The organism is Mesorhizobium sp. B2-6-4, from assembly GCF_006441495.1.
Classification (GTDB): Bacteria; Pseudomonadota; Alphaproteobacteria; order Rhizobiales; family Rhizobiaceae; genus Mesorhizobium.
The window spans coordinates 340,290-395,775 of sequence record NZ_VFUE01000003.1 but is presented as its reverse complement, the minus strand read 5'-3'; the positions used below and the strand labels follow the sequence as shown (position 1 = coordinate 395,775).

The following is a 55,486-nucleotide window of genomic DNA, read 5'->3' as shown; positions in this document are numbered from 1 at the left end:
CCAGCCACTTCTACGAGCCCCTGCATCGCAAGATCTTCGAGATCGCGGCAGAGCTCATTCGCATGGGCAAGGTGGCAACGCCGATCACGCTGAAGACCTTCCTGCCGGCCGACGAGAAGGTCGGCGACATGACGGTAGCACAATATGTCGTGCGCCTGGCGGTCGAAGCCGTCACGGTCGTCAACGCCGCAGATTACGGTCGCGCCATCTATGACCTTGCGACGCGTCGCGCCCTGATCACCGTCGGCGAGGACATGGTCAACATCGCCTATGACGCGCCGGTCGACATGTCGCCGTCCGAGCAGATCGAGGATGCCGAACGGCGCCTGTTCGAGCTGGCCGAAACCGGACGCTATGACGGCGGCTTCGAGAGCTTCACCGACGCGGTCAAGACCGCGGTCGACATGGCCAACGCCGCCTACATGCGCGACGGCCACCTGTCGGGGCTGGCCACCGGCATGCGCGACCTCGACCGCCGCATGGGCGGCCTGCAATCGTCCGATCTGATCGTCCTTGCCGGCCGTCCGGGCATGGGCAAGACGTCGCTCGCCACCAACATCGCTTTCAACGTCGCCGAGGCCTATGTGCCGGCGCAGCAGGCCGACGGGTCGTTCAAGGCGGCGAATGGCGGTGTCGTCGGCTTCTTCTCGCTCGAAATGTCGTCGGAACAGCTCGCGACCCGTATCATCTCCGAACAGACGGAAATCTCCTCCTCGAAGATCCGCCGCGGCGAGATTACCGAAATGGACTTCGAAAAGCTGGTCGCCTGTTCGCAGACCATGCAGAAGATTCCGCTGTTCATCGACCAGACCGGCGGCATCTCGATCGCCCAGCTCTCGGCCCGCGCCCGGCGCCTGAAGCGCCAGCGCGGCCTCGACCTCATCGTCATCGACTATATCCAGCTGATGCAGGGCTCCAGCGCCAGGGCCTCGCAGAACCGCGTGCAGGAAATCACCGAGATCACCACCGGCCTCAAGGCACTGGCCAAGGAGCTCGCGGTGCCGATCATCGCGCTGTCGCAGCTCTCGCGACAGGTTGAAAGCCGCGACGACAAGCGCCCGCAGCTCTCGGACTTGCGCGAATCCGGCTCGATCGAGCAGGACGCCGACGTCGTGATCTTCGTCTACCGCGAGGAATACTACCTCAAGAACCGCGAGCCGAAGCTCGGCACCGACGAGTACATCAAGTGGGAAAACGAGATGAACGAGATGCGCGGCAAGGCCGAGGTGATCGTGGCCAAGCAGCGTCACGGACCGACGGGCACGGTCACGCTAGCCTTCCACGGCGAATTTACCCGCTTCTCGGATCTGGCGGAGGAACATCATATCGCGGAAAGGTTTGAGTAGCTTTTTTGACTCACCGTCACGCTCCGTCAAACCCCCTCTGTCCCGCCCACCTATCCAGCATCGGCGATCCCGAAGCAGGCCTCGCTAATGGCTAAATCCCGCGTCCAGTTCATCTGCCAGAACTGCGGATCGGTGCATCAGCGCTGGGCCGGAAAATGCGACGCCTGCGGCGAATGGAACACGCTGGTCGAGGAAGGTACGTCCGGCGGCATCGGTTCCGGGCCGGCCAATACGCGCAACGCACGCAAGGGCCGCGCGGTGGTGCTGACCACGCTTTCCGGCGATATCGAGGACGCGCCGCGCATCGTGTCGGGCATCGGTGAGCTCGACCGCGCCACGGGCGGCGGCTTCGTGCGCGGCTCGGCGCTGCTGGTCGGCGGCGATCCCGGTATCGGCAAGTCGACGCTGCTCACCCAGGCTGCTGCTGCCCTTGCCTCGAGGGGCCACCGCATCGTCTATGTCTCGGGTGAGGAGGCGGTCGCCCAGATCAGGCTGCGCGCGCAGCGCCTCGGCGTCGCTTCCACACCGGTCGAGCTTGCGGCCGAGACCAATGTCGAGGATATCCTTGCCACGATCGCCGACGGCAAGCGGCCGGACCTGGTGATCCTCGATTCGATCCAGACGCTGTGGACCGACCTCGCCGATTCGGCGCCCGGCACCGTCACCCAGGTGCGTGCGGCCGCCCAGGCGATGATCCGCTATGCGAAATCCACGGGTGCTGCGATCGTGCTCGTCGGCCATGTCACCAAGGAAGGCCAGATCGCCGGCCCGCGCGTCGTCGAGCACATGGTCGACGCCGTGCTCTATTTCGAGGGCGAAGGCGGCCATCACTACCGTATCCTGCGCACCGTCAAGAACCGTTTCGGCCCGACCGACGAGATCGGCGTCTTCGAAATGTCGGACAAGGGCCTGCGCGAGGTTGCCAATCCTTCCGAGCTGTTCCTCGGCGAGCGCCATGCGAAATCGCCGGGAGCGGCGGTTTTCGCCGGCATGGAAGGCACAAGGCCGGTGCTGGTCGAAATCCAGGCGCTGGTCGCGCCCTCCTCGCTCGGCACGCCGCGCCGCGCCGTCGTTGGCTGGGACGGCGCCCGGCTGTCGATGATCCTGGCGGTGCTCGAGGCGCATTGCGGCGTGCGCTTCGGCCAACAGGACGTCTATCTGAACGTAGCCGGCGGCTACCGCATTTCCGAGCCCGCGGCCGACGTGGCGGTGGCGGCCGCACTGGTTTCCTCGCTCACCGGTCTTGCCCTTCCCGCCGATTGCGTCTATTTCGGCGAAATCAGCCTTTCTGGCGCCGTGAGGCCGGTTGCGCATGCGCAGCAGCGTCTCAAGGAGGCCGAAAAGCTGGGTTTCGCAAGCGCGGTTCTGCCCTTGGGCAGCGAGGAACTTGCCGGAGGAATCGGGGCCGGCGCTTTCCAGCCCACCGAGCTCGCCGACCTCGTGGCGCGCATAGCCGGCTCACGGCGCAGCCGCGCCAACGACGAAGAATGACGGGCTCACCTGGTGGTGAGCGACAGGGAGTGGGGCGACAAAGATGCCGATAACGCTGCTTGACGGAATTCTCGTCGGCTTCACCCTGGTCTCGGCGATGCTCGCCATGGTTCGCGGCTTTTCACGCGAGGTCCTGTCCATCGTGTCCTGGGCGGCGGCAGCCGCGGCGGCGTTCTTTTTCTACAAGCCCGTGCTGCCCTACCTGAAACCCTACATCGACAATGAAAAGATCGCCATGGCGGCCTCCGCCGGCGTCGTCTTCATCATCGCTTTGATCGTCGTCAGCGTCATCACCATGAAGCTCGCCGACTGGATCATCGATTCCCGCATCGGCGCGCTCGACCGCACGCTCGGCTTCCTCTATGGCGCCGCCCGCGGCATTCTGGTGGTTGCCGTGGCCCTGCTGTTCTTCAATTGGCTGGCCGGCGCCAAGGCACCGGCCTGGGTCACGGAGGCCAAGTCGCGGCCGCTGCTGGAACAGATCGGCGCCAAGCTTGAAAGCCTGCTGCCCGAGGATCCGGAAAACGCCATCCTCAAGAAGCTCAATCCGAATCAGCCGGCCGCCGAAACGCCCGCCGCACCGGACGCACCGGCCACGGATGCCCCGGCGGGAGGGGACGATGCCAATGCGCCGGCTCCTGACGACAGCGATGCCGGAACGCCTCCCGCGGACAACGCACCGGCCAATCCGGCCCCGGCGGCGCCGGCGAATTGATGAGTGATCGGGCGCCGCAGAACAGGCGCCCGAGACTGGCGGTGATCGTGAACCATCGCCGGGCGCGTTGCTTTTACGACGCTGTCGCCTTATATGGCGATTTTAGCGGAGCTTGAGCCCCATGGCAGACGCAGACCACGTGCTTTCCGCGGAAGCTGACGATCACTTCCACGACGAATGCGGCGTGTTCGGCATTTTCGGCCGGCAGGACGCGGCGGCCATCGTCACGCTCGGCCTGCACGCGCTGCAGCATCGCGGCCAGGAAGCGGCCGGCATCGTCTCCTACGACGGCACCCAGTTTCATGTCGAACGCCATGTCGGCCTGATCGGCGACACCTTCACCAAGCAACGCGTCATCGACAGCCTGCAAGGCAATCGCGCCATCGGCCACACGCGCTACGCCACGACCGGCGGCGCCGGCATGCGCAACATCCAGCCCTTCTTCGCCGAACTGGCCGATGGCGGTTTTGCCGTGGCCCATAACGGCAATCTGACCAACGCCATGACCGTGCAGCGCGCGCTGCAGAAGCAAGGCGCGATCTTCTCCTCGACCTCCGACACCGAGACGCTTCTGCACCTCGTCGCCACCAGCAAGGAGCGCGATCTCAACTCGCGCTTCATCGATGCGGTGCGCCAGGTCGAGGGCGCCTTTTCGCTGGTGGCGATGACGGCCAAGAAGATGATCGGTTGCCGTGACCCGCTCGGCATCCGCCCGCTGGTACTGGGTGACCTCGACGGTGCCTGGATCCTGGCCTCCGAAACCTGCGCGCTGGACATCATCGGCGCGCGTTTCGTGCGCGACCTGAAGCCAGGCGAGATGGTCGTCGTTACCTCCAAGGGCATCGAGAGCCTGTTCCCGTTCGAGCCGCAGAAGACCCGCTTCTGCATTTTCGAATATGTCTATTTCGCACGCCCGGACTCTTCGGTCGAAGGCCGCAACGTCTACGAGGTGCGCAAGCGCATCGGCGCGGAACTCGCGCAGGAAAATCCCGTCGAGGCCGACATCGTCGTGCCGGTGCCGGATTCCGGCACGCCGGCGGCAATCGGCTTTTCGCAAGCCGCGGGCATCCCCTTCGAGCTCGGCATCATCCGCAACCACTATGTCGGCCGCACCTTCATCCAGCCCGGCGATTCGATCCGCCACATGGGCGTCAAGCTGAAGCACAACGCCAACCGCCGCATGATCGAGGGCAAGCGCGTCGTGCTGGTCGACGATTCCATCGTGCGCGGCACCACCAGCCAGAAGATCGTGCAGATGGTGCGAGACGCCGGCGCCAAGGAAGTGCATATGCGCATCGCCTCGCCGCCGACCAGCGCCTCCTGCTTCTACGGCGTCGATACGCCGGAAAAATCGAAGCTTTTGGCATCACGCATGTCGATCGAGGAGATGGCCGAATTCATCCGCGTCGATTCGCTCGGCTTCCTGTCGATCGACGGACTCTATCGCGCCGTCGGCGAGGCCAACCGCGACAACGAGCAGCCGCAATTCTGCGACGCCTGCTTCACCGGCCAGTATCCGACCCGCCTGCTCGACTTCGAAGGCCACGACAATGTGCGCACGCTGTCGCTGCTGGCGACGAGCGGCGCATAGGATTGCCGCACTGCCAGTTGCCATAGCCATATTTCCGGAATCTATCGCATGACCTTCGACCTTTCCGGCCGCGTTGCGGTCGTCACCGGCGCCTCGCGCGGCATCGGTTACTTCATCGCCAGGGAACTGGCTGCCGCCGGCGCCCACGTCATTGCCGTGGCGCGCACCGTGGGCGGGCTGGAAGAACTCGACGACCAGATCAAGGCCGAGCGCGCCAAAACCGGCAAGGGCGAAGCGACGCTGGTGCCGCTCGACCTTGCCGACATGGCCGGCATCGACCGCCTGGGCGGCGCCATCCATGAGCGGTGGGGCAAGCTCGACATTCTCGTCGCCAATGCGGGCGTGCTCGGCGTGATCTCGCCGATCGGCCATGTCGAGGCGAAAACCTTCGAGAAGGTGATGACCATCAACGTCACCTCGACCTGGCGGCTGATCCGCTCGGTCGACCCGCTGCTGCGGCTCTCCGACGCCGGCCGGGCCATCATCCTGTCGTCCAACGCTGCTCACTCGGCCCGCGCCTTCTGGGCGCCCTACGCGGCTTCCAAGGCGGCGGTCGAGACGATGATGCGCTCCTGGGCACATGAGACGCAGAGCCTGCCCTTGCGCGTCAATGCCGCCGATCCGGGGGCCACCCGCACCGCGATGCGCGCGCAGGCCGTGCCCGGCGAGGACCCGGAAACGCTGCCGCATCCCTCCGAGATCGCCAAACGCATCGTGCCGCTGGCAAGCCCCGACCTGAAAGAGACAGGATTGATCTTCCAGGCCAAACACAACCGTTTCGTCGCCTACCGACAGCCGGAATAGCCGCATCTTTTTTATCGGAAGAATTCGGCTCCGGGCGGCGTTCCTCGAATGTAGATTCGAAGCTCAAACCCGGAGGACCGACATGCGCAGACTTATTCTCATCGCCGCCACCGCCATTGCCTCAGCCTTGGCCGCCGGCACAGCCTTGTCACAAGATGCCAAGATGAGCTTCTTCGTCACCAGCGTCGGCTCGGGCAAAGGGGCAGACCTCGGCGGCCTGAAGGGCGCCGACGCGCATTGCGCCTCGCTGGCGGAAGCAGCCGGCGTCACCGGCAAGACCTGGGCCGCATATCTGTCGACCAGCACCGAGGATGCGCGCGACCGCATCGGCAAGGGACCGTGGGTGAATGCCAAGGGCGTCAAGATAGCCGACGACGTCGCCTCGCTGCACGGCGATGCCAACGGCATCACCAAGCAGACGGCGCTCACCGAGAAAGGCGAGATGGTCAACGGCCGCGGCGACACGCCGAACCGCCACGACATGCTGACCGGCTCGAAACCCGACGGCACCAGGATCGCCGACCAGACCTGCGGTGACTGGACGATGAGCGGCACGGAAGGGGCAGCCATGATGGGCCATCACGACCGCACCGGGCTCGACGATTCAGCTGCCGCCAAATCCTGGAACTCTTCGCATGCTTCGCGCGGCGGCTGCGGCCAGGAGGCGCTGAAAGGCACCGGCGGCGACGGCCTGTTCTATTGTTTCGCAACGAATTGACCAGACCTCGCCCGCCCCGCCACATCACGCGGCTGTGATGTGGCGGCGGAAAGCTGAGTCGCGGTCATGCTTTCGTCATTTCCGCAGAGTTGATAGGATCGCATAGATTCCCACAACAAGCCCGGCTGGGCAGAGCAAGGAAATTCCCATGGCTTCGAGCGTAGCGTTGGTCTGGTACCTGGTAATCGCCGGCCCGCAAGGCGGCATGGTCGTGTTGCCCAGCACGTTCGACAAGCGCGAACAATGCACCGCCGCCATCACCGAATACCAGAAGCAGCCGGCCCCGACCGGCTGGTCGCTGCAATGCGTGCCGAGCGCGTCACCCTTCACCGACGAGGGCGACGCGGAGGAACCGGCAGCGCAGTAAGGCGCGATGCGGCGTCAGCGCCGTGCGCTGACCGTCAGTTCCGGCTTCTGGTTGATGGTCTGGAACACCACGCAGTAGCGTTCGGTCAGCTTCAGCAAGGAATCGATGCGCTCCTGCGGCTCATCGGTGTCGAGACTGAAATTCAGCCTGATGGCGCGAAAACCGACCGGCGCATCCTTGGCAACGCCAAGCGTGCCGCGAAAATCAAGGTCGCCTTCGGCCTCGACCGTGGCGGCGCCGAGCTTGAATTCGAGCGCCGTCGCCACCGCCTTGAGCGTCACGCCGGCGCAGGCCACAAGTGCCTCCAGCAGCATGTCGCCCGAGCAAAGCTCGAGCCCCGAGCCGCCGGTTGCGGGATGCAGACCGGCAATCGCGAGAGCCCTGCCCGTCTCGACCTTGCAGGCGATCGACTGGTCATCGAGACTGCCTCTGGCCCTGAGCGTGATGAGCGCGCGCGAAGCATCATCGCGATAGGTCTCTTTCAGCGGCGCCTGCATGGCCTTCAGTGCGGTGGCGTCCATTTCGCTGCCCCTTTCGACGATCGTTTCTGGCGCTGGCATGCGTCAACCCACCGAGATTTGCCCCGATCACACCGGAAAGCAAACATAATCATCGCGTTGGGACACAGGCGCGCAATCACTATCCCAAATGGACATTGACGGACGAGGTCTCAAAGACCGTCTGAGCCGTGCGAGTGCCGTCGTCCCATTTTCTGGTGACCGACTCGGGTCAACAAGGCTGGCGATGGGCAGTCGGGTGTGCCAACGGTTTCTCCTGATAGGAATTTTTTCTTGACAGGGTGAAGGCAGCTATGGTACATTTCTGGTTATGGTGCTGAGTTGCGCCACGGACCCGCCGTACAGGCGGTTTTTTTCATTCAATGCTCTCTCAATAGCGCGTCGAGAAGGCTTGCACGGAACCCGCTGACCCGGATTCGTTGCTTGATGGCGGGCGATCCGTCTTCAGCCGGACAAGCCTTTCCTTTGACTTCGATCGCATCGGCTATAGCTATGCGACAAGCGTTCTCGCGGAGGCGTCATGCCGTTCAAGTTGAAACTGATCTCTCTCATCCTGCTGATGCTTGCTGCCTTCGCACAGCCTGTGCTGGCTGAAACGCCGGAGAGGCCGGCGCCGACCGGCGGTGTGCTGTCGCTGCTGCCGCCGCCGCAGGTCACCAGCCATTCGATCACGGTTGCCGGACGCAAGCTGGACTATCAGGCCAAGACCGGCACGCTGTCGCTGCTTTCAGGCAAGGCCGACGTCACGGCGGAGATCTTTTATGTCGCCTATACGCTGCGGCCACCGGCCGACGCGGCAAAAACGGCACCACGCCCCATTACCTTCGTCTTCAATGGCGGCCCCGGGGCGGCTTCCGCCTATCTGCATCTCGGTGCGCTCGGTCCGCGCATCATCACGACCGGAGCCGATGGCGAATTCCTGCCGCCGCCGCAAAAGATCATCGACAATCCGGACAGCTGGCTCGACATGACCGACCTCGTCTTTGTCGATCCGGTCGGCACCGGCTACAGCCGCGAGGCTCCCGGGCAGAACACCCACGACTTCTGGGGCGTCAACCAGGACGCCAGCTCGATCGGCGCCTTCATCCGGCTCTATCTGGCCCAGAACGGCCGCAGCGGCTCGCCGCTTTTCCTGGCCGGGGAAAGCTATGGCGGGTTTCGCGCGGCGCTGCTCGCCAGGACTTTGCAGGAAGATGTCGGCCTTAGCCCGAGCGGCATCGTGCTGATCTCGCCGGCGCTGGAATTCATGCTGGTGCAACCCGACGAATTCGAGCCGCTGCACTGGGCTCTCGAACTCCCCTCGCTGGCGTCGGTGCGGCTCAGTGCCGACGGCGTTACCGGCGAGGCGCTGCGGGCGCAGTTGGCCGCGGTCGAGCGCTATGCGCTTGGCGACTACCTCACGGCGCTGGCCAGCGGGCTGGAGCAAGGCGGGCGGCTGGCGAGCCAGCGGGTGGCCGAGATCACCGGCCTGCCCCTCGACCTCGTGCAGCGGAATTTCGCGCGTATACCGACCAGCCTTTTCGCGAGGGAGTTTGCCCGCTCGAAAAGCAAGGTGCTCAGCCCCTATGACGCCATGATCGGCACGGCCGACATCGCTCCTGAAAGCGCTCGCACCGCCGGACCCGATCCTGTGCTCGACCGCAGCGTTCCAGCATTGACCTCGGCTTTTGTCGGCTATGCCCGCGACGAATTGAACTACCACACCGATGTCAGCTACCGGCTGCTCAATGGCGAGATCAGCCGCAATTGGGACTACGGCACATCGCGGCAGGGCTATGCCGGCGTGATGAACGATCTGCAGCGGGCGCGCTCGCTCAATCCCGCGCTCGGCGTCGTCATCGTCAACGGCTACACCGACCTCGTCACGCCCTATCTGGCATCTCGCTATCTGGTGAACCAGGTACCGACGCTCGCCGGTGCAAAGCCCATCCGCGTCGATGTGCTGGACGGAGGACACATGATGTATTTCAGGCCGGACGGAAGGCGGGCGCTCAAGGCAGCGGCGGCGGAGCTTTACCAAGCGACGCAGTAAGCGTCGCTTGGAAACACCGGAGTGACGGGCAGTCCGCGATACGCTGGCGGGACAGTTCGCTCCTCTGTCCTCCAGGCAAAGGAGCCGCGAAGGACATCGCAGTTCATCTTGGCCGCCGGCTGCCTTCAACCGGCCTGCGGCGCCGAAGCGATCTCACACCCGTGGCTGTGACTTCACATGGGCAATGTAGCCGCGCACGTCGCTGGCCGGGTCTGCATAGGCCTTGCCGAGCTTCTTCTCCATCGCGGCCATGTAGTCGCTGGCCCATTCGGGCAGGGCATAGTCGATGACGGCGAGAAATTCGAGTGTCGCCGCCAGGCGGATGTCGGCGATAGACGGGTTCTTGCCTCCAATGAAGGGCTTGCCGTCCCTGAAGAAGGAGTGGAACACCTCCAGCGGTTCGGAAATGGCGGCGATCGCCGCCTTCTGCGCCTCGGCCTTCCTGTCGGGATGAGCGTCGCTGTGGCCGACCTCTCCGGCGTATTGCGGGAAACCGAGCGCCGGATAGGTGGCGCGCGCCACATAGGGATAGAGCGTGCCGATCAGATAGAACATGGCGCTGTCGATCATCGCCCGCTTGGCAGGCGCCTTGGGGTAGAATTTCTCCAGCCCGTGCTTGTTGGCGAGATACTGCATGATGGCGCAGCTTTCCCAAAGCACCCCTCGCGGCAGGCCCTTGTCCTCGATCATCGGAGTCAGATGGGCCGGGTTGCGCGCCATGAATTCGGGCGAACGCGTGCTGCCCCAGGCGTCGGCCTCGGCATGGTCCAGCCCGGCGGCGCGGGCAAACACCCGAACCGTCATGTTGTTGACGCTGGGCTTCAGCATGCTGATCATCAGGGCGGGGTTCTTCGCCGATTTCCCCTTGGTCCTGGACGCGGTTTTGCCGGCGGTTGCTGCTTTTGACGCCGCCTTGGCCGAAGGCTTTGCCGATATTTTTGGCACCGGCTTGGTTGAAGCTTTTGCTGCTGGTTTTGCCATAGCCTTTGGTGTCGCCTTAGCTGCCGGCCTCCTCGCACCCTTCGTCGCTGTCTTTGCCATCTGTTCCTCCCTTTGTTTATTCAAAATCAATATGGATTGCGCGGCGCCCTGTCGGCCGACAATGTCGCGCGCGAGCGCTCGACCAGCGCCTGGATGGCGTCGGCCAGATGCGCCTCGGCAATGTTGTAGTCGCCACGCGCGACGCGGAGCTTGTGCGCTTCCATCAGCACGTCGGCATGGCCAAAGCCGGCCGGCGGCTCGAAACGGTAGGAAGCAAGTTCGATCAGCAGCCCAAGCGGATCCTCGAAATAGATCGAATCCATGAAACCGCGGTCCTTGACGCCACTGTGCTTGATGGCGCGCTCGTCAAGCCGGGCGACCGCCTGCAGGAAGGTGACGCGCGATACGGCAAAGGCGATGTGGTGGACGCAACCCGTGTCGGTCGGCGTGCGGCGCTTTGCCGGCGTGCGGGTCTCGTCGGTAAAGATGGTGATCAGCCGCCCGTCGCCCGGATCGAAATAGAGATGGCTTTCGGCTGCCTTGTCGAGGTTGGGTTGCTCGAAAATGAATGGCATGCCCAGCACGCCTTCCCAGAAATCGATCGACGTCTGGCGACCGGCGCCGACCAGCGTGATGTGATGGACGCCTTGCGATTGCAGTTTCTGCATTGCGTTCTCCCCCTGATGTCGGCGTTTCGATATCCGTAAGTGCCGGCTGTCAGCCCGCCGCCATGATGCGAATGGCGTCTCTTATGCGAGCGCTGGCTTCCTGATCCGCGCCGTTCCCTTGGCTCGCCGAACCTTACGCGCCGGCTTTGTGAGACGATGCTAAACCAATCAGTCGCGCCGCGCCAGAAGCCGCATCCGGGATCGGCCCTGCCCCAACGCAAGCACGGCGCTGGAGCAGCGCCATGCAAGGTTTCGCCCCTATAGCTGGCGGGAGCGGAGCCGACAGGGGCCGGAGCCGTTTTCACACAAGGCCGCTTGTCGCATGGCCGATGTCGCCATTCTCGAAACACGCGAAAGGGTTCTCGCCGGTATCCTCCTGACCGGCGCCGCCTATTTGCTTTTTTCGACGCAGGACGCTTCCATCAAGCTGCTGGTAGCCGGCATGAGCGTCTGGCAGATCCTGTTCTTCCGCAGCATCACCATACTGACCGCCTGCGCGGCGATCGGCGGACGGCATCTCTATGCGGAGACGGCGCGGTCGCCGATCGTGTGGCCGATGCTGTTGCGCAGCGTCTTCACCCTGGCGGCGTGGCTTTGTTATTACAATGCCGCGCGCAGCCTGCAGCTCGCCGAACTGACCATCGTCTATTACGCGGCCCCGATCATCGTCACCGTGCTTTCGGTGGTGATGCTTGGCGAAAAAGTGCCAATGCTGCGCTGGCTGGCGGTGGCAATCGGCTCGCCGGCGTCTTTGTCGCCTGTGACCCTGCCCATCTCGGGCTGTCCGTGCCGGTGCTGCTGGTGCTGGCCGCCGCTTTCCTGTGGGGCATCGCCATCGTGCTGTTGCGCAAGACAGCACTTGCCGAGCGCTCGATGATCCAGCTCATGCTCAACAATTTCTATTTCCTGATATTCTCGGCGGTGCCCGCGCTGCTCTGGTGGAAGATACCCGGCTGGAGCGAACTGCTTCTGCTTGCCAGCGTCGGCGCGCTCGGCGGCTTGGCGCAGTATCTTCTCTTCGAAGGCATGAAACGGACGCCGGCCTCGATCATCGCGCCGCTGGAATACACTTCGCTGTTGTGGGCCTTCGCGCTCGGCTTCGCCATCTGGGGCGACGTGCCGCGTCGCGAAGTGTTTTTCGGCGCTGCTCTCATCATCACCGCAGGGCTGCTGATCGTCGGCGGCGAGCATTTCCGCAAACGGCTGTGACGGGCCAGACTTCTGACACTACGATGTCAGGACAGAACCACGTAAATTGGCTTTCATGACCGATGTAGCAGCCGCCACCGACACCGCAGAACGGACACTTGGCATCATCCTGGTGTCGTCGTCGGCGGCGGTGTTCGGATTGACCGGCGTGCTGACCAAATCGATCCATGCCGATCCGCTGACCATCACCTGCTGGCGCGGTTTCGTCGGCTCGATCCTGATCAGCCTCTATGTGCTGTGGCGCCGCCACCGCTCCGGCAACCGCCAAACGCTGCGGCTCGGCTGGCGCGGCTGGCTGCTGGCGGTGGAAGGCGCGCTGGCCAGCATCGCCTTCATCTGCGCCTTCAAATTCACCTTCGTCGCCAATGTCACGGTCATCTACGCGACGTCGCCTTTCATTGCCGCGCTGCTCGCCTTCCTGCTGGTGCGCGAGCCCTTCCGCCTGCAGACGATGTTAGCCGCCGCCGTCTCGCTTTGCGGCGTCGCGGTCATGGTCTGGTCGAGCTTCGGCACAGGCAATCTGTTCGGAGACGGGCTGGCGCTGCTGATGACGGTCGGCAGCGCGCTCTACATGATCATGGTGCGCGCCTTCCGCGACACGCCGGCGGTCTGGGCAGGCGCGGTCTCGGCCCTGCTGTTGTTCATACTCAGCTGGTTCGTCACCGACCCGCTTGCCGTCTCGGCAAGGGATGCCGTGCTGCTCGTCGCCTTCGGCTCGAGCTTCGCACTCTCCTCGATCCTGTGGACGGAAGGCGCGAGGCTCATCCCGGCGGCTGAATCCGGCCTGCTCGGCTCTGCCGAAGTGCCGTTCGCGATCCTGTTTGCCTTCCTTTTCCTGGCCGAGATACCGCCCATGGCCAGCATGATCGGCGGCGCAATCGTGCTTTGCGCGGTCTTTGCCCATGCCGGCCGCGACTGGCTGTCGGCAAAGCAGCAACAAGCGCCAGGGCCGTTGTGAAAGCCGAGCCCAAAAAAATTTGCGCAGTCACGGAACCATCATCCGGTTCAGGCATTGTTGAGCCGACGGACCACCCCCCGAGTCCCCCCAAACCCCTCGGTCCGTCCTACTCCAAGCCGACCGCAAGGTCGGCTTTTTCTTTGGCCCCACGCCTGAAGACAGGCAGCTGTCAGCCAAAAAGTCCTGGCACAGCCAGGCCGGCGCCGAGCAGTGCGGCCAAATCCCGCGCCGGGTTCTCGGTATCGGCGCGCAGCCGGATGGCGAATTCGGCAACGGGCACGGGCGGCAGGTCGAACGTGCGCGGTGCTTCGACGATGCCGGAATGGGCAAAGCGCGCGGTGCGCAGCGTCAGCGCAATGCCGGCCTTGACCGCCGTGCGCAGGCCGGCCAGGCTCGCGCTGCCGGCCGCAACGCGATAGCGCCGGCCGGCCGAATCGAGCGCCGAGATCGCCGCTTCGCGGAAGCCGCAATGCGGATCGAGCAGCGCAAGCGGCAATTCGTCCTGTCGCGCAGCCAGCCCTTTTTGCGAACACAGCCACATCATCGGCTCGCGCAGCAGGCCGATTTCGTCCGGCGTCGCCGCCTGCCGCATAACGATCGCCAGATCCAGGCTACCGCCCTGAAGGGCTTGCGCCAGCTCGGCGGAGCGGCCGACGCGCAGCTCGATCCTGACGCGCGGATGGCTTTCGGCGAAGGCACGCAGCAAATCGGGCAAGCCGCTGTCGGCGAAATCCTGCGTCGTACCGATCGCGATGCGTCCGTCGGCCCTTGCGCCCTTCAGGCCGAGCCAGGCTTCACGATGCGCTGCAAGGATACGCCGGGCATGGCCGACAAGCTCCTCACCGGTCGGCGTCAGGCTGCGGCCCCTGCCCTGCGGCGCCAGGAGCGGTTCGCCGACAGCCTCTTCCAGCCGCTGCATCTGCGCCGTCACAGCCGACGGTGAACGGCCGACGATAGAGGCCGCCTGCGCCAGCGAGCCGCCGTCGGCGAAGGCGAGGAATGTCCTCAAGAGGTCGGGATCGAGCGTTTTCATAATTCGATATTATCGAAGTATTCTCTGAAAACAATTCGATTTTCATGTTTCCTGGTTGGTGACAGGGTTGCATCATCGGCTGACAGAGGCCGCCAGAACCAAGGAGAAGGACAATGCCCATCATCAACGTCAGCGTCACCGGGAAGCCCGACGCCACGCTGTCCGCCAGGATCGCCAAGGAGGCGACCGAACTCACCGCCACGCACCTTCGCAAGGATCCGACCATAACGGCGGTTGCCGTCTCCTATCTCGATCCGCAGCACTGGTTCGCCGGCGGCACGTCGCTGGCCGAGCATGGGACCAATACGTTCTGGCTCGACATCAAGGTGGTCGACGGCACCAACACCAAGCTCGAGCTGGAAGCCTATCTCAAGGCGATCTTCGCCGCCTTCGGGCGCCTGCTCGGGTCCGTGCACGAAGAAAGCTACGCCTTCGTCCACGAAGTGCCGGCCGCCGCCTACGGTTATGGCGGCAAAACGCAGGAATTCCGCTTCATCAGCGGGAGACTGAAGGCGGCGTAAAGGATGCCGCTTTTGCCCTTCCCTTCGTGAGAGGCGGCAAGAGGCCCTTGCGCATTGACCTTGCCCGCACATCGTCTAGGTTCTTGCCGAAGCGGCCGCAGAGCCGAGGTGCAAGGAACGTTGGGAGAGACGCGGCATGATCCTGACACTGGCGCTGCTTGCGGGTCTGGTCGTGGCCTGGCTGCTGATCGGGGTAGTGGAAAAGTTCCGCCTCGGCCTGCGCTTTGCCCAGGCGCTGCTCTACGTGCCGTTCAAGCTCGCGTACCGGATCAGCGACAGCCGCATGGCAATCGCGCGCGATGCGGCGGCGCCAGTCATCTATGTCATCTCACATCAGTCGCACTTCGAACCGGCGCTGATGCTGTCGCTGCTGCCTGACGACACGCTGCACATCCTCGACGGAGCCTCGGCCAGGGCACCATGGCTAGAGCCGTGGCGCGAGCTTGGCCGCACCATCGCCTTCAACGCCGAACACGTCTTCGTCAGCCGCAGGCTGGTGCGCGTGCTGAAGGGCAAGGGCCGGCTTGCCGTCTACCTGCCGGACGCGGTCGAGCCCGACGTCAAGTCGTTCCGGCTGTTTCGCGCTGTCACGCGCATCGCCATGCAGGCCGATGCCCGCATCGTGCCGATCTTCGTCGGCGGCGCCCGCGACCTTCCGGTCTCGTTGACGCCGGCCAGCATCGTGCCCCGGCGCTGGTTCCCGCGCCTGTCGATCAGCGCATTGGAACCAATGACCATTGCCGAGCTGGTGGCGCGCATTCCCGAGCAGGCCTCGAACACCAACGCGCTGTTCGACCGCTTCGCCGAGGCGCGCTTCGCAGCCGCCGATCTCGATCGCGGCCTGTTCCTGGCCATGCGTGACGCCGCAACCAGGGTCGGCGCATCGCATCCGATCATCGAGGACGTCGTCTCGGGCGCGCTCAGCTATCGAAAACTGTTTATCGGCGCGCGCGTGCTGGGCAGGCGTTTCGAGACGGTGACGGCGCCCGGCGAAGCGGTCGGCCTGCTCCTGCCCAACGCCAATGGCGTGGTGCTGTCCCTGGTCGGGCTGCTCTCGGCCGGGCGGGTGGCCGCGATGATCAACTACACCGCGGGTCCGGCCAGCGTCACCGCCGCCATCCGCACGGCGGTGATCCGCACGGTCGTCTCCTCCCACGCCTTCATCGAGAAGGCCGACCTCGGCGATATCGTGACGGCGGTCGAAAAGGGCGGCGCGAAATTTCTCTGGCTGGAGGATACACGCGCAAGCGTGACAGCGCTGGAAAAGCTTACCGCCGCCTTGCTGTGGCGCTGGCCGCTGCAGCGCCAGGACGCAGCCAAACCCGCGGTCATCCTGTTCACCTCCGGTTCGGAAGGCACGCCGAAGGCGGTGGTGCTGTCGCACAAGAACCTTTACGCCAACGCCATGCAGGCGGAAGCCCGTATCACCATCTCGCCGGCCGATATCCTGCTCAACGTATTGCCTGTGTTCCACTCCTTCGGGCTGACGGGCGGCACCATCCTGCCGCTGGTTACAGGCGTAAAGCTGTTCCTTTACCCTTCGCCTCTCCACTACAAGATCATCCCCGAGATCGCCCGTAAGGTGAAGCCGACGGTCATGTTCGGCACCGACACTTTCCTCGCCAATTACGCGCGTGCCGCCAAGGACGGCGATTTTTCCAGCCTGCGCTTCGTCGTCGCCGGCGCCGAAGCGGTAAAGCCGGAAACCCGCCGCACCTATCGCGAGCGTTTCCAGGCCGAGATCATCGAAGGCTTTGGGCTGACCGAGGCCGCGCCCGTGGTTGCCGTCAACACCGCCATCCATAGCCGCGACGGCACCGTCGGGCGGCTGCTGCCGGCCATCCGCATGAAGCTCGAACCCGTCGAAGGCATCGATGGCGCCGGCCGTCTGTGGCTCCACGGTCCGAATATGATGATGGGCTACATGACCGCCGACCGACCGGGCGAATTGCAGCGGCTCGAAGGCTGGCACGACACCGGCGACATCGTCTCGGTCGACCGCGAGGGCTTCATCACCATTCGCGGCCGGGCCAAGCGTTTCGCCAAGATCGCCGGCGAGATGGTGTCGCTGGGTGCGGTCGAGATGCTGGTGCAGTCGCTGTGGCCGGAAGAGCGCCATGCCGCCGTGGCGGTGCCCGACAAACGGCGCGGCGAGCGCATCGTGCTGGTGACCACCGCCGACGATGCGAGTGCCGAGGAACTGCGCCAATTCGGCAAGAAGGCCGGGGCGGCCGAACTGATGGTGCCCAACGACATCGTCAAGGTGGAAGAGATCCCGGCGCTGGGCTCGGGCAAGACCGACTACGTGTCGGCCCGCAGACTGGCCATCGATCGTCTGGGGCTGAGTGCGGCGGCGTAGGCGAACGGCCTGAAGGGTCGTCTCGCCTAAATCGCAGGGCCCGGGCGCAAAGCGCTGGCCTTCAATGCACCCTCTGTCGCCTTCAAAGAGGGATAACAGCGTTATCCTATATCCGAAGGCGGCACCTGCTCGCCTTCCAGCCTGGCGCGCTTCGAATAGGCACGCACGCTGAACGGCAGGAAGAGGAGATAACCGGCGACGGAGGCCGTCAGCGTGTACCAGGGATAGGTCATCAAGAGCAGGATATAGAGCACGACCCCCAGGATGACGGGCAATACCTTGTCACCCGGCACCTTGATGCTCTTACCCGAATAGACCGGCAAACGGCTGACCAGCAGGAAGGCGACCAGTACGGTGAAGCCGGTGGCGATGAAGGCGGCCGGGCGGCCGGGCTCCAGCCCAAGCCGCAGGAAATACAGATAAAGCGGCAGCATCACCAGCACGGCGCCCGCCGGCGCCGGTACCCCAACGAAATATTCGGTCTGCCATGCCGGCCGCTCGGCCTTTTCCTCGTCAAGAACATTGAAGCGGGCGAGCCGCATGCCGCAGGCGATGGTGAACAAAAGGGCGGCAATCCAGCCCGGCGATCCCGCGCGGTCGAGCAGGAAAGCGTAAAGCACCAGCGCGGGCGCGACGCCGAAATTGACGATGTCGGCCAGCGAATCCATCTGCGCGCCGAATTTCGACGTCGCCTTCAGCATTCGCGCCAACCGGCCGTCTATGCCGTCGAGGAACGCGGCGAGCAGCACCATGACCACCGCGGGCTCGAAGCGGTTCTCGAAAGCGAAGCGGATGCCGGACAAGCCGGCACAGATGGCGAGCACCGTAACCAGATTGGGCAGCACCATGCGCATCGGGATTTCGCGGATGCGCGGGCCGCCGCTGGCATGCGCCTCGAATTTCTTGAACGGCGCGCCCACCGGTCAGGAGATCCGCACGAGAGGCGTGGCGGCGATACCGCCGAATTCCGCCAGCACCGTTTCGCCGGCGACCGCCGTCTGGCCGACGGCCACGCGTGGTGTCGCCGCCTCCGGCAGGAAGACGTCGACGCGCGAGCCGAAGCGGATCAGGCCGAAACGCTCGCCGATGGCGATCGAGCCGCCGGTCTCGGCCCAGCAGACGATGCGCCGCGCCACGAGGCCAGCGATCTGCACTGCCGCGACGGTGCCGTTGGGGCTGTCGATGACCAGCCCGTTGCGCTCGTTCTCGGTGCTTGCCTTGTCGAGTTCGGCATTGAGGAATTTTCCGGGCCGATGCTCGATACGGGAAATCTTGCCGCGCACCGGGGCGCGGTTCACGTGGCAGGAAAAGACGTTCATGAACACCGATATGCGGGTCATTTCGGCATTGCCGAGGCCAAGCTCGCGCGGCGGCACGGCCGGGCCGACCGCCGAGATGACGCCATCGGCGGGGCTCACCACCAGACTGTCATCGACCGGCGTCACCCGCTCGGGATCGCGGAAGAAATAGGCGCACCAGGCGGTGAGGATGAGCCCGATCCAAAACAGGATCGAGGAGAAATAGCCGAGGAAAAGCGTGCCCGCGCCGAAGGCGGCGATGAACGGATAGCCCTCGCGATGGATCGGTACGAACGCGTTCTTGACCGTATCGACAAGGCTCATGGGATGGGGCAGTCCCTGTTTCAGGTTCGGCCTCAATAACCGAAACACCCTCTGCCCGCAACGCGACAATGGGGAAGGAGGGTGGACGAGCTAGCCCGCAGCAGCGGAACGATCAAAGTGCTCGGCGAGTTCCGGGATTGTAGCGTCGGCAAGCTTTTCGTTATCTTTGCCACGCAAGAGCACACTACCATTCCACGAAGACAGCAAGAGGAAGGCCCGGTCAGACGCCAACACCACCCAGTTCACGACCACGCCTTCCGCCGTTTGCACGATTGAGTTCGCTGAAACGATGGCGTCCGTCGGGTCGAATCCGGCTTTGCGCAGTAGAAGGTCGACAGCAGCCGGGGCATGATACTGCTCAGCCAATTCGACAACCATTTTGATTTCCGAGCCTTCAGCGTGGCCAAGTCGGTTGCCTACTCGCGGAGCGATGGCTCCCAAAGAATTCTCACCCGGGCGTATGACCGGTGGGTCTTCCGCCGCGATGTATTCGTAGATATCGGCGTGCGTCTCAGTTGCAACGCATAGCCGAGGCTCCTTCGCACTGGTACGCAGTTGGAAAACCATCTGCATCTCACCCCCGACATCCAGCATTCTTGCCATGCCAAAGCCCAATCTGACCTCAGGCGGAGACACCTTGGCGCAGGCGAGACCGGCCCCAACGTCGCGCCAGCCGATCATCTGGCGCACCAGCTTGCTAATCGAACGATGAAGAAGCCTGGCTTCGCGTTGCGGGTTGGCCATCACCAGACCGTGTATAACATCGCTGTAGTCGTCATCTTCGACAATCTGTAGATCAGGCCACGAGACGATCCAGCGCGCCAAGAAACCCTGCATCGGTGCAGCCTCATCTGCGTGGTAGAACTCACCGTCAAGCGCATCCAGAAAATCGTCGCAACCACCCTCGAAGCCCGTTTGTTCGGCCGCCTCATCGGGATGCTCGGCAATCCAGGAGGACATCTTTTCCAAAGTCGCCAATTGGCCGCTCGCACCGCTAGCAGCGAGTCCAACTCGGGCGTTCGTAATCATGGCGTTGGTTTCCTCTGCGCCATTGTAGATGAATTGACTGTGCCCGCCATTCTTCACCTCAGCCGAGTACGAGTTTGCGTGGGAAACCTGCATCGCCCTCGGGCTGATCTCCGGATATCGGTAGAGCCCTTCATAAGTCATGGTATGGATGAAAATCTCAACGGCGAAGACGAGTTCCGAGGGGCTATCGATTGCCTTTTCTACTGTTGAACGGCGCACAAAAACCGGCAGCGGCAGCCTGACCTGTGGCCACCTGGCAGCATTCGGCGCGAGTTTTTCAGACGTTTTTTTAGACTTGCGAAAGAAAAATCCGAACATCGAAAATGCTTTCATAGACCGCAAAGCAACCGCGGCTGGTTGTTCCCGAGGTGACAATATCACCTGCTTTTAGATTTGAAAGAGACCCAGGTATGTGCAGATTTGGCGGGATCACCATCGCGTATTAGCCTTTCAGAATTGTCGGCCGCCATGTCGGCAAGCCATACGCTCGCCCGTCCTTGGCAGGACAGTGCCCCGCGACGCCTTCGGAACGGTGACGTGGGTCACGCAGCCAAGGAGCCAGCAATGTCATCCGTTGCCGAGAACGCCAAGATTATCGCCAAGGGCCTCGCTTTCGGGGAATCGCCGCGTTGGCATGAGGGACGCCTGTGGCTCTGCAACTGGGGTACCGGAGAGATCGTCGCCGTGAGCGAAGACGGCAAGAGCAGGGTGATGCTCACCGTGCCAGCGGTCCTGCCCTACTCCATCGACTGGCTGCCGGATGGCAGGTTGCTCGTGATTTCAGGCCGCGAAGGCCTGCTGCTAAGGCAGGAGGTGGATGGCAGGCTCGTCACCCATGCCGATCTGCGCGACCTTTCGAAAAGCCCCTGGAACGAGATCGTCGTCGATGGGCGCGGCAATATCTATGTCAATGGCGGCGGCCCGGCGCCGGCACCCGGCCAGCATTTCGGCCCGGGCACGATCGTGCTGATCACGCCGGACGGGACGGCCAGGCAAGTGGCTGGGAATATCGCGTTTGCCAATGGCATGGCTGTGACCCCGGACAACAGGACGCTGATCATTGCCGAATCCCACTCCAACCGGCTGACCGCCTTCGACATAGCCGCCGACGGCACTCTGGCTAATCGGCGGGTGTGGGCCGATGTCGACGGCTATCCCGATGGCATCTGCCTAGATGCCGAAGGGACGGTCTGGTACGCGGATGTTCCCAACAAGCGCTGTGCGCAGGTACGCGAAGGCGGTGAGCTGCTGCAGACCGTGACCGCCGATCGCGGCTGCTTCGCCTGCATGCTGGGCGGTGTCGACGGCAGGACGCTGTTCATCACCGCAGCCGAGTGGCGCGGCTTCGACCACATGTCGAGCGACGCCCGCACTGGTCAGGTGCTGGGCGTCGCTGTTTCCTCGCCTGGCGCGGGATGGCCGTCTTACATTTCGGGCACACGCTGATTGGCGAAAGCGACGGAGATAGCCAACGCCGCTACGACAGCTCCGACGTGCGCCTGCGCACCACCACACCCAGTTCGTCGCTTTCGCGGGCGATGCGCAGACGCTCCTCGGCTTCGGTCGCCTCGCGCTGGCGGTCCCACATCGAGGCGTAAAGCCCGTGCTTGCGCATCAGATCGGCATGTGTACCGCGTTCGGCGATCTGGCCGTCCTTGAGCACGATGATTTCGTCGGCCGTGATCACCGTCGACAGCCGGTGGGCGATGACGATGGTGGTGCGGCCCCGGCTGACCAGGTCGAGCGCGGCCTGGATTTCCTGTTCGGTATGGCTGTCCAGCGCCGAAGTCGCCTCATCGAGCATCAGGATTGGCGGCGCCTTGAGGATGGTGCGGGCAATCGCCACGCGCTGCTTCTCGCCGCCGGAAAGCTTCAGCCCGCGCTCGCCGACCATCGAGCGGTAACCCTCGGGCAGCCGCTCGATGAAGGGGCCGATCTGGGCGAGTTCGGCCGCCTTGCGCACCTCCTCCTCGCTGGCGCCGATGCGGCCGTAGCGGATGTTGTAGGCGATGGTGTCGTTGAACAGCACGGTGTCCTGAGGCACCATGCCGATCGCCGCGCGCAGGCTCTCCTGCGTCACCTCCCTGACATCCTGGCCGTCGATCAGCACCTGGCCCGACTGGATGTCGTAGAAGCGGAACAGCAGCCGCGAGATGGTCGACTTGCCCGCGCCCGAAGGACCGACGATGGCGACAGTCTTGCCGGCCGGCACCTCGAAGCTGATGCCTTTCAGGATCTTGCGATTCGGATCGTAGGAGAAATGCACGTCGCGGAATTCGACCTTGCCGGCCTCGATCGCAAGCGGCCTGGCACCGGGCTTGTCGACGATCTCCTGCGGTACGTCGAGCAGGTCGAACATTTGCTCGATATCGGTGAGGCCCTGGCGAATCTCGCGGTAGATGAAGCCGATGAAATTGAGCGGCACCGATAGCTGCATCAGCATGGCGTTGATGAAGACGAAATCACCGACGGTCTGCGTGCCACGCTGCACTTCGAGCGCGGACATGCACATGACGATGACCGTGCCCAGCCCGTAGATGACGCCCTGGCCGAAATTCAGCCAGCCGAGCGAGGTCCAGATTCTCGTCGCCGACATCTCGTAACGCGCCATGGAGCGGTCGAAGCGCTCGGCCTCCATGGCCTCGTTGTTGAAATATTTGACCGTCTCGAAATTGAGCAGAGAGTCGATCGCCTTGGTGTTGGCGTCGGTGTCGCTGTCGTTCATGTCGCGGCGGATCGAAATGCGCCAGTCGCTGGCGCGAACCGTGAACCAGACATAGAGCCAGACGGTGACCGCCACCACGGCTACGTATTTCCAGCCATAGGTGTAGGCGAAGATGCCCGTGGTCAGCGCGAATTCGAGGATGGTCGGCGCCGTGTTGAGCATGATGAAGCGCACGATCGTCTCGATGCCCTTGGTGCCGCGCTCGATGATGCGCGACAGGCCGCCGGTGCGCCGTTCGAGATGGAAGCGCAGGGACAACTGGTGCATGTGGACGAAGGTGCGGAAGGCAAGCTGGCGCACCGCGTACTGGCCGACGCGGGCAAACAGCGCGTCGCGCAACTGGTTGAAGCCGAGTTGCACGAGCCGCACCACATTGTAGGCGACAACCAACATGACTGGGGCGAGCAGGAAGGCGGGCAGCGGCGGCGTCGATCTGCCGTCACCGGCCAAGGCGTCGGTCGCCCATTTGAAGAAATAGGGTCCCGCGACCAATGTCAGCTTGGCAACCACCAGCAGAATTGTCGCCCAGGTGACGCGCGCCCGCAGATCGGCACGATCCGCCGGCCACATATAGGGCCAGAGGTTAAGCAGCGTCTTGAAGGTCGGGGAATCGGCGGAGACGGTTTTTTCGGCCACTTTTCTTGCCTTTTGGGTGAGAGGGTCAGCGGCTGGTCGAGCAGGAAACGACGAGCGCGCTCAGCGAAGCCGACACGCCGGCAAGCGCGGCTTGGTCCACCTCGTAGCGCGAGCGCTGGCGGTCAGGCGCGAAGCGCACCAGCCCCGCCTCGACCAGGATCTTCAGATGCTGCGAGACGGTCGACTGGGCGAGATCGAGATGGTCGACAACGTCCCGACAGCAGCAGAAACCGCTGGCGGACAGGCGTTTCAGGATCTCGATGCGCGCAGGGTGCGAGAGCGCGGCGAAGCGGGCCGCGATGGAGTGGCTGTCGGTGGTGCAAGAGGTTGGCGCGCTCGTCGCGCGGTCCGGTTCAGGCAGGGATTCGGTCATCGTTCATCGGCGATAGACGATGAACGATGACGAGGCAAGCTGGCCGGATGGGGAGATTGCAGGCGGAGGGCTGCGAAGGATCGGCTTCGGAACGGCTTGCAGCCGCCCCGCTGACGCTTGCCTACTCCGTCTTCGCCGAATGCGTCGTCATCTGGTCACCCATCGCCTTGAGGTCGGCGGCCTCGCCTTCCTTAGACCGTGGCGGGACCTTGAACACCTGTCCCGGCCAGATGCGGTCGGGATTGCGGATCTGGTCCTGGTTGGCGAGATAGATTGTCGAGTAGCGCATGCCATAACCGTAAACGCGCCGCGAAATCCGCCACAGCGTATCGTGGCGGCGGATGATCACGGCGCCGTTGGCATGTTCGAGCTTAGGTGAAACAGTCTCGGCCACATCGGAAGGCGGCGTGGCCACTGCATCGGCCGGAGCCGGTTCCGCCGGGTTGGCGGGCGCTTCAGCGGCAGCCGACGGTTCGGCAGACTTTGCATCGGCCGCCTTGGATCCAGCAGGCGCCACGGCGGCGACCGCCTCGCCCGGTTCGCGCTCGAACGGTACGGCGGCGCGGGCCACCACCTTCACCCCGTCGGCATCGAGGCCATCGACACGGATGGTGTAACTGCCGACCGGTACGTCGCGCCTCGCCTCAACCAGGAAATGGCCATTCGGCGATGTCTGCGCTTCGCCAAGCAGGATGTCGTTGGCATAGGCGCGCACCTTGCGGCCCGGGTCTGCGAGGCCGGCGACAAAAATCTTGCTGCCGTCAATCTCGACCGCTTCGACGACGATCTTGGGTTCGGCCACGGATGGCGCGGGCGGCGTTGTCGGCGCCGCAGGAGCAGGCGTTGCTTCGATGGCGGCGGACGCGCCTGGCGCCGGAGCCGCGGCTGCAGGCGCTTCCGGTGTTGTCTGCGGCTGGGGCACGGTCAGCAGTTCGGCCGGCTTGCCCGGTTCCTCGACCATGGCCAGCACCTGACCGCTCGCATTGGCGGGAATGGAGACGACGGCCGTCTGGGCCGAAGCGGTCACCACATCGCCGGCGGTGGAGCGCAAGGCAATCGTATAGTCACCGGGCTTCAGCGGATCATCGAGCACGATGACGAAGGCGCCATCGGGACCAGCGACCGTCGAGCCGATCACGGTCGAACCGTTGAGGATCTCGACCTTTGAATTGGGCGCCGCATTGCCGGCGACGACGATCGAACCATCGCCTTCAACGCGCACCACGTCGAAGGTCGGGGCGATCGGACCCGCGACGGCAGGCGCGGTTGCCTCAGAGGTGGGAGCGGACGGTGCCGCAGCCTGCGGCAGCCGCGCTTCCGTGCCCGGATTGGCCGGCTTCGGCGCCACAGGCGGAGCCTGCGCCGCGACGTCCGCCGGCGGCGTGCGATTGAAATATGGGTCGAGCGCGCCCGACACATAGGCGGTTCCCGCGACCGCAACGGTCCCACCCGCCGCGAACAGAAACGCCTTCAACGGATTGATCGCCATCTACTTCCCTGCCCCTTAGCCACCTAACGCCGGTCTAGCCTGTTTTACCATCACCGACAAGAAAAAGCCCGGACTTCTCGGCCCTTAGGGCTTGACCGCGCTTTCAGACCCAATCACCAATCATCGGCATGAATACGATTCGATCCGTCTGCGTGTATTGCGGCTCGTCTCCGGGCCGTGATGAAACCTATGTCAAGGCTGGTCACCTGCTCGGGCGATCGCTTGCGCGCTCCGGCCTCAGGCTGATCTATGGCGGCGGCACCAAAGGCATCATGGGCGCCGTCGCTGAAGGCGCGCTCAAGGCCGGCGGCAAGGTCACCGGCATCATTCCCCGCTTCCTGATCAACAGGGAAGCAACCGAAACCGCGCTAGACCGGCTCGACGAGCTCGTGATCACCGAAAACATGCACGAGCGCAAACATAAGATGTTCGAGAAATCCGACGCCTTTGTGGCGCTGCCGGGCGGCATCGGCACAGTCGAGGAGATCGTCGAGGTCATGACCTGGGCGCAACTTGGCCATCACCGCAAGCCGATCGTCTTCGGCAATGTCGGCGGATTCTGGGATCCGATGCTGGCGCTTATCGACCATATGGCAACCGAAGGCTTCATTCACACCGCACAGCGGGTCAAGCCGCTGGTCGTCAATGACCCCGAGGCAATCGTCGCCGCCATCATGGTGGCAGGCTCCTCGGTCGATGCGCCGACGGAGGGCGTGCAGTCGGTGATAGACAAGATGTAAGGCTGTAGCTGAAGACAGAACCTACTGCCCTACTGCCCTACTGCCCTACTGCCGGCCAGCCGCAGATCATCGATTACCGCCCGCCGATCCTGGCGCCGCCAGGCGAGATGGATCGAGACCTTGCGCTCAAACCATGGCAGGTCCCGAAACAGGATCCCGGGCGGCGCGGCGATGCGCAGGCTCGACTGGACGGTGGCAAGGCCGAGGCCGGCGCTGACAAGGCCGAGCGAGGTCAACGGGTCCGCCGTCTCATAGGCGATATCGGGCAGGAAACCCGCCTTGGCGCAGGCGGCCAGGAACTGGCCGCGATTGGTGTCGTCGGGCTGGCGCACGACGGTGATCCAGACGCGGCCGTCGAGATGGTGCGGCTGGATATCGGCCACTTCGGCGAGCGGATCGCCTTCGGGCATCGCCAGCGCCAGCGGCTCGTGGCGCAGCGGCATGCTGGCGACATCGGGATCGTCCGCGGCGGGCGGCGAATAGACCAGGCCCAGATCCAGCGACCGCTGCCGCAGCTCCTCGATCTGCGCCGCCGAGCGCAGGCTTCTCAACTGGAGATGAAAATCCGGCCGGTCGCGGCGGAATTGGCGCAGCATCGCGGCGACAAGCCCGGCGTGCACGGCGCCTTCGACATAGCCGATGGCAAGACGCCCGACAGACCCGCTGGCAAGGTTTCGACCAAGTTCCTCCAGCCGGCGCGCGTTCGACAGCAGCGCGCGGGCCTCGGCGAGAAAGGCGCGGCCCTCGGCATTGAGATGGACGCGCTGTTTTACCCGTTCGAACAGGGTTACGCCAAGCTGCTGTTCAAGCTGCATGATCTGCCGGCTCAGCGGCGACTGCGAAATATGCAGCAGCTCGGCGGCGCGACCGACATTGCCGGTTTCCGCGACGGCGACGAAATATCGGATCTGGCGCAAGTCGAACATTTTTTGCTCCGCGCGGCATCAAGTCTTCAAAAGTCTCAACTTTAGCCTAATCAGTCTTGGACAGTCTGACCATCCAGCGCGATACCTGCCGTCACCTACCGCTGACAAACAGGAGACCGACATGCAGTTCTTTGCCCTCCTCACCCGCAACACCGAAAAATTCACCGATGCCGATTTCGCGCCGCTGCTGCCCGGCGAGGCCGAGCAGCGGCGCACGCTCTACGCCCAGGGCGCGGTTCGCCAGGTCTGGAACCGTGGCGACATTCCCGGGAGCGGCATGATGTTCGAGGCGGCCAGCGATGCCGACGTGCGCAGTCATCTCGGCAGCTTGCCGCTGGTCAAGGCCGGCATGATGGACATTGCCGCAATCGTGCCGCTGAACCCTTATCCCGGTTTCGGTCCGAAGCGCTAAGTGTGGCAGTCGCAATGCGGTGGCGGCGAAAGGCGCCGCCGCACTGACGCGGCCGCTCGAGAGAGTGTGATCGGCTGTCAAGGAACCGTCACACGAAACCCCGCCGCCCATGCTAGATGTTGCAATCACGCGCCGCCAAGCGGTGCGATGCTCGAAATATGCATCCGGCACTACACCATGGATACTGCTCTCGCCCCGGAAGGCACCGACCTGTCGCCCTACCTGCCAGACGAGCATGGGCTGTTCTTCATCTATCATTTCACCGCCGACGGCCTGCGCACCAAGGATGCCGCCGGCGCGCAATGGACGTGGCGCAGCTACCAGCTTTCCGACATGCGCGCACGCCACGAGATCGCCGCCGAACAGGCCCTGCCGGCGCCAGTGCGCGAGGCCTTCCTGTCCGCCAGCCATGGCTGCCACATCGACCTCGAGGATGACTGGCTCTACGGCGACCTGCCGGACCTGCGTCACGACTATTCGGCGGAAGCCGGCGGGCTTGGCCATTTCCGTTTCGCCCTCAACGACACCATGCTGGTCGGCGCCCGCAAGCAGCCCTTGCAGTCGGTCGACAATATCCGCAAGGCGATCGAGAACGGCTCGCGCAAGTTTCGCTCGCCGGCCGAGCTGATCGAGGCGGTCGTGGGCCAGTCGTTCGACGGCATGGCGGTGGAACTCGCTGCACTTGGCGACAGTCTCGACGGCATCGAGGACCGCATCGTCTGCGACGCATGGCACAATGAGCGGCAGGCGCTCGTCGATGCGCGCCGGCACCTGGTGGTGATTCACCGGCAGATGGCGACCCTGACCAATCTGTTTCGCCATCTCGACCATTCGCACCGCAACGACCTGCCCGATTCGATCAACGACATGGCAGCACGGCTTTCGCACCGCGCGCAGACGCTGCACTATGATGGCGAGCAGTTGCAGGCGCGCGCCAGGCTGTTGCAGGACGAGCTGATGGCCAAGCTGACGACGCAGTCGAACCGGCTGCTCTACGTGCTGTCGGTGATGACCGCGGTGCTGTTGCCAATGACGATCATCTCGGGCCTGTTCGGCATGAATGTCGGCGGCTTGCCGCTGGTCAACACGCCGATAGGCTTCTGGGTGGTGACTGCGGTTTCGATGCTGATCGCCGGAGCGACCTATCTCTTCGTCAGGCGGCTCGGGCAGATGTAGCCCGGCGCGCCGTCGCCAGCATCGACCAGGAATACATGGCCAGCGCCGCCCAGATCAGGGCAAAGGCGACAGCCTGGGTGGTGTCGAACGGCTCTTTGAAGATCAGCACGGCGATCAGGAACACAATGGTCGGCGCAATATATTGCATGATACCTATGGTGGAGAGACGCAAAAGCCTGGCGCCGAATGCGAACAGCAGCAGCGGCACCGCGGTCACCGGCCCGCAACCGGCCAGCAACGCCGCATCGACGCCGTTGCCGGAAACGAAATGGTCCTGTCCGGTGGCGATCAGCCAGGCGATATAACCCAAGGCCGGCACCGACAACAGAAGCACTTCGAGCAGAAAACCCTGGCTGGGGCCGATCGGCAGCGTCTTGCGGAAAAAACCGTAGGCGGCGAAGGAAAAGGCCAGCGCCAGCGATACCCATGGCAACTTGCCAGCCTCGATCGTCAGCACGGCGACCGCGATCGCCGCAAGCACCACGGCCGCGATCTGCAGCCGATCGAGCCGCTCGCCGAGCAGCAGGGCGCCGACCACGACGCTGACCAGGGGATTGATGTAATAGCCAAGGGCGGTTTCTACGGTGCGGTCGACGGCGATCGCCCAGACGTAGACGCCCCAATTGACCGAGATCAGCGCCGCCGTCAGCGCCGCCATGGCGATCGTGCGGGGCGAACGGATTGCCGCCTTGAAATCCGCCGTGCGGCCGGCCCAGACCAGAACCGCGGCGGCGATCGGCACCGACCAGACGATGCGGTGGGCAATCACCTCGGCAAGCGGCAGGTGCGCAACCGCTTTCATGTAGAAAGGCAGCAAACCCCACAAGAAATAGGCACCCAGCGCCAGCAGGAAGCCGCGGCGGGCTTTTGAAACTGCGTCCTGGGTAATTGCTTCAGCGGCCATGGCCCAACGCTATGGCCCAGTAACCTTGGCAAGACCATCGCAAAGTTCTGATGGATCAATGGACTTTCGCTGATGGTTCAAACTTACTCCGCCGCCACCAGACCCGCCATGTCCCGGTTCTTCATCAGCTTGTAGATGATGGAATCCATCAGCGCCTGGAACGAGGCGTCGATGATGTTTTCGGAAACGCCGACCGTCCACCAGCGGGCACCTGTCGCATCATGCGATTCGATCAGAACGCGAGTGATCGCCTCGGTGCCGCCATTGAGGATACGCACCTTGAAGTCGGCGAGTTCCAGATCGGCGATTTCGCCCTGGTATTTGCCGAGATCCTTGCGCAGTGCGATGTCGAGCGCATTGACGGGGCCGTGCCCCTCGGCCACCGACATCTTCTCCTCGCCCTCGACCAGCACCTTGACCACCGCTTCCGACACCGTCTTCAACTGGCCATTGGCATCGAAGCGGCGTTCGATCATGCAACGGAACGAGGTGACGTGGAAGAACTCGGGCAAGCCGTGCAGCATCTTGCGCGCCAGGAGCTCGAAGGAGGCGTCGGCGCCCTCATAGGCATAGCCGGAGGCCTCACGCTCCTTGACCACCGATATCAATGCGTCGAGCCGGTGATCGTCCTTCGGCACATCGATGCCGCGCCGCTTCAGCTCGGCCAGGAAATTGGCCTTGCCGCCCTGGTCGGAAACCATGACGCGGCGGCGGTTGCCAACCGCTTCCGGCGGCACATGCTCGTAGGTCGCAGGTTCCTTGGCGAGCGCCGAAGCGTGGATGCCGGCCTTGGTGGCGAAGGCGGAAGCGCCGACATAGGGCGCCTGCGCCTCCGGAGCGCGGTTCAAGAGTTCGTCGAAGGCGCGCGACAAGCGCGAAATGCCGGTAAGCGCCTCGGCGGAAATCCCCGTCTCGAAACGGTCGGCGAAGGCCGGCTTCAACGCCAGCGTCGGCACGATGGAGATCAGATTGGCGTTGCCGCAGCGTTCGCCAATGCCGTTCAGCGTGCCCTGGATCTGGCGCACGCCCGCTTCGACCGCGGCCAGCGAATTCGCCACCGCCTGACCGGTGTCGTCATGGGCATGGATGCCGAGATGGTCGCCGGGAATGCCCGCGGCGACGACCCTTTCGACGGTTGCGCGTAGTTCCGAGGGCTGCGTGCCGCCATTGGTGTCGCACAGCACCACCCAGCGCGCGCCGGCATCATAAGCGGTCTTGGCGCACGCCAGCGCATAATCCGGATTGGCCTTGAACCCGTCGAAGAAATGCTCGCAATCGACCATCGCCTCCTTCCCCGCGGCAATGGCGGCTTCCACCGAGGCCTTGATGGACTCCAGATTCTCCTCATTGGTGCAGCCGAGCGCCACACGGACATGATAGTCCCAGCTCTTGGCGACAAAGCAGATGGCGTCCGACCGCGACTGGACGAGTGCGGCAAGCCCGGGATCGTTGGAAGCCGACACCCCCGCCCGCTTGGTCATGCCGAAGGCGACGAACTTTGCCTGCGCGGTGCGCTTCTCCCTAAAGAAGGCCGTGTCGGTCGGGTTGGCGCCGGGGTAACCGCCCTCGACATAGTCGAGGCCGAATTCGTCGAGCAGCTTGGCGATGGCGATCTTGTCCTCGACCGAGAAGTCGATACCGGGCGTCTGCTGGCCATCGCGAAGTGTTGTGTCGAAGAGGTAGAGGCGTTGCTTTTTCATCGTCCTGTGGGCGCTTGAACGCCCCCCTCTGGCCTGCCGGACATCTCCCCCTCAAGGGGGGAGATCGGCAGTTCGAATGTCCCGCCATCACCTGCGGCGCTGAAAATTTGCGAAACCCCAGGTGATGGCCAATCTCCCCCCTTGAGGGGGAGATGGCCGGCAGGCCAGAGGGGGGTGAGCGCCGACATCAGTTTTTCCCCACAAACCGATCCGTCGCCCGGATCAGCCGGTCCAATATCCCTGGCTCGGAATAGGCATGGCCGGCACCCTCGATCAGGTGAAAATCCGCCTTCGGCCAGGCCTTGTGCAGCGCCCAGGCGTAGCGTGCCGGGCACGGCATGTCGTAGCGGCCGTGGACGATGGTGCCGGGAATGTCCTTCAACTTCCAGGCATCGCGCAGCAACTGTCCCTCCTCCAGCCAACCGGCATGGACGAAGTAGTGGTTCTCTATGCAGGCGAAGGCGACGGCGTAGTCGTCCTCACCAAACGGTCCGCTGGTCTCCGGCTCGGGCAAAAGCGTGATCGTCTCGCCTTCCCACAGGCTCCAGGCGCGGGCCGCCTCGATCTGCGCGTTTCTGTCGGACCCCACCAGCCGCTTGCGATAGGCGGCCATCAGGTCGCCGCGCTCGGCCTCGGGGATCGGCGCCAGGAAGCGCTCCCACTTGTCGGGAAACATCTCGGAGACGCCGAACTGATAGTACCATTCGAGTTCGGGGCGGGTCACCGTATAGATGCCCCGTACGACGAGCTCACTGACGCGTTGCGGGTGCGTCTCGGCGTAGGCGAGCGCCAGCGTCGAACCCCAGGAACCGCCGAAGACCAGCCATTTGTCGAAGCCGGCCATTTCGCGCAGGCGCTCGATATCGGCGACCAGGTGCCACGTGGTGTTGGCCTCCAGCGAGGCATTCGGCGTCGACTTGCCGCAACCGCGCTGGTCGAACAGGATGACGTCGTAGAGATCGGGATCGAACAGCCGCCGATGCTTTGGCGAGATGGTGCCGCCCGGCCCGCCATGCAGGAATACCGCCGGCTTGGCGCCTTTGGTGCCGGAGCGTTCCCAATAGACCTGGTGGCCGTCGCCGACGTCGAGCATACCGCTCTCGAAAGCTTCGATCTCGGGATAAAGCGTGCGCAGTTCAGAGCTCATAGTTGCAAACCTTTGGACGGCCAGTCCGTCGTTTCATGGTCGGGATGCTGGAAGGAGATGATCTCCTCCTGCCTTGCGTAATAGTCTGGATCCTGGTGGACGGGCTGTTCGAAGATCGTCTCCACCCAAGGCAGCCGCCCGGCGTAATTGACCTGGATCTGCGGCGCCAGGTCGGAGCGATCGTCGAAGGCGCCGATGGCGATCTCCAGGCCGCCGGGCTGGCGGTAGGTCAGCGGCGTGCCGCAGCGGGCGCAGAAACCGCGATCGATGTTGACCGAGGACTGGAAATAGCTCGGCTCCTCACGGGTCCATTCGACGCCGTCCTTCGGCGCTGTCACCAGGGCGCCGAAAAAGGAACCGAACTGTTTCTGGCACATGCGACAGTGGCAGATGGACGGGCGTCCAAGCTTGCCTTTGATGCGGAAGCGCACGGCGCCGCACTGGCAGCCGCCGGTTCGAATGGTCTCGCTCATGATGTTTTCTCCGGCGGCCATTGCTCGGTGTCGTGGTCGGGATGCTGGTAGGAGACAAGCTCTGCCAGATAGGGGGCCGAACCCATGTCCGCCATCGTATCCTCGCCCGGCAATTCTGGAATGGAATCGACGTAAGGCAGCTTTGCCTCGGTGCCCCATTGGATGGTCGGCGCGATATCAGCCGGAGCGTCGAAGGCGGCAATCGCCAGCGCCATGCCGTCCGGCGCCTCGAAAGTCAGCGGCGTTCCGCATTCGGCGCAGAACCCACGCCAGGCAGCGTTCGACGAGCGGAAGCGCTTGGGCTCGCCGCGCGTCCAGTCCACCTTGGCGCCGCGCACCGAGACCAGCGGAAGGTAGAAATTGCCGCTCGCCTTCTGGCACATGCGGCAATGGCAGACCGAGGCATCGCCGAGTGCGCCCTCGACGCGAAAGCGCACGGCGCCGCACTGGCAGCCGCCGGTGTAGATCGGCCGGTTGTCGAGGCTCATGGCAGGTCACTCCGCATCATGGCAGACGGCCTCGACATTGTTGCCGTCGGGATCGAAGACGAAGGCGCCATAGTAGTCCGCATGATAGTGCGGGCGCAGGCCCGGCCCGCCATTGTCCTTGCCGCCGGCGGCGAGAGCGGCAGCATGGAAAGCATCAACCTCGGCGCGGCTGCGCGCGGTGAAGGCAACGTGCTGGCGGGCCTTTTGCCCCTCCTTGCCTTCCTGGAGCCAGAACACCGGCCGATCGCGGCCGTAGCCACCGACCTTGGCGCCGCCGGTGTATTCCAGCGGCACCATATAGAGCAGCGAGGCCCCAAGCGGCGCCATCGCCTTGTCATAGAAAGCCTTCGAAGCGTCAAAGTCAGCAACGTCGATGCCGAGATGGTCGATCATGGAACGAACTCCTCCGTTGCTGGTTCCGGCACTTCCGCGCCAGCCAGGCCGGCCGCAATCACGATGTGCTGACAGACACTGTCGATATCGCGGATCACGTCATCATTCCAGAAGCGCAGGGCGGTCCAGCCGAGCGCTGTGAGCTTGGCTGTTCGCGCGGCGTCAGACGCCGAGACCTCATGAGAGGCGTGCTGAGAACCATCCAGCTCAACGATCAGCTTCCTGTTAGGGCAAGCAAAATCGACGATGTAGCCCGCTATTGGCATTTGACGTCGAAACGCCAGCCCCATGAGTCGGTGTGCGCGTATCTCATTCCAAAGCTTCAGTTCGGCGTCGGTCATAGCCTTGCGCATCTTGCGCGCATTGGCTCGATTGACAGGAGACACACGATAATGGATCACGGCGAGGCGCCCCCCTCTGTCCTGCCGGACATCTCCCCCTCAAGGGGGGAGATCGGCAGTTTCGCTGACGGTACCCAACCTCCAACGTCAGCGATTGGCGAAAGCCTCGGTGATATCCAATCTCCCCCCTTGAGGGGGAGATGTCCGGCAGGACAGAGGGGGGTGCTTCGCGCCAACCTCTCCATTCCCGCCACAAGAACAGTCGCCCTCACCGCTTCACCTCCCACGTCGTCACACGTTCGCCGGTGACCGGGTCCTTGCCGTCCTTCAGTTGCACGCCTTGCGCCAACAACTCGTCGCGGATGCGGTCGGCTTCGGCCCAGTTCTTGGCGGCGATCAATTCCAGGCGCCTGGCGATCGCCTTGGCGAGCGCGGCTTCGTCGACCTTGGCCGCCCCGACATCGAAACCCAGGAAGGCAAGCGCACCCTTCAGCGAGGCCGCTGCGGCGTTTTCGCCATCGCCGCTGAAGTCGACCGCCTCGCCGGCCAACTGGGTCAAAACCTGGAAGGCGGCGTAGGTGGCGAGATCATCCGACAACGCCTGCACGACCTCGTCCGGCAATTGCCCGACCGCCGGCGCCAGATCGGCCGCGCGTTTCCACTTGCGCAGCGTGTTCTCCGCTTCCTCGAGCTTGCGCACGGAAAAGTCGATCGGTTCGCGATAATGGGTCATCAGCATAGCCAGCCTGAGCACCTCGCCGGGCCATTTGCGGCCGCCGAACGTTTCGGTCTCCAGCAGCTCGTTGATCGAGTAAAAATTGCCGAGGCTCTTCGACATCTTCTGCCCTTCGACCTGCAGGAAGCCGTTGTGCATCCAGATGTTGGCCATCACATCGGTGCCGTGCGCGCAGCGTGACTGGGCGATCTCGTTCTCGTGGTGCGGGAAGATCAGGTCGAGACCGCCGCCATGAATATCGAAGACCTCGCCCAGATAGGCGGCGGACATGGCTGAGCATTCGATGTGCCAGCCCGGCCGGCCCCTGCCCCATGGGCTCTGCCAGCCCGGCTCCTCCGGGGACGACAACTTCCACAGCACGAAGTCGCCAGGATTCTTCTTGTGCGCGTCGACTGCAACGCGAGCACCGGCCTGCTGCTCGTCGAGATTTCGCTTCGACAACTGGCCGTAGTCGGGCATCGAAGCGGTGTCGAACAGCACTTCGCCTGCGGCAACATAGGCATGGCCGCGTTTGATCAGGCTTTGAATCAAGGTGATCATGTCTGCCTTGCCGTCGGCACGGGGCTCGACGAACTCGGTGGCGCGCGGCTCGACTGTTGGCTCCAGGCAGCCGAGCGTCGCGACGTCCTTGTGGAATTGGCCCGCAGTCTTCTCCGTCACCCGCCTTATCGCCTCGTTAAGCGACAGTCTGCCGGCTGATATCTCGCTGCCGAAATCGCGCAGTGCGCGTGCATTGATCTTGTCGTCGACATCCGTGATGTTGCGCACATAGGTGACATGCATCTCGCCATAGAGATGGCGCAGCAGCCGGAACAGCACGTCGAAGACGATCACCGGCCTGGCATTGCCGATATGGGCGAAGTCGTAGACGGTCGGACCGCAGACATACATGCGCACGTTCAGCGCGTCGATCGGGACGAAATCCTGCTTCGCGCGCGTCAGCGTGTTGTAGAGGCGCAGGCCCTTCGATGCGTCAGACATTCCATGCCTTTCCGGTTCAGAACTTTTGCCTGGATGAAGCCAGCTCCGCGCCGAGGCGCAAAACGGACTCCAGCCTGCTGGCCGGGGCGTTTGTCCAATCTAGCGGAAGATGAGGCGAAAACGTCCGGACCAGCGCGAAGCTAGCCAATAATGCAAATGCCACAAATGGCGAAAGACGTTTTCATAGGCGGCTTTATCGCCTTGGCCAGTGTTGCCGTCAAGTCGCTTATCCCGAGAAAAACGACGCCAGAACTGGCAAATGCGTCGCCCGATCACACGGAATCAGCCACTGAAACATTTTATTAAACATGTCGGCACAGTCATGAAACATACGCCGGCTAGATCAACCTGCGTCACGATTTGGTCGGATTCGGCCGCCAAACGCAGACACGGAAACGTTATCTGGGAAGAGACACATGCCTCGAAGCAAGCAGGAAGCCAACCGCGCCAAGCAACCAGCGCTGGCAAACCATTATCGCGCAATCGGCCCGGCCGCGATCGTCGCCGCCCTGCTCCACACCGCGAAGAAGAAAAAGCCGGTGCAGAAAATCGTATCGCCCCGCGCTGCCTGAAGCAGTGCGCGATCGGCCCAAGGGTCGGAACGAGGCGCCAAACCGCACCTCGAACAGAGTTCCTGCTAAAACAGCGTCATCTGACTGTCGTCCGCGCCGGGTTTCCGGCGCTTGACCTTCTCGGGCTCGGGCCCGATCTCCCTCTTCTCCTGAATCTCCGGCCCGGTGTTGGCGACCTTGTTGACGAGGTCGGAGACCGGAATCGCTTCGAAGAAGTCGCGTTGCGCCGGCCGCAACAGGTCGGCGACGTCGCGCGGCTCAAGTCCGCGGCAATCGAGCCAGCGGGTGAAGTCTTCAGGTGCGATCACCACGGGCATGCGGTCATGGATATGCGCGATGTCGGCATTGGCCTCGACCGTCAGAACGGCGCCGGTGTCCAACTCCGAGCCGCCCGGTTCCGCATAGGTTTCAACCAGCCCGGCAAAGGCGACCAACCCGCCATGCCGCGGCCTGATCCAGTAAGGCTGCCCCTTCCTGCCGCCCGCCTCTCCGGGCCGCGCCTGGCGCCATTCGTAAAAACCTGATGCCGGCACCAGCGCCCGGCGATGGCGCATGGCGGCTTTGAACGAGGCCTTTTCGATCACGCCTTCGGAGCGTGCGTTGAACAGCAGCGGAAATTCGCCGACATCCTTTACCCAGGCGGGGATCAGGCCCCAGCGCACCAGCATCGGCCGGCGGTCCGGCAGGTTGGAACCCGGCGCCCGCGGCGGGCCTGAGATCGCCATCAGCACCGGCTGCGTCGGCGCTATATTGTAGCGCGTAGGAAACTGCTCCACCTCCGCCAGCCCGAGGAAAGCGGCTGTCTGGTCCGGTGTCGCGGTCAAGGCAAAACGTCCGCACATGTCTATTGGTCCTGATGTCCGGTTTCGAAAGTGGCGATGGAACAGCAGCACTGCAACCGCTAAAGCTGTCCGGCGTCGGCCGGTCCACAACAGGCTGCCGTAAATCAGGGCGATCGGATATCCATGGACGAAGTGCGAAAAGTCATTCCCGCGGTCTCGGTCGCCGTTGTGCGCGGCGACGCCGTGCTTCTGGTCAAGCGGGCGCGACAACCCTCGCAAGGGTTCTATGCATTCCCGGGCGGCAAGGTCGAAGCCGGTGAGACGCTGGAACAGGCGGCACGGCGCGAATTGCTGGAGGAGACGCAATTGCAGGCCGAAAACTACCGACGGCTGCGCGAAATCCTCATCGACGGCACGCTCGACGGGCATCCGGTCGATTACCTGCTGACGGTATTCGGTGCGGCCCATGCCGGCGGCGAGGCCGTGGCCAGCGACGACGCCGAGACCGCCGCCTTCTACACGCTGGCCGAAATGGCTGATCTGCCGCTTGCCGGTTCGGTGCTCGCGGTCGCCGAGGAACTGCTCGGACGGCCGTCGCAAACCCCTGAGCGACCCTGAAATCCGGAATTCGCCCGGCACAATCGCCTTGCAGGCGGCAAATTGTTTGGCCAGATTGACTTATGCGTTGCCTTCCTCTCCTTCTCGCGACATGCCTTGCCGTCAGCCCTGTGGCGGCACGACCGGCGTTCAGCGCCGAGGCACCCTTCGAACCGGGGCTGATGCGGCTGGCGGAGGTTCTGGGGTCGCTGCATTTCCTGCGCAATCTGTGCGGCGAAAAGGGCGACCAGTGGCGCGGCGAGATGCAGAAGCTGCTCGAATCGGAGAACCCGGATCCGCAACGGCGCGCCCGCTTCATCGCCAGCTTCAATCGCGGCTACCGCTCATTCGACGGCACCTACACGCAATGCACCGCGTCGGCGACCGAAGCCATCGGCCGCTACATGAAGGAAGGCGAGACCCTGTCGCGCGACATCGCCTCGCGCTACGGAAACTAGCCCATATCGCCCAAAGTGCCCTCGCAAGAGCGCATCCGGCCTTCATCAACAGATATCCGGTCCATTGGCGGCGACTGCGGGCATATCCAGCTTGTGTCGAGAACTGTCATGGTGCAATCCTTTTGTTGCGCTTATGCAACAGCGTTAATGAAACGTTAGCGCGCGGATGTGGAATTAACTCAAACTGAAGGTTTTCACCCCGCAGGCACGCCTAATCGGCTAAGTTTGACCAGGATTGAATGCAGCTTCGCAAGCGCAACCGGCCTCCTGTAAAGAACGATCAAAAAAATGTCGTATTTACAAAGACTTATTTGCGGCTGCGTGTAAACGGAACAGATCAAGCCTGATCCATCGACGGATCGCTGCTTGCAAGGGTGGACATCGCTTATGGAACATGGTGTCAACGACATCGACGCGCTGGTCAGGGAAGAAAAGCGCCTGACCGCGGTGGAGAGCCACAGCGAGGCCTGGGCCGAAGGTCTTTCGGCAGGCATAGAACCCGAGATCATCGCCGAAGCGGCGCTTGAAACCGCGTTCGGCGAAATGCTGCGCGCCAACGGCGAGACATCGGCCCTTGCCCTGCTCGACCGCATGCGTGAAAAGGTCATTGCTGGCGCCTTCGAACCCGAACGGCTGCGGCACTGAACCGACGTCCGGTTCTTTGACGGCAAATGCCGCTCGGGCATCATGCCCGGAAGCAGGGAGAAACGGGCAGTGGATTTTTCGATGTCAGGCAAGCCGCGCGGCTTGGTCCTTTGCATCTGTTTCGCCGCGTGCAGTGCCGCAATTCCCTTGGTTGCGTGTCTGACAAGCAGCCCCGCTTATGCGCTGAGCGAGATCAAGCGCGAAGAATTCCCGTCGCCGGTCCAACCGATGGTGGACGACGACGTGTCGTCGCCGGGAAGCACCGTGCCGATACCCGATCCGGTCGGAACGCCATCTTCGACCAGCCAGCCAACCACTCCGGACAAGGCCGAGCCGGTCACCCCGCCGAACGGCGACGGTGCCACCAACAGGCCGCGCGTCGATCCCGACGCGCCCACGCCGGAGGTCGTCTACGACCTCGGCAAGCTGCCTGAACCGGTGCGGCGCATGCATGACCTGATCATCGAAGCCTGCGAGAGCGGCGACGTCGAAAGACTGAGGCCTTTGATCGGCAAGGGCGACGGCATGACCCAATTGTCACTGACCGACATAGATGGCGACGCCATTACCTTCCTCAAGGGGCTCTCCGGCGACCAGGATGGCCAGGAGATTCTTGCCATACTGGAGGAGGTGCTCAATGCCGGCTATGTCCATGTCGATGCCGGCACGCCACAAGAGCTCTATGTCTGGCCGTATTTCTTCGCTCTACCCCTGGACAAGCTCGACGCCAGGCAACGGGTCGAGCTGTTCAAGATCGTCACCGCGAGTGACTTCGACGACATGAAGCAGTTCGGCGCCTACATCTTCTACCGCGTCGGCATCACGCCCGCTGGGCAATGGACGTTTTTCGTCGCCGGCGACTGAAACTCGGACACGCGAGTGCCTATTCGTGCGGATCGCCTCGTCGAATGGCTGCATCGGGCCCGTTAATATTCCAGTTGCGGAGAAATCAGGAAGGAAACGAAACTTCAGCCAGTGGTCAAAAGAATGCCCTGGCCGAATTTTTCCGCCAGGTTCTGGATAAGCAGCCTTTCAGATGTTGTAAGGCGCTCTTGATGGACAAACCGCCAGTTGCGCTCGTAGATGGCGAAAGCTTCCTCGGCAGGAATTGGGCGCGTTGCATCGCGGCTCCAGACGAGTGCCTGGAGCTCCGGAAACTCAGCGGGAACAATCATTGGCGTGATATCTGTGCGCATAACCCACTCAACTTAGTGGATCGTGCCTAAGAAATCCAACGATGTGAAATGGCTATGCGGGCAACGCCTCGGAGAACTCCACTGCCCTGCCCTGGCCCGGCGTCACGATCTCGCCCTCCCACATGATGCGCTGGCCTCGAATGACAGTGCCGACCGGCCAGCCGGTGACTTCCTTGCCGTCATAAGGCGTCCAGCCGGCCTTCGAGCCGGCTTGTGCATTGGTGATGGTCTCGCGCCGCTTCATGTCGACGATTGTGAAATCGGCATCATAGCCGGCGGCGATACGGCCTTTCCTGGCCATGCCGAAGATGCGCTGCGGGCCGTGGCTTGAAAGATCGACGAAGCGCTGCAAAGTCAGCCGACCGGCATTGACATGGTCGAGCATGATAGGCACCAGCGTCTGCACGCCGGTCATGCCCGAGGGCGATGCCGGATATGGTTTTGCTTTTTCGGCCAATGTGTGCGGGGCATGGTCGGAACCGAGTACGTCGACAATGCCTTGCGCGATTCCGTGCCAGACGCCGTCGCGATGGCGCGGGGCACGGACGGGCGGGTTCATCTGGATCAGCGTGCCGAGCCGTTTGTAGTCGTCCGCCGACAGTGTCAAATGGTGCGGTGTCGCCTCGCAGGTGGCGACATCCTTGTGCTGTTCGAGGAACAATATCTCCTCGGCCGTGGAGATGTGCAGGACGTGGATGCGGGCACGGGCGGCCCGCGCGACGCGCACCAGCCGCTCGGTGCAGCGCAAGGCGGCGATCTCGTCGCGCCAGACCGGATGCGATGAAGGATCGCCCTCGATGCGCTCGCCAAGGCGTTCGCGCAGCCGGAACTCGTCTTCCGAATGGAAAGCGGCGCGGCGGCGGGTGTTCCTGAGGATCGAGGCGACGCCTTCATCGTCCTCGACCAGCAGGTCGCCGGTGGACGAGCCCATGAAAACCTTTATCCCGGCCGCGCCCGGCAGGCGCTCGAGCTCGGCGACATCGTTGGCGTTGTCGCGGGTGCCGCCGACCCAGAAGGCGAAGTCGCAGTGCATACGGCCGGTGCCGCGTCGGACCTTGTCGGCAAGCGTTTCTTCGCTGGTGGTCAATGGATTGGTGTTGGGCATTTCGAACACGGCGGTGACGCCACCGAGCACCGCCGCCCGAGATCCAGTCTCCAGATCCTCCTTGTGCTCCAGTCCCGGCTCGCGGAAATGCACCTGGCTGTCGACGACGCCCGGAAGGATATGCAGGCCCCGGCAGTCGATCGTCTCGCCGGCCGAGGCCTGGCGCAGATCGCCGATGGCGGCGATGCGCCCATTCTTCACGCCGACATCGCGTTGCCCCTCGCCGTCATGGTTGACCACCATGCCGCCTGTCAGGATGAGGTCGTAGGTGTTGGCCATGCTGATCGATCTCTTGCGGGGGGAGTGTCAGCGGCTTACGTAATGGCCAACCGTTTTGCAAGATCAGGCTTTTATTCGTCCCATGCCCTTTGCCCTGCTGAAAGACCGCGCGCTCATCTCCATCTCCGGCCCTGATGCCGAACACTTCCTGCAGAACATCCTGACCACCGACCTCGACGCGCTCGGCGCCGGCGAGGCAAAACCGGGCGCGCTTTTGACACCGCAAGGCAAGATCCTGTTTGACTTCCTGATCTCACGGGCCGGCGAAAACGCGTTCCGCCTCGAATGCCGCGCCGACATCGCTGACGATTTCGTACGCCGGCTGATGCTGTACAAGTTGCGCGCCAAGGTCGAGATTGCCAAATCCGAACAGACGCTTGTCTCCATTGCCTGGGGAAATGAGTCAGCTCCCTCACAAAAGGATTCAACCGTGCTGGCCGACCGGCGCTTTCGCGATGAAAGCGTCACCCGCTCCTATGGCAGCGCTCAAGAGACTGACGACGGTGCCGCATGGCAGGCCTTGCGCATCGCGCATGGCATTGCCGAGAGCGGCACCGACTACCAGCTCGGCGACGCCTTCCCGCATGACGTGCTGCTCGACGAGACCGGTGGCGTCGGCTTCAGGAAAGGCTGCTATGTCGGCCAGGAGGTCGTCTCGCGCATGCAGCATCGTGGCACGGCAAGGCGGCGGGTGCTGATCGTCAGGGCCGAACGGGCCTTGCCTGAGGCCGGCGCCGAATTGACCGTCGACGGGCGATCGGTGGGCACTCTCGGCTCGAATGCCGGCACGATCGGCCTCGGCATCGCCCGTATCGACAGGGTCAAGACAGCGCTCGACGCCGGCCAGCCGATCCTGGCCGGAGACGTGCCGGTTACGGTGGCCATTCCACCTTTCGCCAACTTCAGCTTTCCCCAGGAAGCCGCCGGCACGGAGGAGGCCTGATGGCGGCCGACCGCATCGGTGCGCCGCCACGCGCCTGGCAGCGCATGCTGTCCGGCCGCCGGCTCGACTTGCTCGACCCCTCGCCTCTCGACATCGAGATATCGGATATCGCCCATGGGCTCGCCCGCGTCGCGCGCTGGAACGGCCAGACCAGCGGTGAGCACGCCTTCTCGGTCGCTCAGCATTCGCTGCTGGTGGAAGCGCTGTTTTGCGACCTGATGCCCGATGCGCCGGCGGACGCCCGGCTTATGGCATTGCTGCACGATGCGCCCGAATATGTCATCGGCGACATGATCTCGCCGTTCAAATCGGTGATGGGCGGCAGCTACAAGGACTGTGAACTGCGCTTGCAGCGCGCCATCCATCTGCGCTTCTCCCTGCCGCCGGAACCAGGCGCCGGCCTGCGCAAGGAGATCAAGCGCGCGGACCAGATCGCCGCCTATTTCGAGGCAACGCTGCTCGCCGGCTTTTCGACCGCGGAGGCGACCGAGTTCTTCGGTCGTCCACGCGGCTTCAGTGCCGAGCGCTTCGATTTCACGCCGCGCTCGGTAACCTGGGCACAGAATGCCTTCCTGAAGCGTTTTTCCGCGATCGAGAAGTCGCGGCGCAAGGTTGCTACGGCGGTAGGGTAGAAAACGCTAAATTAACCGGAACAGCCGACAGTGCGGTGTTCGATCACGAGCCGCAGGCACGCCTCATGCCCGTCGTTGACGACAAGGATGGTTCGACCGTCCCTGAACAGGGGGCCGAAGGCGTGGATCGTCGTGATATGGAAGACGAACTGCGCGAACAAAACGAACGCTTTTCGGCCGCCGTCGAGAACATGTCGCATGGTCTTTGCATGTTCGACGCCGACGAGCGCATGATCATCTGCAACGGCAACTATATCAACATCTTCTGCCTCGACGCCAACGTGGCGCAGCCGGGGATCCGTTTCATCGACATCCTGCGGCACAGCGTCGATGTCGGCATCGCCTCGCAAAGCGCCGAAGAACTTTACGCCATCCGCAAGCCCTATATCGATGGAGCGAAACCCTCGACCTATGAGGAGGCGCTCTCTGATGGGCGCATCATCAGCATCTCGCACCGGCCATTGGCATCGGGCGGCTGGGTTTCGATCTACGAAGACATCACCGAGCAGCGGCGCGCCGAACAGGATCTCAAGGAACAGCATCGCCGCTTCGACGCGGCGCTCGCGAACATGTCGCAGGGCCTGCTGATGTATGACGCCGGCGGCAGGCTGATCGTACGCAATCAGCGCATCCTGGAGCTTTATGGTGTGACCGAGGCGGATCTGCCGCTCGGCATGACTCACCGCGAACTCCTCGAACGGCTGGTGCGCCTTGGCGTCTATGCGCCCATAGATGTCGAGGACGAAGTTTCGAGGACCGAGGCTCGCGTGCTGGCCGGCCAGACGCGGTCGACCCCTCGCCGGCTCGCCGACGGACGAACGCTGATGGTTGCCCGCCGGCCGATGAGCGGCGGCGGCTGGGTCGCCACTTTCGACGACGTGACCGAGAGCAGGCTTGCCGAGGAGCGCATGACGCATCTTGCGCATCACGACGTGCTGACCGGGTTGCCCAATCGCTCGGTGTTTCGCGACCGGCTCGACCGGGCACTGGAGGATGCGGCCGCGGGACCGCTGGCAATCTTCTCGCTCGACCTCGACCGCTTCAAGGTCGTCAACGATACGCTGGGACATCCGGCTGGCGACCGGCTGCTGAAAGGCGTGGCCGCAAGACTGCTGCGCTGCGTGGACAACGACGCAGATATCGTCGCCCGTTTTGGCGGCGACGAGTTCGTGATCGTCCAGTTCAACGTCGAGGGCCTGGCGAGCGCGGAAAAACTGGCGAAACGCATTGTCGAGGCCATCGCCAAACCATTTCATGACAAGAGCCGGGACATGCATGTTGGCGTCAGCGTTGGCATCGCGCTTTCTCCCGGCGATGGCAGGGACGCCGATACATTGCTGACAAACGCCGACATGGCGCTCTACCGGGCAAAAAGCGAAGGGCGCAACCTGTACCGTTTCTTCGAGCCCGGCATGGATGCCACGGTGCGCGCGCGCCGGGCGCTCGAAGCCGATCTCGATACGGCGCTGCCGAGCCGGGAATTCGATCTCGATTTCCAACCGATCATGGCCATAGCTTCGGGCGAGATTGTCGGCGCCGAGGCCCTGATGCGCTGGCATTCGCCGTCGCGCGGCACTGTGGCGCCGGACGAATTCATTCCGGTCGCCGAGGAAACCGGGCTGATCGTGCCGCTTGGCGAATGGGCGCTGAGAAAGGCCTGTGCGACGGCGGCAGCCTGGCCACCTGGCCTGCGCATTGCGGTCAATGTCTCCGCCGTGCAGCTCAAAAGCGGCGGCTTTGCTCGCAGCGTCATCTCCGCCCTGGCCTTTTCAGGCGTGCCGGCCGGACGACTGGAACTGGAGATCACCGAAACCGTGCTGATGGACGAGAGCAAAGCCGTCCTGAAGACGCTGCGACAGTTGCGTGAACTCGGCATCCGCATCGCGCTCGACGACTTTGGCACCGGCTATTCCTCACTCGGCTATCTCAGGCGCTTTCCCGTCGACAAGATCAAGATCGATCGTTCCTTCATCTCCGACATCGGCAATCTCGACACCGCAGCGATCGTGCGCACCATCATCGGACTGGGCGCCGAACTGGGCATCACCGTCACCGCCGAAGGCGTAGAAACCGAAGCACAGCTCGACATGCTGCGCCGAAACGGCTGCGTGGAGGCGCAAGGCTATCTGATCGGCGTGCCGTCAAAGGCGGCGGAGATTCAGCACCTGTTGAAATCGAGCGCGGTGCGCAGCCAGACCGGCTGACGCCATAAATCAGCGCAGCGTCTCGATGTATTTTTCATGGAAGCCGATATAACCCGGCTCGACAACCTTCAGATGCCGCTCGATCAGCGCATGAAACTCCGGCAACCGGTGGAAGGGCACGCCCGGATAGGCGTGATGCTCGGCATGGAAGGGCATGTTCCAGGCAAGCTTGCGCACAGCCCAGTTGGTCAGCGTCGTCCTGGTATTCTCCAGCATGTTTGCGACGAAGGGGCAGCGGCCATGCTCGGCCAGCAGATAGAGCCGCAGGAACGGCTGGCCGAGCAGCGCGGGAAAGATCCAGACATGGAGCAGCACCTTCGCCTTGAACCACAGCGCGAGCATCAGCACGACGGCGTAGAAGGCAATCATCGCGCGCGCCTCGGCGCGTACCTTCGGACGCCCCTTGGGGGGCACGTAGCTGTCCTGGCAACGTCCCACAGCATTGGCGTAGAGCGTCTTCAAATGCCCCAACCACACTGGAAGTCCGGAAACGTGGACCAGGTACTGCCGCCAGGTTTCCGGCTTCGGGAAAGCCAGTTCCGGATCGCGTTCGGGATCCTGTGTGAAACGGTGATGGGCGAAATGGAAATAGCGGAACCAGTCGGCCGGCAGCGCGATCGCCAGGCTGCAGACACGCGCGACTGCGTCGTTCAGCCATTGCCTTTCGAAAGCCGTGCGATGCACCGTCTCATGCAGCAGCGTGAACAGGAACACGATCAGTATGCCTTGCGGCAGCATCAGCAGCGGCCAGAACGGCACCTTGGCGGCGATCAACGATCCGAGGAGCAGGATCGCGCCGAGGTGGAAAGCGAGCTGAACAAGGCCGGGCCCATCCGACTTGCCGGTTAGCCGGCTGCGCTCCTCATTCGTCAGCGAGGCGATCACGTCACGATGATCCATAGGGGCATTCCGGCTGATTGAATTCATTCGGTCAGCATACCCCAGCAAGAAACCTTTCTAACAACGAGGATTTCTGCAATATAGATAAGCTGAGCTTATCTTTTTGGTCACCGCCATGGTTGCACTGCCATCGTTGCGAGGTCTTCAGGCCTTCGAGGCGGCTGCGCGCACCGGCAGCTTCGCCGCGGCGGCGGAAGAGCTATCGGTCTCGGCCGCCGCAGTCAGCCAGCTCATCCGCATCGTCGAGGAGCAAGTTGGCCGCAAGCTCTTCCACCGCGCCAACCGGCGTGTCGTCCTGAGCGAGGCTGGCGTCGAGATGCTGCCTCGATTGACCATGGCCTTCCAGGAAATCGGCAGCGTCTCGCGCCAGCTTGCAGGCGATGCGTTCCGCCCGCGGCTCGTTGTCTCGGTCCCTCCGTCCATGGCCATGGGCTGGCTTTCCGAGCGCCTTGCCGGCTTCATCGCCATCCACGGTGCCGTCGACATATCTCTCAGGGGCGATGACGACCCGGTGTCGTTCGACCGCGACCTGATCGACGTCAGGCTCTCCTACGGTCCGCACTATCGTGAGCACCCGATCGAGGACATTGTCCAGGACGCGGTCTATCCCGTCTGCGCGCCAAAGCTTGCCAGCGTGCTGAAGGCGGATGGCGGTCCGCTCGCCGGGCTGCCCCTGATCCACACCGACTGGGGACCGACCGGCGCATCCTTTCCCTCATGGCGCAGCTGGTTCGAGGCGGCCGGCATCGCGCCTGGGCGCGGCATTCAGCGCGGCCTATCGGCAAACTCCTCGCGCGCGGCGCTCGACCTCGCCATTTCGGGACTGGGCGTGGCGCTGGCGCAAGGGATCTATTGCGCCGAGGCCGTGGAGGACGGCCGGCTGGTCCGGCCTGTCGCCAAGGCGATTGCGCTGCGCCAGCCCTATTGCCTGACGATTCCGCAGCGGAGCGCAAGAAGGGACGTCGTGGCGGCGTTCCGTGACTGGCTGGTCGATGAATGCCAGCGCGCGGTGGGCTCGCCGGCGCTCCGCTGAGCCGGCAAGCGGCGATGGTCAGAGGTGCCCGCTCAATGCCTCGACCATGTCCTTGTTCGCCGCCACGGGCACGATCTCGAACTCCACCAGATCCGCCCACTCGATCACCCAGCGCTGCAGCAGCGTGACGTCGTCGGTCTCCACCAGCAGGAAACAGCGGCTCATGTCCGCCGCGATCCAGCTATGGTGCACCAGAAGCTCCTCGGGGTTCAGGCGACCGTAATCGCGGAAGCGGCGGTAGATCTCCTTGCGGTCGCAGCCGCGAAAATCCTCGGTCACCAAAAACAGCATCTCTGCCCCAATCGGATAATTATCGGCCCGGCCGCTCCAAACGTTCCAGGAACCATTGCGTCAGCCGTACCCAGACCTCGTCCTTCTCGCCGGAGTCCTCCCAGCCATGATCGAGGTTGGGATTGTCGTTGACCTCGATGACGAAGACGCCGTCCTTGGTCTCCTTGAGGTCGACGCCGTAGAGGCCGTCGCCGATGCAGCGCGCCGCCTTGACTGCCGTCTCGACGACATGGGGCGGCGTCTCCTTCAGCGTGAAGGTCTTGATGCCGCCCTGGTCGGGCTTGCCGCTGGCCTTGTGGTTGACGATCTGCCAGTGCTTCTTGGCCATTAGGTAATGTACGGCAAACAGCGGTTGGCCGCCGAGCACGCCGACACGCCAGTCATATTCGGTCGGGATGAATTTCTGCGCGATCAGAAGATCGGAATCCTCCAGCCATTCGGTGGCGAGTGTCTTCAATTCCTCGAAATTGGCGCATTTCTTGACGCCGCGCGAGAAGGAGGAATCCGGGATTTTCAGCACCAGCGGAAAACCCAGCGTCTGCGCCGCGAGTTCAAGGTCGGAAGTGCCGGCTATCATCACGGTCGGCGGAACCGGCACCTTGTTGTAGGCCATCAGCTCGTTGAGATAGACCTTGTTGGTGCAGCGGATCATCGACAGCGGGTCGTCGATGACCGGCATGCCTTCCTGCTGGGCGCGGCGCGCGAAACGATAGGTATGGTTGGAGATCGAGGTGGTTTCGCGGATGAACAGCGCGTCGTAATTGGCGAGCTTGGCGAGGTCCCTCTTGGTGATCGGCTCGATTTCGACGCCCATCTTTTCGGCGATCCTGGCCCAGTAGCGCAGCGAGGAGATTTCCGAGGGCGGCAATTCCTCATGCGGATCGACCAGCGTGGCGAAAGTGTAGCGCGCCGGCGTGCGGCCCTTGGTGTCGCGCCATTCGCGATTGGTATAGGTGTCCAGGCATTGCAGGAAGAAGCTCTCCTCCTCCTCGGTCATGCGCGCCAGGGGATGAAAGCCGATCTTGCGGATCGAGGCCCATTCGGCACTATCCTTGATGTGGACCTCGAGCGCCGGCGCGCGGAACCAGTCGAACAGGAGCTTGGCGAATCGGTCCCACACCTTGGACGGGCCAATGCCGAAGAAGATGCAGACCTTCGCCGGAAAAGCGCCGCCAAGATCCTTACGGCACTTGTTGAGCGCCAGTTCCAGTTCGGGCAGCGCATGTTCGTAAAGCTTGCGCTCCGACAGATCGATCATGGTTTCGACGGTCGGGATGACCTTGTGGCCGCGCGAACCCGCCAGCAGAGAGGCATAATAGCCGCGGCTCTGGTAGCCGTAATTGTTCGACAGGTTGATGACTTTGGGACGCTGGCCGCGAAACAGCGCCGGATGCGCGAGATAGTCGCGGTTCGTGATAATCTTGTGCGGTGTCGCCACCTGGTCGAGATCGCTCTGCCGGCCAGTTAAGATAACCCAGGTCATTGTTATCAGCGCTTCCCCAGAGTGATGGCGGCGCGCAGTCCGTCGCGGCCGAACTGCGCCATGTTCATAAAGATGCCGTAAGGCACGGGAATGTTGGCGGCATCAAGGATGGTCTCCTGCCTCTCGTCCTCAACCCAGGGATCGTGGATCAGGATATGGTCGCCGTCGTCGCCGATGGCCAACACCCAGTGCGGCACCTTCTTGCCGAACATCAGGAAGCCGCTGATCAGCACCAGCACCAATTTTCCTTTCGCGATCGCGGCGCGAATGTCGTCGATGGTGAATGAACGGTAATTCACCGGGATGCCGTAAAGTTCCGCGCGTCGGCGAAAGTCGACCTGGGCCAGTTCCATCACCCGGCGCTTGTCCGCGCTGCGCACCGACTGGAGGAACAACGCGCCGTAGAAAGACACGTAAATCTCGGCCGCAAGGCCGCTCTCATAGCCGGCGACCGCAAGGCCGAACGGCTCGCAGCCACCCGGGCCCGACATCATGAAGACGGTCGTCGCTTCGCGCCAAAGACGAATTTCCCTGACCGGGTCCGGTACGAAGTCGTGATCGAAATTGCCCATGGCCATCATCAGGCAGCAGGGACCGCAAGTGAATTCGCAGGTCTGCTGGTAGAACGGCACGCTGGTGGCGGCCGGAAGTTCGCCGCGCAAAGTCTTCTCGTAGCGCAGCGCCGTGGCGCCGTCCTCGTAGTAATCGGGTTCGCGACCGATCTTGCGGTAGCCGGCCCGCTCGTAGATGCTGATGGCGCGGGCATTATCCTCCCGCACTTCTAGGCGCAGCATCATGCGGTCGTGTTCGAAGGCCGCCTCCTCCGCCGCCGTTAGCAACCGGCGGCCGATGCCGAGGGCGCCAAAAAAGGGACTGGTGGCGATCGAATAAAGGCGCGCCACGCCGCTGCCCTTGCGAAACAGCACAATCGCATAACCGGCGACGCGGCCATCTCTTTCGGCGACCAGCGTCTCGGCGGTCTCGCGCTCGATGAACTGTCGGAAGGAGCGACGGGAAATGCGGTCGCTGGAGAAAACAGCTTTCTCGATGGCGGCGAGATCATCGACGTCAGTCGCGCGGGCCGTGCGGATCTCGGCAGGCATGCGGGCTTGGAAAACCTCGATTGGGTTGTGATGAAGGCCCTATTCGAAACGTCCAGACACCAGCCCAGAACGGCAGCGCCCATCCAGCGCTATCGCACCTCGATTAGGGCCGAATTGTGACAGATTCGGCGCCAGCCCGGGAGGACAAAGGCTTTGAACCAGGTCACCGTTTTCGAGTAGGCGGCGCCGCCAAAAAAACGATGCTGTTCAACTCGCCAGGCCGGCCAGAAGCTGGCTGTAGGCGCTCTTGGCCACGATGGCCAATTGCTCGCGCGGCACTGAGCCGACGACAGCGCAGCCATAGCCCTTGTCCAGCCAGTAGACGGCCTGCGGGCCGGCTTGCGCCGAAGCGTAGGTCCCCCTGGCGTTCTCCACCGATTCGGCCGTTACAAAGAGCGATATGCGCTCGCCCTTGTCGTCTTCATAGAGCAGCATTGCCGCCTTGCTCTCGCCAGCCGGCAGCAACCTGCCGCCGACCAGTTGGAACCCGCTGCCGGTCAAGTCCGGCGCAACCAGCTTCAATCCGACCCGGTTGGACAGCCAGGTCAGCAGATGATCCTTGTCGCTTGCCGGCACTTCCACTGCATGCCGCTTCTCGGCGGCATAGATGACATGCGCGGCGATCGCCTGCTCGGCCAACTGATCCTCGGCCTGATCTTCCCGGCCAATACCGTCGCTGCCGGCAAAGTAGCCGCCAAGCCCGCCCGCGGCCAGTAGACCGGCAGCGGCGGCGGCAAGCCACCAGCGCGAGCGTGGCATTGGCGTCCTGGCTGGCGTCTCGCCAAGCACCACCTTGCGCAACCGCACCGGCACCGGCTCGTCGATCACGCCAGCGAAGGCATCTCGCAATGCCGTCCTGTCGGCGATGAAACGGGCGCTTTTCGCCTTCATCTCGGGAGTGGCGTCGAGCCATGCGTCATAGGCGGCGCGCTCATCGGCCGGCAACTCGCCGTCGAGTGCCATGTGGATGTCGCGTTCGGAGAAATCGCGGCGGATCATTTCTAGACGATCCTTATCGAACGGCGGCGTGCCGTGTCGTCCAGCAGTCCGCGCAACTCCTCGCGCCCGCGCGCGATGCGCGACATCAGCGTTCCCGCCGGCACTCCCAGGATGTTGGCGGCCTCGGCATAGGAAAAGCCTTCGATCGCGACCATGACGAGTGCGGCACGGCGGTCGGGGCTGATCGCCTGCAATGCGTCGACGATCTCGCGCGAGGCGATGCTTTCCACCTGCTCGGCCGGCTGTGCAACCGCCTCGCCCGCTTCCAGCGACAGCATCGCGGCTTCGCCGCGCCGGTTCACTTTGCGCATCTGGTCAATGAACAAATGATGCATGATCGTAAACAGCCACCTCCTGGGGCTTTCTCCCGTCTGCCAGTTGTCGAGCCGCATGAGGGCCCGTTCGAGACAGTCCTGGACGAGATCGTCGGCGGCGTCGCGGTCGCGCAACAACGAGCGTGCGTAGCGGCGCAGGCGCGGTATTTCGCCGAGGATTGCTGCCTTCTTTTCGTCCATGACCGCTGGTTTCGGAATTGCCCTATTCATCAGATTGAACGCGCCTTCGCGGCGCGACGCAAGCAGCCAGTGCGAAGCGGTCCACCGCCCCGGTCACCCAAGCAATGATGTAACGATGGAAGCGGCGGGTTTATTCCCGCAATCAATAGGAGGCCAACTATGCCAAATCGGTCTTGAGAAAGTCATTGCCTTTAAAGAGCAACGGAACATCAAGAGCCTTGGCGCAGGCGTAGGAAAAGCAATCACCAAAATTAAGGTCGGCCGGATGACCGACCGCTTTGCCGTACCGGATGCTGGCATCAATGGCGCGCCCCCCGATATCCTCGTTGATGGCTACATTGCGAGCGTCGATCTCAACAATGAACGCATCGACCAGATCGCGCGCCGCAGACAGCATTTCGGGAGTCGGCTTTTTGGCACCGGCATTCACTCGCCCGAGGGCAAGCGTAGCTTCGAGCCGAACAAGCGCTGAAATGTACAGCTGACCGTCGACGTCGGCGATCCGCTTCAGCAATTCCTCCCAACCCGATTCCTTGGCGAGAATTGCAACGACAACCGATGCGTCGACAAACATCAGTCTTCCCACATCTCGTCCATGAATGCCTTGATGTCGAAGGTGGTGTCGGACGGCCCCAACGCCGCTGCTTGCGCTTGAAGAACGGCAATCCTCTCCCGCAGCGGTTTGCGGGCGCGGCTTCGTTCAAGTTCGTGCAAAAGCGCGGTTCGCACGGCTTCCGTTTTGCTCGGCGCATTCGTCTCGCGCTGCAATTTCGTCGCCAGAGCATCTACCTCATCGTCGCGGATATAGAGCGGCATTTGAATATCTCCCGTGGAATATTCATATATTCCATTTTGAATATTCAAACAATGCTAACCCTCAAGTCTCTTTCGCCGCCCTGGTCAAAAGCCGCTGGTAAAACAGGCCGATGCCGATCAGCACGGCGCCAAGGCCGATGAAGGACAGTGCGCGAAGCACACCCTCCAGCTCCGACATGTCGAAGAGGAACACCTTCAGTACGGCGACCGCGATCAATGCGGCCGAGGCGATGCGCAGCACCTGTGATTTCAGCCAGACGCCGGCGGTCAGCAGCGCCACGCCGATGATCAGCCAGAGTGCCGAATAGGTGTAGGTTTCCAACTGGCCAAGGCCGCTCCACAAGCCGATGAACTCGCCCTTGAACAGGCGCCGCACCGACAACGTGGCATAGGCGAAGGCAAGCAGTGCCGCCACCAGCGCCAGCATGGCGGCATACCATTTCGGCCGCTTGTTGCGGGCATAGAGCGCAAGCCCTCCGGCCGCGACCGCCGGCAGGAGATAAGCGAGGAACAACAGGTTGAAGGCCGGGATCTGCCCGGTCGACTCGTCGGTGAAGAGCGGGTTCAGCACCAGGAAATGCTGCACGACGATGAAGGCGACCGAAATCACGCCCGCCGCCATGGACCCGTAGCGTAGCACGGAACTTGGCGAGCGCCTGTCGATGGCCACGAGTATGGCGCCGGCGCCGATCGCGATCAGCGTGTAGATGGCCTGTTCGGCAAGTGTGGGCGCATCGCTGTTGAGGACACCGCCATGCATGGCGTGGCGCACCAGCATGGCAAGCGTCAGCAGTGCAAACAGCGCCGCCGAAGCTTCCATGGCCAGGCGCGGCCGGCCGTCGGTGGTGCGGGCCAGTTGCCAGGCGGCGAAAGCGAAGGCGAGCGCCGGCACGCCATAGCCCGGCAGCAGCCAGTTGAAAACCGGGGTCGTCGACAGGAACCCGGCACCGACGACGGTCGGATCGAAGATGACACGTCCAAGCACCGCCGCGACCGCGCCGACCGAAATCCAGCCGAGCACCGGATAGGAACGCCAGCGTGTGGCCAGCGCCGGCACGATTGCGGCCGCACCAAGCAGGATGGTTGTCCAGCCGGAACTGAAGGCCATATGCAGCATCAGCAGGCCTGCGAGCGCGGCTCCGCCGAGCGCGAAGGATACGGCCGCCCTGCCCTGCAACGGCGGTTGCTCGCCGCGCGCGATCCACTCGCCGCCGGCAGCGAAAACCACGACCAGCAGCGCCGCCACGGCGGCGTAGGCAAGATCGCGGTCGAGATTGCCGAACGTGAACCAGAGTGCCAGCAGGACGACCAACGGCACGATGACGCCCCACGCCGCCCATGACGCAGCGCGGAAGTGGGGCGCGGCGGCAAATTTGCGGGCGGCCCAGAAACCGGCGCCGATGAAGACAAGGCCAAGCGCAACACCGATGCGCAAGGTCAGTGCGTTCGATGTCGCCAGGGGCACGGCGTCGATACCCAAGACGTCGCCGGAAAAATCGGAAGCGATCGAAGTCGGCGGGATGATGCCGAGATAGATCAGCACCGTCACCAGTCCCGCCGCATAGAGCAGTGGCAGCGCCGGGGGGCGGTAGAGCGCGACGGCCACCATCGCGGCGAGCACGACGGCTCCCGGCAAGGCATCGCCGGCAGCGACGAAGGCCGCATCGACCGAAAGGTCCAGCGCCGAGAGGGCAACAAACAAGCCCGGCGCGACGGAGGGCCAGTCGAAAGCCCTGCCTGATCCGCTTTCGTCGCTGCGGCGGCCGAGCCAGACGAAGGCGAGCACGGCCAGCGTGACGGTGTTCACGAACAGGATCACGGATAAATTCGCGCCCGGCGCATCGGTCATGTAGAGGATCGTCCAGATGCCGGTACCGACAAAGGCCGCCGTCATCAGCAACTTCCAATCGCGCATGCGGGCAATGACGCCGCTGGCGGCAAGCACGATCGCCAGATAGCCGAACAGGGCCCAGGGATTGGGCGCCCGAGAAGCGATCAGCATCGGCGTCCCCATGGCGCCGACGAGGCCGATACCAGCCAGCGCCTGGCCGTGGACAAGGGCGGCGGCAATCGTCGCTATGCCGATGGCGCCGAGCAGCGTGAAGGCGAGCGCCGGCCCGATAAATCCGTAGATGCCATGTGCGGCATAGACGGCGCCAAACAGGATGAAGGCGCCCGCCGCAGTCAGGATCGCCGGGATGTAGGCGCCTGCGGCGCCTTGCACGGGCACCCTGAAGCCGGTGCGGCGAATGAATTCGCCGGCTGCAATCAGCACAAGGCCGAGCAGCCCGGCCATGGTCAGCCGCACACCGGGGCCGAAAATTCCGGCTTCGATCGTGTAGCGGATGAGAAACAGGCCGCCCAGCGCCAGTGCCAAACCGCCGACCCAGACCGCCCAGCGGGTGCCGAGCGCCGTTTCGATATCGGGTTTGCCGGGCGCTTTCACCGCTGCGACAGGCTCGGATTCTGCTACCTTGGGCGCCGCCTCGCCTGGTGTCCATGGTCCCGGCTTGACCTCGTCCGTCGCGGCGTCGGTTTCCAGAGCCGGCAGCGCCTGCCCGGTGGCTGCCTCGCTGGCCGTTGGCGAAACGACCACGGCCGCAGCAACAACGGCTTCGGCCGGCTGGCCCTCGGTCGCCGCCGGTTCGGACTGCTTGGCGAGAGGCGGCACGGCGCCGGAAAGGACGAGGCTCCGCAGTGCGCCTAGCTCACGCTCGATCAGTCCGATGCGGCTCTGCTGGCGCGAAATGATGACGAACAGCACGATGATGGCGACAAGGCCGATCAGGCTTTCAAACATGGCGGCTCCCCCAAACCAGACCAGTTGCTACTGACAATCAAATGTGGCCTGCAAACGACCAGCCAACGGCCGTCGGATCGGCGGCTGGAAAGATCGAGCATGTTTCGGCGTCGAAAGCCAGCGGCTTGCGCCCATTGGCCCTCGGCATCGCTTGCGAATGGCCGGTTTCCGGAACATTGCCTGCCAAACCCGCAGCCGATGGCCTATGATACCTTGGCCGCAAAGGGTTCTCCAAGCGATGTCATGGGAATACGTATGCCGCAACGAAGCGCAGGACTGCTGATCTACCGGCGAAACGCCGGGGCCCTCCAGTTCCTGCTCGTCCATCCGGGTGGACCGTTCTGGGCAAGAAAAGACGAGGGGGCATGGTCTATCCCCAAAGGGCTCGTCGACGAAGGCGAGGACGAGTTGAAAGCCGCCCAACGTGAGGCGGAAGAAGAACTCGGCGTCGCCATCAACGGCGACTTCCAGCCTGTCGGCAGTTATCGGCAGCCTGGCGGCAAGATCGTGAGTGCGTGGAGCGTCGAGGCC

56 protein-coding genes and 1 pseudogene (2 of these 57 only partly in view) are annotated in these 55,486 nt (G+C 63.5%); 26 read left to right on the top strand and 31 right to left on the bottom strand.

Annotated features, from left to right (window positions below; genetic code table 11):
* From FJ426_RS06520 to FJ426_RS06490, 7 genes are all read left to right on the top strand, one after another.
* Positions 1 to 1,346, top strand: the 3' portion of a protein-coding gene (locus FJ426_RS06520) for a replicative DNA helicase (protein WP_140494474.1). It extends 145 nt beyond the left edge of the window; 1,346 of the gene's 1,491 nt are visible here — the last part of the coding sequence; its start codon lies beyond the left edge, outside the window; the stop codon is at positions 1,344 to 1,346.
* 87 nt (positions 1,347 to 1,433) lie between these two features.
* Positions 1,434 to 2,837, top strand: a complete 1,404-nt coding sequence (gene radA / locus FJ426_RS06515) for a DNA repair protein RadA (protein WP_140494476.1) — start codon at positions 1,434 to 1,436, stop codon at positions 2,835 to 2,837.
* A 43-nt stretch (positions 2,838 to 2,880) separates the two neighbouring features.
* The gene (locus FJ426_RS06510; protein WP_140494478.1) at positions 2,881 to 3,552 is read left to right on the top strand and encodes a CvpA family protein; all 672 of its coding nucleotides are present in this window, start codon (positions 2,881 to 2,883) and stop codon (positions 3,550 to 3,552) included.
* A 121-nt stretch (positions 3,553 to 3,673) separates the two neighbouring features.
* A complete protein-coding gene (gene purF / locus FJ426_RS06505) occupies positions 3,674 to 5,143 on the top strand; it encodes an amidophosphoribosyltransferase (RefSeq protein WP_140494480.1) in 1,470 nt (489 codons plus the stop codon).
* 48 nt (positions 5,144 to 5,191) lie between these two features.
* Positions 5,192 to 5,947, top strand: a complete 756-nt coding sequence (locus FJ426_RS06500; protein ID WP_140494482.1) for an SDR family NAD(P)-dependent oxidoreductase — start codon at positions 5,192 to 5,194, stop codon at positions 5,945 to 5,947.
* An 82-nt stretch (positions 5,948 to 6,029) separates the two neighbouring features.
* On the top strand, positions 6,030 to 6,665 hold the full coding sequence (locus FJ426_RS06495) for a hypothetical protein (RefSeq protein ID WP_140555762.1): 636 nt from the start codon (positions 6,030 to 6,032) through the stop codon (positions 6,663 to 6,665).
* 148 nt (positions 6,666 to 6,813) lie between these two features.
* Positions 6,814 to 7,032: a hypothetical protein gene (locus tag FJ426_RS06490; protein WP_140494486.1), complete on the top strand. Its 219-nt coding sequence runs from the start codon at positions 6,814 to 6,816 to the stop codon at positions 7,030 to 7,032.
* 14 nt (positions 7,033 to 7,046) lie between these two features.
* On the opposite strand, the gene FJ426_RS06485 is transcribed toward FJ426_RS06490, so the two are convergent.
* Positions 7,047 to 7,553 carry an OsmC family protein gene (locus FJ426_RS06485; protein WP_140494488.1) on the bottom strand — a complete coding sequence of 169 codons (507 nt, stop codon included), beginning with the start codon at positions 7,551 to 7,553 and terminating at the stop codon, positions 7,047 to 7,049.
* Between the two features lie 517 nt (positions 7,554 to 8,070).
* Here FJ426_RS06485 and FJ426_RS06480 point away from each other — a divergent pair.
* The gene (locus tag FJ426_RS06480; RefSeq protein ID WP_140562448.1) at positions 8,071 to 9,582 is read left to right on the top strand and encodes a peptidase S10; all 1,512 of its coding nucleotides are present in this window, start codon (positions 8,071 to 8,073) and stop codon (positions 9,580 to 9,582) included.
* 153 nt (positions 9,583 to 9,735) lie between these two features.
* Here the strand turns inward: FJ426_RS06480 and FJ426_RS06475 are convergent, their stop codons facing one another.
* Both FJ426_RS06475 and FJ426_RS06470 read right to left on the bottom strand, forming a co-directional pair.
* Positions 9,736 to 10,623 carry a glutathione S-transferase family protein gene (locus tag FJ426_RS06475; protein ID WP_140562450.1) on the bottom strand — a complete coding sequence of 296 codons (888 nt, stop codon included), beginning with the start codon at positions 10,621 to 10,623 and terminating at the stop codon, positions 9,736 to 9,738.
* A 26-nt stretch (positions 10,624 to 10,649) separates the two neighbouring features.
* A complete protein-coding gene (locus tag FJ426_RS06470; protein ID WP_140562452.1) occupies positions 10,650 to 11,231 on the bottom strand; it encodes a VOC family protein in 582 nt (193 codons plus the stop codon).
* 322 nt (positions 11,232 to 11,553) lie between these two features.
* Between FJ426_RS06470 and FJ426_RS06465 the strand changes: the two are divergent.
* Positions 11,554 to 12,440 (top strand): annotated as a pseudogene (locus FJ426_RS06465) (DMT family transporter).
* 55 nt (positions 12,441 to 12,495) lie between these two features.
* Entirely contained in the window at positions 12,496 to 13,398 is a 903-nt protein-coding gene (locus FJ426_RS06460; RefSeq protein WP_140824827.1) for a DMT family transporter, read from the top strand.
* A 169-nt stretch (positions 13,399 to 13,567) separates the two neighbouring features.
* Here the strand turns inward: FJ426_RS06460 and FJ426_RS06455 are convergent, their stop codons facing one another.
* Complete coding sequence (locus FJ426_RS06455; RefSeq protein WP_140494499.1) at positions 13,568 to 14,431, bottom strand: LysR substrate-binding domain-containing protein; 864 nt, start codon at positions 14,429 to 14,431, stop codon at positions 13,568 to 13,570.
* Positions 14,432 to 14,544: 113 nt separating this feature from the next.
* Between FJ426_RS06455 and FJ426_RS06450 the strand changes: the two genes are divergently transcribed.
* Positions 14,545 to 14,952 carry a 4-oxalocrotonate tautomerase family protein gene (locus tag FJ426_RS06450; protein WP_140494501.1) on the top strand — a complete coding sequence of 136 codons (408 nt, stop codon included), beginning with the start codon at positions 14,545 to 14,547 and terminating at the stop codon, positions 14,950 to 14,952.
* A gap of 136 nt (positions 14,953 to 15,088) precedes the next feature.
* Positions 15,089 to 17,311, top strand: coding sequence for an AMP-binding protein (locus FJ426_RS06445; protein WP_140562456.1), 2,223 nt, complete (start codon positions 15,089 to 15,091; stop codon positions 17,309 to 17,311).
* Between the two features lie 101 nt (positions 17,312 to 17,412).
* Here the strand turns inward: FJ426_RS06445 and FJ426_RS06440 are convergent, their stop codons facing one another.
* From FJ426_RS06440 to FJ426_RS06430, 3 genes are all read right to left on the bottom strand, one after another.
* Complete coding sequence (locus tag FJ426_RS06440) at positions 17,413 to 18,231, bottom strand: phosphatidylcholine/phosphatidylserine synthase (protein WP_140562458.1); 819 nt, start codon at positions 18,229 to 18,231, stop codon at positions 17,413 to 17,415.
* Positions 18,232 to 18,234: 3 nt separating this feature from the next.
* Entirely contained in the window at positions 18,235 to 18,933 is a 699-nt protein-coding gene (locus FJ426_RS06435; protein WP_140520667.1) for a phosphatidylserine decarboxylase, read from the bottom strand.
* 90 nt (positions 18,934 to 19,023) lie between these two features.
* The gene (locus FJ426_RS06430; RefSeq protein WP_140517831.1) at positions 19,024 to 20,295 is read right to left on the bottom strand and encodes a DUF4375 domain-containing protein; all 1,272 of its coding nucleotides are present in this window, start codon (positions 20,293 to 20,295) and stop codon (positions 19,024 to 19,026) included.
* Positions 20,296 to 20,526: 231 nt separating this feature from the next.
* On the opposite strand from FJ426_RS06430, the gene FJ426_RS06425 reads away from it, so the two are divergent.
* Positions 20,527 to 21,408: an SMP-30/gluconolactonase/LRE family protein gene (locus FJ426_RS06425; protein ID WP_140559473.1), complete on the top strand. Its 882-nt coding sequence runs from the start codon at positions 20,527 to 20,529 to the stop codon at positions 21,406 to 21,408.
* 31 nt (positions 21,409 to 21,439) lie between these two features.
* Here FJ426_RS06425 and FJ426_RS06420 read toward each other — a convergent pair whose 3' ends face one another.
* The 3 genes from FJ426_RS06420 to FJ426_RS06410 form a co-directional block, all read right to left on the bottom strand.
* Positions 21,440 to 23,323 (bottom strand): ABC transporter ATP-binding protein/permease, encoded by a 1,884-nt coding sequence (locus FJ426_RS06420; protein WP_140559472.1) that lies wholly within the window; start codon positions 23,321 to 23,323, stop codon positions 21,440 to 21,442.
* 25 nt (positions 23,324 to 23,348) lie between these two features.
* The gene (locus FJ426_RS06415) at positions 23,349 to 23,696 is read right to left on the bottom strand and encodes a metalloregulator ArsR/SmtB family transcription factor (protein ID WP_140494514.1); all 348 of its coding nucleotides are present in this window, start codon (positions 23,694 to 23,696) and stop codon (positions 23,349 to 23,351) included.
* Between the two features lie 121 nt (positions 23,697 to 23,817).
* Positions 23,818 to 25,185: a LysM peptidoglycan-binding domain-containing protein gene (locus FJ426_RS06410; protein ID WP_140517828.1), complete on the bottom strand. Its 1,368-nt coding sequence runs from the start codon at positions 25,183 to 25,185 to the stop codon at positions 23,818 to 23,820.
* Positions 25,186 to 25,313: 128 nt separating this feature from the next.
* Here FJ426_RS06410 and FJ426_RS06405 point away from each other — a divergent pair, with 128 nt between their 5' ends.
* Positions 25,314 to 25,925 (top strand): TIGR00730 family Rossman fold protein, encoded by a 612-nt coding sequence (locus FJ426_RS06405; protein WP_140517827.1) that lies wholly within the window; start codon positions 25,314 to 25,316, stop codon positions 25,923 to 25,925.
* 29 nt (positions 25,926 to 25,954) lie between these two features.
* Here FJ426_RS06405 and FJ426_RS06400 read toward each other — a convergent pair whose 3' ends face one another.
* Complete coding sequence (locus FJ426_RS06400; RefSeq protein ID WP_140559471.1) at positions 25,955 to 26,851, bottom strand: LysR substrate-binding domain-containing protein; 897 nt, start codon at positions 26,849 to 26,851, stop codon at positions 25,955 to 25,957.
* A 121-nt stretch (positions 26,852 to 26,972) separates the two neighbouring features.
* Between FJ426_RS06400 and FJ426_RS06395 the strand changes: the two genes are divergently transcribed.
* Positions 26,973 to 27,263 (top strand): muconolactone Delta-isomerase family protein, encoded by a 291-nt coding sequence (locus FJ426_RS06395; protein ID WP_140555775.1) that lies wholly within the window; start codon positions 26,973 to 26,975, stop codon positions 27,261 to 27,263.
* 177 nt (positions 27,264 to 27,440) lie between these two features.
* Positions 27,441 to 28,439 carry a transporter gene (locus tag FJ426_RS06390; protein ID WP_140555777.1) on the top strand — a complete coding sequence of 333 codons (999 nt, stop codon included), beginning with the start codon at positions 27,441 to 27,443 and terminating at the stop codon, positions 28,437 to 28,439.
* Here FJ426_RS06390 and rarD read toward each other — a convergent pair.
* The 8 genes from rarD to cysS form a co-directional block, all read right to left on the bottom strand.
* Positions 28,417 to 29,343, bottom strand: coding sequence for an EamA family transporter RarD (rarD, locus tag FJ426_RS06385; RefSeq protein ID WP_140494526.1), 927 nt, complete (start codon positions 29,341 to 29,343; stop codon positions 28,417 to 28,419). The two genes, FJ426_RS06390 and rarD, sit on opposite strands and share 23 nt — an antisense overlap.
* An 83-nt stretch (positions 29,344 to 29,426) precedes the next feature.
* Positions 29,427 to 31,043, bottom strand: a complete 1,617-nt coding sequence (cimA, locus tag FJ426_RS06380; RefSeq protein WP_140559470.1) for a citramalate synthase — start codon at positions 31,041 to 31,043, stop codon at positions 29,427 to 29,429.
* A gap of 187 nt (positions 31,044 to 31,230) precedes the next feature.
* The gene (gene pip, locus FJ426_RS06370) at positions 31,231 to 32,190 is read right to left on the bottom strand and encodes a prolyl aminopeptidase (RefSeq protein ID WP_140559468.1); all 960 of its coding nucleotides are present in this window, start codon (positions 32,188 to 32,190) and stop codon (positions 31,231 to 31,233) included.
* Positions 32,187 to 32,663 carry a GFA family protein gene (locus tag FJ426_RS06365; RefSeq protein WP_140559467.1) on the bottom strand — a complete coding sequence of 159 codons (477 nt, stop codon included), beginning with the start codon at positions 32,661 to 32,663 and terminating at the stop codon, positions 32,187 to 32,189. The genes pip and FJ426_RS06365 overlap by 4 nt, the downstream gene beginning before the upstream one ends.
* The gene (locus FJ426_RS06360; RefSeq protein WP_140494536.1) at positions 32,660 to 33,151 is read right to left on the bottom strand and encodes a GFA family protein; all 492 of its coding nucleotides are present in this window, start codon (positions 33,149 to 33,151) and stop codon (positions 32,660 to 32,662) included. Before FJ426_RS06360 ends, FJ426_RS06365 begins: the two co-directional genes overlap by 4 nt.
* A gap of 6 nt (positions 33,152 to 33,157) precedes the next feature.
* On the bottom strand, positions 33,158 to 33,544 hold the full coding sequence (locus FJ426_RS06355; RefSeq protein ID WP_140555781.1) for a VOC family protein: 387 nt from the start codon (positions 33,542 to 33,544) through the stop codon (positions 33,158 to 33,160).
* The gene (locus tag FJ426_RS06350) at positions 33,541 to 33,897 is read right to left on the bottom strand and encodes an endonuclease domain-containing protein (protein WP_140555932.1); all 357 of its coding nucleotides are present in this window, start codon (positions 33,895 to 33,897) and stop codon (positions 33,541 to 33,543) included. Before FJ426_RS06350 ends, FJ426_RS06355 begins: the two co-directional genes overlap by 4 nt.
* 256 nt (positions 33,898 to 34,153) lie before the next feature.
* Positions 34,154 to 35,602, bottom strand: coding sequence for a cysteine--tRNA ligase (gene cysS, locus FJ426_RS06340; protein WP_140555783.1), 1,449 nt, complete (start codon positions 35,600 to 35,602; stop codon positions 34,154 to 34,156).
* A 416-nt stretch (positions 35,603 to 36,018) separates the two neighbouring features.
* On the opposite strand from cysS, the gene FJ426_RS06335 reads away from it, so the two are divergent.
* Entirely contained in the window at positions 36,019 to 36,174 is a 156-nt protein-coding gene (locus FJ426_RS06335; RefSeq protein WP_140494544.1) for a hypothetical protein, read from the top strand.
* A 65-nt stretch (positions 36,175 to 36,239) separates the two neighbouring features.
* Here the strand turns inward: FJ426_RS06335 and FJ426_RS06330 are convergent, their stop codons facing one another.
* On the bottom strand, positions 36,240 to 37,016 hold the full coding sequence (locus FJ426_RS06330; RefSeq protein ID WP_140517820.1) for an SOS response-associated peptidase: 777 nt from the start codon (positions 37,014 to 37,016) through the stop codon (positions 36,240 to 36,242).
* Positions 37,017 to 37,139: 123 nt separating this feature from the next.
* Here FJ426_RS06330 and FJ426_RS06325 point away from each other — a divergent pair, with 123 nt between their 5' ends.
* From FJ426_RS06325 to FJ426_RS06310, 4 genes are all read left to right on the top strand, one after another.
* Positions 37,140 to 37,574, top strand: coding sequence for an NUDIX domain-containing protein (locus FJ426_RS06325; protein WP_140494548.1), 435 nt, complete (start codon positions 37,140 to 37,142; stop codon positions 37,572 to 37,574).
* A 62-nt stretch (positions 37,575 to 37,636) separates the two neighbouring features.
* A complete protein-coding gene (locus tag FJ426_RS06320; RefSeq protein ID WP_140559466.1) occupies positions 37,637 to 38,011 on the top strand; it encodes a TIGR02301 family protein in 375 nt (124 codons plus the stop codon).
* A 387-nt stretch (positions 38,012 to 38,398) separates the two neighbouring features.
* Entirely contained in the window at positions 38,399 to 38,656 is a 258-nt protein-coding gene (locus FJ426_RS06315; RefSeq protein WP_008874920.1) for a hypothetical protein, read from the top strand.
* A gap of 69 nt (positions 38,657 to 38,725) precedes the next feature.
* Positions 38,726 to 39,520, top strand: a complete 795-nt coding sequence (locus FJ426_RS06310; RefSeq protein WP_181165139.1) for a hypothetical protein — start codon at positions 38,726 to 38,728, stop codon at positions 39,518 to 39,520.
* Between the two features lie 104 nt (positions 39,521 to 39,624).
* Here FJ426_RS06310 and FJ426_RS06305 read toward each other — a convergent pair whose 3' ends face one another.
* Together FJ426_RS06305 and FJ426_RS06300 are read right to left on the bottom strand one after the other, a co-directional pair.
* Entirely contained in the window at positions 39,625 to 39,852 is a 228-nt protein-coding gene (locus tag FJ426_RS06305) for a hypothetical protein (RefSeq protein WP_140824822.1), read from the bottom strand.
* A gap of 52 nt (positions 39,853 to 39,904) precedes the next feature.
* Positions 39,905 to 41,236, bottom strand: coding sequence for a dihydroorotase (locus tag FJ426_RS06300; protein WP_140520677.1), 1,332 nt, complete (start codon positions 41,234 to 41,236; stop codon positions 39,905 to 39,907).
* Positions 41,237 to 41,318: 82 nt separating this feature from the next.
* On the opposite strand from FJ426_RS06300, the gene FJ426_RS06295 reads away from it, so the two are divergent.
* The 3 genes from FJ426_RS06295 (at position 41,319) to FJ426_RS06285 (ending at position 45,015) form a co-directional block, all read left to right on the top strand.
* Positions 41,319 to 42,179 (top strand): folate-binding protein YgfZ, encoded by an 861-nt coding sequence (locus FJ426_RS06295; RefSeq protein WP_140555789.1) that lies wholly within the window; start codon positions 41,319 to 41,321, stop codon positions 42,177 to 42,179.
* Positions 42,179 to 42,811: an HD family hydrolase gene (locus FJ426_RS06290; protein WP_140555790.1), complete on the top strand. Its 633-nt coding sequence runs from the start codon at positions 42,179 to 42,181 to the stop codon at positions 42,809 to 42,811. Before FJ426_RS06295 ends, FJ426_RS06290 begins: the two co-directional genes overlap by 1 nt.
* A gap of 65 nt (positions 42,812 to 42,876) precedes the next feature.
* Entirely contained in the window at positions 42,877 to 45,015 is a 2,139-nt protein-coding gene (locus FJ426_RS06285) for an EAL domain-containing protein (protein ID WP_140824817.1), read from the top strand.
* 9 nt (positions 45,016 to 45,024) lie between these two features.
* On the opposite strand, the gene FJ426_RS06280 is transcribed toward FJ426_RS06285, so the two are convergent.
* Positions 45,025 to 45,915, bottom strand: coding sequence for a fatty acid desaturase family protein (locus FJ426_RS06280; protein WP_140520680.1), 891 nt, complete (start codon positions 45,913 to 45,915; stop codon positions 45,025 to 45,027).
* 115 nt (positions 45,916 to 46,030) lie between these two features.
* On the opposite strand from FJ426_RS06280, the gene FJ426_RS06275 reads away from it, so the two are divergent.
* Positions 46,031 to 46,948, top strand: a complete 918-nt coding sequence (locus FJ426_RS06275; protein WP_140520681.1) for a LysR substrate-binding domain-containing protein — start codon at positions 46,031 to 46,033, stop codon at positions 46,946 to 46,948.
* A gap of 18 nt (positions 46,949 to 46,966) precedes the next feature.
* Here the strand turns inward: FJ426_RS06275 and FJ426_RS06270 are convergent, their stop codons facing one another.
* The 8 genes from FJ426_RS06270 to FJ426_RS06235 all read right to left on the bottom strand — a co-directional run bounded on the left by FJ426_RS06270 (position 46,967) and on the right by FJ426_RS06235 (position 54,955).
* Positions 46,967 to 47,239, bottom strand: coding sequence for a DUF3303 family protein (locus tag FJ426_RS06270; protein WP_140520682.1), 273 nt, complete (start codon positions 47,237 to 47,239; stop codon positions 46,967 to 46,969).
* Between the two features lie 19 nt (positions 47,240 to 47,258).
* Positions 47,259 to 48,722 (bottom strand): RimK family protein, encoded by a 1,464-nt coding sequence (locus tag FJ426_RS06265; protein ID WP_140494569.1) that lies wholly within the window; start codon positions 48,720 to 48,722, stop codon positions 47,259 to 47,261.
* 5 nt (positions 48,723 to 48,727) lie between these two features.
* Positions 48,728 to 49,825, bottom strand: coding sequence for a GNAT family N-acetyltransferase/peptidase C39 family protein (locus tag FJ426_RS06260; protein WP_140657959.1), 1,098 nt, complete (start codon positions 49,823 to 49,825; stop codon positions 48,728 to 48,730).
* A gap of 207 nt (positions 49,826 to 50,032) precedes the next feature.
* Positions 50,033 to 50,824, bottom strand: coding sequence for an anti-sigma factor (locus FJ426_RS06255; RefSeq protein ID WP_140517812.1), 792 nt, complete (start codon positions 50,822 to 50,824; stop codon positions 50,033 to 50,035).
* 2 nt (positions 50,825 to 50,826) lie between these two features.
* Positions 50,827 to 51,339: an RNA polymerase sigma factor gene (locus FJ426_RS06250; protein ID WP_140494575.1), complete on the bottom strand. Its 513-nt coding sequence runs from the start codon at positions 51,337 to 51,339 to the stop codon at positions 50,827 to 50,829.
* Between the two features lie 157 nt (positions 51,340 to 51,496).
* Positions 51,497 to 51,913: a type II toxin-antitoxin system VapC family toxin gene (locus FJ426_RS06245; RefSeq protein ID WP_140494577.1), complete on the bottom strand. Its 417-nt coding sequence runs from the start codon at positions 51,911 to 51,913 to the stop codon at positions 51,497 to 51,499.
* Positions 51,913 to 52,155: a type II toxin-antitoxin system VapB family antitoxin gene (locus FJ426_RS06240; protein ID WP_140494579.1), complete on the bottom strand. Its 243-nt coding sequence runs from the start codon at positions 52,153 to 52,155 to the stop codon at positions 51,913 to 51,915. The genes FJ426_RS06245 and FJ426_RS06240 overlap by 1 nt, the downstream gene beginning before the upstream one ends.
* A 61-nt stretch (positions 52,156 to 52,216) precedes the next feature.
* Entirely contained in the window at positions 52,217 to 54,955 is a 2,739-nt protein-coding gene (locus FJ426_RS06235; RefSeq protein ID WP_140824812.1) for a DUF2339 domain-containing protein, read from the bottom strand.
* Between the two features lie 255 nt (positions 54,956 to 55,210).
* On the opposite strand from FJ426_RS06235, the gene FJ426_RS06230 reads away from it, so the two are divergent.
* Positions 55,211 to 55,486 carry the 5' portion of an NUDIX domain-containing protein gene (locus tag FJ426_RS06230; protein ID WP_140580886.1) on the top strand. 189 nt of this gene lie beyond the right edge of the window, so the window shows 276 of its 465 coding nt (coding positions 1–276); the start codon lies at positions 55,211 to 55,213; its stop codon lies off the right edge, out of view.

Coding starts and splice junctions, on each gene's coding strand:
- radA (WP_140494476.1), top strand. CDS start 1,434: ATGGCTAAATCCCGCGTCCAGTTCATCTGCCAGAACTGCGGATCGGTG.
- FJ426_RS06510 (WP_140494478.1), top strand. CDS start 2,881: ATGCCGATAACGCTGCTTGACGGAATTCTCGTCGGCTTCACCCTGGTC.
- purF (WP_140494480.1), top strand. CDS start 3,674: ATGGCAGACGCAGACCACGTGCTTTCCGCGGAAGCTGACGATCACTTC.
- FJ426_RS06500 (WP_140494482.1), top strand. CDS start 5,192: ATGACCTTCGACCTTTCCGGCCGCGTTGCGGTCGTCACCGGCGCCTCG.
- FJ426_RS06495 (WP_140555762.1), top strand. CDS start 6,030: ATGCGCAGACTTATTCTCATCGCCGCCACCGCCATTGCCTCAGCCTTG.
- FJ426_RS06490 (WP_140494486.1), top strand. CDS start 6,814: ATGGCTTCGAGCGTAGCGTTGGTCTGGTACCTGGTAATCGCCGGCCCG.
- FJ426_RS06485 (WP_140494488.1), bottom strand. CDS start 7,553: ATGGACGCCACCGCACTGAAGGCCATGCAGGCGCCGCTGAAAGAGACC.
- FJ426_RS06480 (WP_140562448.1), top strand. CDS start 8,071: ATGCCGTTCAAGTTGAAACTGATCTCTCTCATCCTGCTGATGCTTGCT.
- FJ426_RS06475 (WP_140562450.1), bottom strand. CDS start 10,623: ATGGCAAAGACAGCGACGAAGGGTGCGAGGAGGCCGGCAGCTAAGGCG.
- FJ426_RS06470 (WP_140562452.1), bottom strand. CDS start 11,231: ATGCAGAAACTGCAATCGCAAGGCGTCCATCACATCACGCTGGTCGGC.
- FJ426_RS06460 (WP_140824827.1), top strand. CDS start 12,496: ATGACCGATGTAGCAGCCGCCACCGACACCGCAGAACGGACACTTGGC.
- FJ426_RS06455 (WP_140494499.1), bottom strand. CDS start 14,431: ATGAAAACGCTCGATCCCGACCTCTTGAGGACATTCCTCGCCTTCGCC.
- FJ426_RS06450 (WP_140494501.1), top strand. CDS start 14,545: ATGCCCATCATCAACGTCAGCGTCACCGGGAAGCCCGACGCCACGCTG.
- FJ426_RS06445 (WP_140562456.1), top strand. CDS start 15,089: ATGATCCTGACACTGGCGCTGCTTGCGGGTCTGGTCGTGGCCTGGCTG.
- FJ426_RS06435 (WP_140520667.1), bottom strand. CDS start 18,933: ATGAGCCTTGTCGATACGGTCAAGAACGCGTTCGTACCGATCCATCGC.
- FJ426_RS06430 (WP_140517831.1), bottom strand. CDS start 20,295: ATGAAAGCATTTTCGATGTTCGGATTTTTCTTTCGCAAGTCTAAAAAA.
- FJ426_RS06425 (WP_140559473.1), top strand. CDS start 20,527: ATGTCATCCGTTGCCGAGAACGCCAAGATTATCGCCAAGGGCCTCGCT.
- FJ426_RS06415 (WP_140494514.1), bottom strand. CDS start 23,696: ATGACCGAATCCCTGCCTGAACCGGACCGCGCGACGAGCGCGCCAACC.
- FJ426_RS06410 (WP_140517828.1), bottom strand. CDS start 25,185: ATGGCGATCAATCCGTTGAAGGCGTTTCTGTTCGCGGCGGGTGGGACC.
- FJ426_RS06405 (WP_140517827.1), top strand. CDS start 25,314: ATGAATACGATTCGATCCGTCTGCGTGTATTGCGGCTCGTCTCCGGGC.
- FJ426_RS06400 (WP_140559471.1), bottom strand. CDS start 26,851: ATGTTCGACTTGCGCCAGATCCGATATTTCGTCGCCGTCGCGGAAACC.
- FJ426_RS06395 (WP_140555775.1), top strand. CDS start 26,973: ATGCAGTTCTTTGCCCTCCTCACCCGCAACACCGAAAAATTCACCGAT.
- FJ426_RS06390 (WP_140555777.1), top strand. CDS start 27,441: ATGGATACTGCTCTCGCCCCGGAAGGCACCGACCTGTCGCCCTACCTG.
- rarD (WP_140494526.1), bottom strand. CDS start 29,343: ATGGCCGCTGAAGCAATTACCCAGGACGCAGTTTCAAAAGCCCGCCGC.
- cimA (WP_140559470.1), bottom strand. CDS start 31,043: ATGAAAAAGCAACGCCTCTACCTCTTCGACACAACACTTCGCGATGGC.
- pip (WP_140559468.1), bottom strand. CDS start 32,190: ATGAGCTCTGAACTGCGCACGCTTTATCCCGAGATCGAAGCTTTCGAG.
- FJ426_RS06365 (WP_140559467.1), bottom strand. CDS start 32,663: ATGAGCGAGACCATTCGAACCGGCGGCTGCCAGTGCGGCGCCGTGCGC.
- FJ426_RS06360 (WP_140494536.1), bottom strand. CDS start 33,151: ATGAGCCTCGACAACCGGCCGATCTACACCGGCGGCTGCCAGTGCGGC.
- FJ426_RS06355 (WP_140555781.1), bottom strand. CDS start 33,544: ATGATCGACCATCTCGGCATCGACGTTGCTGACTTTGACGCTTCGAAG.
- FJ426_RS06350 (WP_140555932.1), bottom strand. CDS start 33,897: ATGCGCAAGGCTATGACCGACGCCGAACTGAAGCTTTGGAATGAGATA.
- cysS (WP_140555783.1), bottom strand. CDS start 35,602: ATGTCTGACGCATCGAAGGGCCTGCGCCTCTACAACACGCTGACGCGC.
- FJ426_RS06335 (WP_140494544.1), top strand. CDS start 36,019: ATGCCTCGAAGCAAGCAGGAAGCCAACCGCGCCAAGCAACCAGCGCTG.
- FJ426_RS06330 (WP_140517820.1), bottom strand. CDS start 37,016: ATGTGCGGACGTTTTGCCTTGACCGCGACACCGGACCAGACAGCCGCT.
- FJ426_RS06325 (WP_140494548.1), top strand. CDS start 37,140: ATGGACGAAGTGCGAAAAGTCATTCCCGCGGTCTCGGTCGCCGTTGTG.
- FJ426_RS06320 (WP_140559466.1), top strand. CDS start 37,637: ATGCGTTGCCTTCCTCTCCTTCTCGCGACATGCCTTGCCGTCAGCCCT.
- FJ426_RS06315 (WP_008874920.1), top strand. CDS start 38,399: ATGGAACATGGTGTCAACGACATCGACGCGCTGGTCAGGGAAGAAAAG.
- FJ426_RS06305 (WP_140824822.1), bottom strand. CDS start 39,852: ATGCGCACAGATATCACGCCAATGATTGTTCCCGCTGAGTTTCCGGAG.
- FJ426_RS06300 (WP_140520677.1), bottom strand. CDS start 41,236: ATGGCCAACACCTACGACCTCATCCTGACAGGCGGCATGGTGGTCAAC.
- FJ426_RS06295 (WP_140555789.1), top strand. CDS start 41,319: ATGCCCTTTGCCCTGCTGAAAGACCGCGCGCTCATCTCCATCTCCGGC.
- FJ426_RS06290 (WP_140555790.1), top strand. CDS start 42,179: ATGGCGGCCGACCGCATCGGTGCGCCGCCACGCGCCTGGCAGCGCATG.
- FJ426_RS06285 (WP_140824817.1), top strand. CDS start 42,877: ATGCCCGTCGTTGACGACAAGGATGGTTCGACCGTCCCTGAACAGGGG.
- FJ426_RS06280 (WP_140520680.1), bottom strand. CDS start 45,915: ATGGATCATCGTGACGTGATCGCCTCGCTGACGAATGAGGAGCGCAGC.
- FJ426_RS06275 (WP_140520681.1), top strand. CDS start 46,031: ATGGTTGCACTGCCATCGTTGCGAGGTCTTCAGGCCTTCGAGGCGGCT.
- FJ426_RS06270 (WP_140520682.1), bottom strand. CDS start 47,239: ATGCTGTTTTTGGTGACCGAGGATTTTCGCGGCTGCGACCGCAAGGAG.
- FJ426_RS06265 (WP_140494569.1), bottom strand. CDS start 48,722: ATGACCTGGGTTATCTTAACTGGCCGGCAGAGCGATCTCGACCAGGTG.
- FJ426_RS06260 (WP_140657959.1), bottom strand. CDS start 49,825: ATGCCTGCCGAGATCCGCACGGCCCGCGCGACTGACGTCGATGATCTC.
- FJ426_RS06255 (WP_140517812.1), bottom strand. CDS start 50,824: ATGATCCGCCGCGATTTCTCCGAACGCGACATCCACATGGCACTCGAC.
- FJ426_RS06250 (WP_140494575.1), bottom strand. CDS start 51,339: ATGGACGAAAAGAAGGCAGCAATCCTCGGCGAAATACCGCGCCTGCGC.
- FJ426_RS06245 (WP_140494577.1), bottom strand. CDS start 51,913: ATGTTTGTCGACGCATCGGTTGTCGTTGCAATTCTCGCCAAGGAATCG.
- FJ426_RS06240 (WP_140494579.1), bottom strand. CDS start 52,155: ATGCCGCTCTATATCCGCGACGATGAGGTAGATGCTCTGGCGACGAAA.
- FJ426_RS06235 (WP_140824812.1), bottom strand. CDS start 54,955: ATGTTTGAAAGCCTGATCGGCCTTGTCGCCATCATCGTGCTGTTCGTC.